Here is a 57,671-nt window from a genome sequence, read left to right on the forward strand (position 1 = left end):
ATTGTTATTGCCGTTGTTAGTACTGCAGGAGGAGACGCCACGTTCAGAACCGATTTCTGGTGTTTTTCTCGAGAATCATCAGGCCCTTCAGAACCAATGGTAGCGGCACCTGACCCAACACAAGATCCAGCGAATGTGATTTCATTGTTCAGTGGCGTCTATAACGACGTTCCGGTAGATACTTTTAGAACCCCATGGTCTGATGCTACATTCGAAGATGTGCTTATTGAAGGCAATGCCACCAAAAAATATAGTGCACTGAATTTTGTTGGCATCGAGACCGTTGCAAACCAGATTGATGTAACGGGAATGACGCATTTCAGAACGGATATTTGGACTGCCGATGCGACACAGTTCAGGATAAAGCTTGTTGATTTTGGGGAAGACGGCGCCTTTGATGGTGGTGATGACGTTGAACATGAAATTACGATTGAGAATCCTGCACAAGGCGAATGGATAAGCTTGGATATTCCACTAGCGGACTTTACAGGTCTTACCAAAAAGATGAATATTGCGCAACTCATCTATGCAGGTCAACCTGCGGGGGAGTTCACCGTATTTATTGATAACATCTATTTCTACAATGCTGATGCGGGTACTGGTCCTACCGAACCAATGGTAGCTGCCCCTGACCCAACACAGGATTCAGCGAATGTCATTTCATTATTCAGTGGTGTCTACAACGATGTTCCGGTAGATACTTTTAGAACCCCATGGTCCGATGCAACATTGGAAGATGTACTGATAGAAGGCAACGCTACCAAGAAGTACAGTGCATTGAACTTTGTCGGTATTGAGACCGTTGCGAACCAGATTGATGCTACTGGAATGACGCATTTCAGCGTGGATGTTTGGTCGGCAGATGCTACCCAGTTCAGAATAAAGCTTGTTGATTTTGGGGAAGATGGTGCTTTTGATGGGGGTGATGACGTTGAACATGAATTAACCTTTGAGAATCCTGCACAAGGTGAATGGATAAGCTATGACATTCCATTGACGGCGTTTGAAGGTTTGACCAAGAAGATGAATATTGCACAGCTGATTTTTGCAGGTCAACCAGCTGGGGAGTTTACGGTATTCATTGACAATATATATTTCTATAACGCCGATACAGGTGGCGGAAATCCTGATTTTGCCCTCTACATCAATTCTGGTGGTGGTGAGACGGTATTCGAGGGCAAGACCTTCCAGGCGGACACTTATTTCAATGGTGGAGATGCCTATTCCAATGCCCTTGTTCCGGTAGCGGAGCTCCACCAGAGCGAGCGAACCTCAGGCAGTAAGGCCTTTGGCTATGGCATCCCCGTACCTGATGGGGAGTACGATGTATCACTGTACTTCACCGAACTGTTCTGGGGCTCTTTCGGCGGCGGCGTTGGCAGCCGTGTGTTCGATGTGATGCTTGAGGGCGGCACGGTGCTCGACGACTATGACATCATTGCAGAGGTGGGTGCCGGAGTACCGGTAAAGCGCACCTTCCGTGTAACGGTATCGGACGGGGAACTGAACATCGATTTGGACGCCCTTGGCCTTGATGGTCTTGACCAACCGACGCTATCGGGCATCTGCGTAGTGAGCGTTGGCGGTGGAGCGGTGAACACCAAACCCGTGATAACCCTCAACGGAGCAGCAAGCATCACCCTTAACGTAGGGGACACCTATGTAGAGGAAGGTGCCACAGCCACTGACCCCGAGGAGGGCGACCTACCTGTAGGTTCGATAACGATAGGTGGCGATACTGTTGATACAGGCACCCCTGGCACCTATGTGGTGACCTATAACGTAATGGACAGTGAGGGCCTTGCCGCCGACCAGGTAACAAGGACGGTGAGTGTTGAGACGCTTGACGAACCGAACTTCTCGGTATTCATCAACTCAGGTGGGGGAGAGACGATACTGGGGGGCAAGACCTTTGTGGCGGACACCTATTTCAATGGAGGCAATACGGCAGTGAACAACCTCTTGGCGGTAGCGGAGCTGCACAAGACGGAGCGCACCTCTGGCACGAAGGAGTTTGGCTATGACATTGCGGTACCCAACGCGGAGTACGACGTAACGCTGTACTTCACCGAGATATTCTGGGGCGCCTTCGGTGGCGGTCCTGGCAGCCGTGTGTTCGACGTGATGTTGGAGGGCGGCACGGTACTTGACGATTATGACATCATTGCCGATGTCGGTGCGGGCACAGCGGTATCGAAGACCTTCAGGGTCATGGTCTCCGATGGGCAGTTGGACATCGACCTTGACGCCCTTGGGGCAGATGGGGTGGACCAGCCCACACTATCTGGCATAGCGGTACAGAGCATAGGCGGCACGATAAACAACAAGCCTGTGATAAGCCTTAACGGCCTGGCGAACATCACCCTGACCGAAGGGGACGCCTATACCGAAGAAGGCGCAACGGCGAACGACCCAGAGGATGGCCCAGTAGCGGTGAGCATCGGTGGCGATACGGTTGATACAGGCACACCGGGCACTTATGTGGTGACCTATGACGCCGTCGATAGCCAAGGACTGGCGGCCGACCAGGTGGTCCGAACTGTAACGGTACAGGCTGATGGCCCAACGGACTTCGCCCTTCGCATCAACGCGGGAGGCCCCGAGACCGTATTGGGCGGTGATACCTTTATAGCGGACGCCTTCTTTACGGGCGGTAGCACGGCCAGCAATAGCGGTCTTGCGGTCCCTGAACTGCACCGGACGGAACGTTCCTCACCAACAAAGGAGTTCGGATACGAACTGCCATTGGTGAACGGACAGTACGAAGTGACGCTTTACTTTACTGAGATATTCTGGGGCCTAGGAACCCGACCAGGGGTAGGAGCCCGAGTGTTCGACGTACAGTTGGAGGGCAGCACGGTATTGGATGACTTTGACATTGTAGCCGACAGTGGTGCCGGGGTAGCGGTGAGCAAGACCTTTACGATAACGGTGTTGGACGGACAGTTCGACCTTTACCTGGAGAGCCTAGGTTCTGATGGTGCAAACCAACCGACGCTATCGGGCATAGAGATCGTATCGCAAGGTGGTTCAGGGGCCTCATTGATGGCGAACATCAATGCGATGTCGTTATCACCGAACCCAGCGAACATCACATCAGTGGTCTCCTTCGAGCAGCCGGAACAGATAGAGCAGATAAAGGTGTTCGATTTAACCGGTAGGCTGATACAGAGCTTCGATGCGAAGAAGATAAGAAGGGGCGATACCTTTGAGATGGACGTGTACCCGATACCAGCGGGGACGTACATAGTCAGGGCGGAGAGTCCTTCGGGTCTGGAGTACAACAAACAGATGGTGATAAAACGCTAATGAACACACCAAACTGACCAAAACAAAAAGCCGCTCCCGGGAGCGGCTTTTTAATTTCCTGAATATTAATCGAATAAATTCGATATTTGAAGTACAAAACATTAACCATCCAACGAAATGAAAAAGATAGTTCCCCTATTTCTTTTGTTGTTCTGTTTTTTTGGAAGAGCGCAAAGTGAATTTGAAGAAGGTATTACAGCCTTAAAGGCCCAAATTAAAAATTCAGAAGGCTCCCAAAAACTTATGCTTTTGGATAGCCTAAGTCGTTATATAACCAGCCAGCGGTCAGGTTACAATTTTGACTCCATAACCAGGGCCACCATTGAACTAGCATACGAATTGGATTCCTTCGCCATTGGTTTGGCATCTACCGATGACCTCATTTTTTTTCATGCCAATAGGTCTGGAACCCCGGAAGAAGGGATTAAGATTTTTGAGGAGTTCAAAGCCAGAAACCATGAAGAATCAGATAAAAGAATGTTGGCCAAACTATATACCAACGCTGGGGACGCCTACTTTTTCTCAGGAAAACTCGAGGCTTCAATACCCGTTTACAATGAAGCGGAGAAATATGCGCTAATGGCCAACGACAGCAGTCGCTACGCCATCGCTAGAACATACAAAGCAGGTGCTTATGTCGACCAAGGTGACTATGCTACTGGATCACAATTATTGAAGGAAACTGCCTTACTGTTTACAAAACTTAATGACACCGTGAACATCCTTATGTCCCGGGGGTCGCTCGCTAATATTTATGGTAAAATTGGTTTTTCAAATGAAGCCAAAAAGGAAAGGGACGAATTGATAAGATTAGCTGAGCTGACCAAAAATTACTATTCCCTAATACCTAATCTTTATAATGCTTCCTTGGGGGCAAAAAAGGATGGGGATTTAGAGCTTGCCCTCCAATATCTTACCACAGCCTCAGATTATTCCAAGGGAATGGAAAATAAAATACCTGCGAATGTTGTGGTTGACTATGCCTTGTTGACCACGCATTCCCAGAATAAAGATTTGGTAAAGGCCAAGGAGTTCTATGAGTTGGTTAAGAACAAATATGGGAATTTGACTACCATTCCTTTTGAGGGCGAATACCTGCATAGCATCTCTGAATATTATATGGCCATTGGGGCATATGATAAAGCGCAAAAGGCGATTACTAAAAAGCTGAACATCTATCTCGAAGCAAAAAACAGTCAGGGTATTTATGAAGGTTACGATTCGCAAGCGAAAGTTTCTGAAGCTAAAGGTGATTATAAGACTGCCCTGTTGTATTCAAAAAAGTACAATGCATACCAAGATTCCATAAATGGGGTGAAAAAGGCATTGGGGGTTTCTTATTACCAAACGCTGTACGAAACCGAGAAACGTGATTTTAAAATTCAAGAACAGGCTACAGAAATATCCCTGTTGGATGCGAAAAATAGAATAAAATCACAATGGATGCTTTTTGGTGGAATTGGTTTGGTGGCCTTGTTCACCATTATCTATTTATTTCGATCTAACAAGTTTGCTCGGACAAAACAAGAGCTTCAAGAACAGTTTTCCCAAGACTTGATTAAAGAACAGGAACAAGAACGAACTCGACTTGCCCGAGAATTACACGATAGTGTAGGTCAAAAATTGATGTTGTTGACGAAACAGACCAAAACTATTGGTAACCCTAATATGGAAAACTTGGCAGATAATACACTCGCAGAAATACGTAGTATCTCTAGAGGGCTCTACCCTGCAAATCTGGAGCGTTTGGGACTAACGGAATCCATAAACGCTTTGGTCTATGATATCAATTCAAATACGGATTTATTCTTTACCGAAGAAATTGAGAATGTCGATAATCTTTTATCAAAAGATGCTGAATTACATTTGTATCGCATAATCCAAGAGTCGTTGAATAATGTTGTCAAGCATTCTGAGGCAAAAGCAATAGAAATGAAAGTCAATAAGGTTTCTGATGGCATTTCGGTTTTGGTGAAGGATAATGGCAAAGGCTTTGATTTTGAAAAGAAGTACAAAAACCTGAGTTTGGGGCTAAAAACCCTCTATGAACGTGCAAAAATTTTAGGGGCCAAAATTGATATCAATAGCCAATTGGCCAAGGGGACAGCACTTCGTTTAACGATACCAATTTAGTAGGATGAATAAAAGCGAAATAACCTTAATTACAGCAGATGATCATCCCATGCTCTTGAAAGGGCTTAGTGATGAATTGCAACTTAATGGCTATACGGTTTTGGGTCAAGCTGGTAATGGTGCCCAAGCCTTGGAGTTGATTTTATTTCATAAGCCGATTTTGGCCTTTTTGGATATCGATATGCCCATCTTGAACGGTTTTGAGGTCATCAGAACAGCACGTAGTAAAGGTTCGCAAACAAAGTTCATTATTCTATCTTTTCACAAAGAGCCCTATTATATCGCACAGGCAAAGGCATTACAGATTGATGGTTATTTACTTAAAGAGGATTCCTTTCTCGAAGTCAATAATTGTATTAAAAAGATAATGGATGGAACGACGTATTTCAGTCGGTCGATTGATGGCAAACAAATAGTTCAGGCCACCGATGAACTGGGTCGTTTGGACAGGTTGTCCCTTTCTGAAATCAAAATATTGAAACTGATTGCCAAAGAAATTTCGAACCAAGATATTGCCGATCAACTTTCGCTTTCGGTGCGTACCATTGAAAAACACCGCAGCAATATCATCGAAAAGTTGGAGCTGCAAAAAGGGAATAATGCCCTAACCAAATGGGCACTCATCAATAGAAGTGTGATTCTTACCAAATAGTTCAAAAATTTATTTCACATTTCCTCTTATACGTACCAGTACGTAGAAATTGCGAGATGGCTCTTATTTTACAACTTACCTATCCACATTAATTTTACACTTAGTAAAGGAATTGAATTTCCAATTTCTTGGTGGTAAGAGGAGACCGCATTAAATGAGATTAAAAAGTTGATTTATGATGGGGTAGGTAAGCAGTTCTCCCCCTTCATTGTTTAATGAGCGCTCCTGCCCCTGAAAATATTGTTGTAGAGTACAAAGAAGTAAGTAAGGGAAACACTTTTTTATAAGACTTTACATGCGTCGAAAGACGTTATCCATAATGTTCATCGCATGGTTAGAACCGCCTTATAGGGCGGTTTTTTCTTTGATATGAAATGGTGAATTGCGAAAAAAAAGTGTCTTGAACTATTCTTGCATGGTATGGTATACGTTCTGAACATCATCATCCTCTTCTATCAACTCCAACAATTTTTCAATATCAGCCATTTGCTCTTCGTTGAGTGCTTTGGTAACTTGAGGAATACGCTCAAAGCCTGAAGACAAAATTTCAATTTCCCTTGATTCCAGTTCTTTTTGGATGCCACCAAAACTTTCGAATGGTGCATATATTAAAATGCCGTCCTCGTCAACAAATACTTCTTCAGCACCAAAATCAATCATATCCAATTCGAGCTCTTCTGGGTCAATTCCCTCTGCCGGTATTCTGAAATTGCAGGTATGGTCAAACATAAACTCTACAGAACCGGAAGTACCTAAGCTACCGTCACATTTGTTGAAATAACTCCTAACATTTGCTACGGTTCGGGTGTTGTTGTCCGTTGCGGTTTCTATCAAAACGGCAATACCGTGGGGACCGTAGCCCTCAAAAAGCACTTCCTTATAATCGCCTTGTGATTTGTCAGAAGCCCTTTTAATGGCGCGTTCAATATTATCTTTGGGCATGTTCACCGCTTTGGCATTCTGAATTACCGCCCTTAGTCGTGAATTCGCATCTGGATCTGGTCCACCTTCCTTAACAGCCATCACAATATCTTTTCCAATTCTTGTGAATGCTTTGGACATTGCTGCCCATCTTTTCATTTTTCTGGCTTTCCTGAACTCAAAAGCTCTTCCCATACCTTTAATTTTTGAATAGAAACAAATTTAAAAAAACACCAAACTTTTTCTAATTAGCTATTGAATAGATTTTCAATGGTGTGTGCCAAATCAAAGTCTTTTTTGGTAATGCCTTGCGCATCGTGGGTATTTAATCTGATTGTTAGTCTATTGTAGACATTTTCCCAATCGGGGTGGTGCCCCTGTAGTTCACACTCGAAGGCAACCCTAGTCATGAACGCGAAAGTTTGTTTGAAGTTCTTAAAGTTGAAGATTTTAGTAATACTACCTTCTTCATAAGACCAATCAGGTAATATTCGCAACGCCTCTTTTATCTCGGTTTCATTTAATCTTTCCATAGTAATGCATTTAGTCGACAGTTAAATGATGATCTATAATTTCTTGATACCCTATTCTTAGATTTTTGGGGAGTTTGTTCTTTTTCGGCAATGCAGCGAGATACCGATCTTCGTTTGTAGTGTATACTTTTTTATAGATTGGGTTAAAGTTACCCAATCGGTTGACAACTTCATGTATGAACTCCTCGTGATGAACCAAGTCGGTACTGCCCAAATGATAGATGCCCGTCTTGTCATGGTTTATCAAATAATGTATTTGTTGGGTAAGGCGATCATCGTTTGTAACATTGATAATTAGATTCGGAAAGACCTCAATTGGCTCCTTATCAAGCAAATTTTTTTTAATCTCTTTAATTCTAGGGGAGGTGTTACCAAAGACCATAGGTACCCGTAAAATTGCCATTTTTTCTGACGGTAGCCGCATAAGCATATTTTCGATTTTTATCTTCAATCGCCCATAAATGCTTTCTGATAATGTTTTATCCGTTTCGTAAGACGGAAACTTGCTGTAGGCATCAAAAACATTTGCAGAAGAGAGAAAATAAAGCTTGCAATCGTTCAAGACCAAATACTCCATGAGATGTTGGTGCAATTGTATTTGACTTGCAAACTCTCCTCTTAAAGAAGAAATTATAAAATCTGGCTGTACCTTTTTTAGAATCTGGAAGACATCATCTTCCCGCATATCATATTGGAAGAATTGTTGATTACCATCATAGGCCCTATTGGTAAAGTAGGTGCCATAGGTATCAAAATAGTCGTCTAATTCTCGGTAAATGGAACGGCCTATAAAGCCGCTGCCTCCCAATATTAATATTCGTTTACTTTTTTTCTCCAAATTTGAATACTCTACTGCTTGTAAAATGGGGGTTTGACAACAGTGGCTGGAACTCTATTCTTCCGTATTTGAATATGAATCTTGCTTCCTACATCTGAGAATATTTTGGGTACATAACCTAGGCCAATTCCCTTGCCCATAGAAGGACTCATTGTACCAGATGTAACTACACCAATGGTTTTTCCTTGACCATCGACAATATCATAATCCTTTCTTGGAATTCCTTTTTCGTCCAATTCAAATCCCACCAATTTTCGCTCTGGGGTTCTTCTTTTTTCATCTTCCAAGGCTTCAGAATTCACAAAATCCTTAGAGAATTTGGTAATCCATCCCAAACCGGCTTCAAAAGGTGAAGTCGAGTCATCTATATCGTTTCCGTATAAGCAATACCCCATTTCCAAACGCAAGGTATCCCTTGCCGCCAAACCAATAGGCTTTATACCGAAGTCGGCACCTGCTTCAAATACCTTATCCCAGATTTGCTTGACTTCTGAGTTCTTACAGTAGATTTCAAAACCACCTGAACCTGTATATCCAGTAGCTGATATAATTACATGGTCAATACCAGCAAAATCACCAACCACAAAGTTGTAAAACTTTATTTCTGCAAGGTCGTGCGAAGACAAGGATTGCATTGCTTCGACTGCTTTTGGTCCTTGAATTGCCAAAAGGGAATACCCATCGGAAATATTCCGCATTTCAGCACCAAGTTGTGAGTTGTATTTTGATATATGATTCCAGTCTTTTTCAATATTGGAAGCGTTAACAACTAAAAGGTAGGTTTCCTCTTTAATTCGATAGACGATTAAATCATCTACGATGCCCCCGGTTTCATTTGGCAAACAGCTATATTGAGCTTTTCCTATGGTTAACTTCGACGCGTCGTTTGATGAGACCATTTGAATTAAGTCCAAGGCTTTTGGTCCTTCAATCAAAAACTCTCCCATGTGTGAAACATCAAAAACTCCGACACCAGTTCTAACCGTTTCATGTTCGGCATTCACCCCCTCATATGATACCGGCATATCAAAACCGGCAAATGGGACCATTTTCGCTCCAAGCGCAACATGGGTGTCGTACAAAGCAGTCTTATTCATTATATCTAAATTTAGGAATACAAAGATAACTTCTTAAGACACCAAGTCTAATCTTTTGAACAAAGGATTGTTGCAAACTTTTTTTGGAAAATTGCTAGGCTTTTAGCAATTGCGTTTTAAGTTCTGGGTAAGATTTAATTTTAATGGAAACTTTTTCCCTGTGCATTACCTGCATGATCTGAGCAGGAATTTCAGGTGTGATATCCAAGGTTTCTTGCACCACCGGAAGAAATTTTACAGGATGCGCCGTTTCCAAAAAAATACCATAATATTCTGGGTGCTGCATCAAGAATTTTTTCAATCCCAAATAGCCGACTGCACCATGCGGATCTGCGATGTATTTTGAGTCTTTCTGCAGGCTCTTCATAGCCGCTTTGGTTTCTTCATCGGTGAACGAGAAAGAGGAAAGGTTCGCCTTCAGTTTTGCAAAATCATTTTCATAAATCTGCTGAATTCGAATAAAATTGCTTGGGTCACCCACATCCATAGCATTCGAAATGGTTGCCTTGGATGGTTTAGGGTCATAGCTAGCTGTTTTTAGAAATGTTGGAACAACATCATTAACATTAGTTGCTGCGATAAAATGCTTGACCGGCATACCCAATTGTTGTGCCATCATGCCGGCGCAAATATTTCCGAAGTTTCCTGAAGGAATGGAGAACACTATTTCCTTGCCCTTTGATTTAGCCCGTTTGTAAGCGAACAAAAAATAAAACAGTTGTGGCAACCATCTCGCTACGTTAATACTATTGGCTGAAGTCAGCTTTTTATGTGCAGTAATTTCTGAATCCAAAAATGCTTCTTTGACCATTCGCTGACAGTCGTCAAAAGTGCCATCTACCTCTAGAGCAGTAATGTTTTGACCAAGGGTCGTCAATTGTTTTTCTTGAATTTCACTTACTTTTCCGCTGGGGTAGAGAATGACGACATCTACTCCTTCAACACCTAGAAATCCATTTGCAACTGCCCCGCCAGTATCTCCTGAAGTAGCGACTAAAACCGTGACCGATTCTTTTGTGCCTTTTGAGAAATATCCGATACAATTTGCCATGAAACGTGCACCTACATCTTTAAATGCCATAGTCGGACCATGAAATAATTCAAGTGTCGCAACATTATGCTCCAATTCAATTATGGGGAAATCAAAATCCAATACACGACCAAGAATTTTGATTAATTCTGATTCTGGTATTTCGTCACCTACAAATTGAGCTATTGCCTGTTGGGCAATTTCAATATTGGAAAGCTGCTCAATTCCTTCAAAAAAAGAAGTAGGAAGTGCTGAAATCCCAGAAGGAAAATAGAGTCCTTTATCAGGCGCAATACCGTTGACAACTGCCTCTTCAAAAGTAGCTGTAATTGCATTGTTATTTAAACTGTAGTAGGTCATTTTAAATTTTTTTACAGCCATCAAGATTTATACCTGACACATGAATGTCAAAATCAACACCAACGCCGGCATACACTTCTTCCATTTGTTTTGCCACTTTTTTTGCTGTTTCCTCACCTTTTGAAAGTGCAAATACAGAAGGCCCTGAACCTGAAATACCAACTCCTAATGCACCTGTGTTTAGTGATTCAACTTTTAGTTCGTCGAATTCAGGAATTAATATCGAACGAATGGGTTCAACAATATGGTCATGTAACGACCTTTGAATTAAATCATAGTCTTCTTTGAATAGTCCGGCAACTAACCCTCCTAAATTACCCCATTGTTTAATTGCGGTTTTCAGTTGAACGGTATGTCTTAGTATTTTTCTTGAATCTGAAGTCTTAACTTCAATTTGTGGATGAATTATGGTAGCATAGAGCATGGAAGGCGAAGGAATCGAAATAACATCCAAAGGTTCGTAACTACGTACCAATGCAAAACCACCAAATAGTGCTGGTGCAACATTATCTGCATGAGGAACATCACTTGCAAGTTTTTCTCCCTGCATGGCAAATTCTACCAATTCTAAATTTGAAAATGGCCTACCCAATAATTCATTCATTCCCCAGACCGCTCCTGCAGAACTAGCTGCGCTACTACCAATTCCGCTACCGGGCTTTATTTTTTTGTGTATTTCTATTTCAAAACCACCCTTGAAATCGGCTTTTTGCAAAAATGCCTGTGCAGCAACACCCGCAACATTTTTTTCGGTTTCAAGAGGTAGATCTTGGCCAGTAATACGTGAAATTTTAATACCTGAGGTATTTGTTTTTCGCAAGACCATTTCATCACCAACTGATTCTAGGGCAACACCCAGTACATCGAACCCACAAGAGATGTTTGCAATCGTGGCTGGGCAAAAAACACTGATTTCTTCCATCTTAGTAATTGGCTATTCGTATAATGTCTGCGAAAATCCCTGAGGCAGTAACATCTGCTCCGGCCCCGGCCCCCTTAATTATCAAAGGTTGATTTCGATATCTGTCGGTGAAGAATAACACAATATTATCGCTGCCTTCTAGATTGTAGAAATCATGACCTACCGGTATTTCTTGTAATCCGACTATTGCTTTCCCATTTTCGAAACGAGCCACGTATTTTAGTTTGCAATTTTTTTCATTTGCCTTTTTATAGATGGACTGAAAATGTTCTTCATGCTTTTTAAGCGAATTGAAAAAATCTGTGTTATTATTGGTTTCCAGTGCTTCTTGTGGCAAGAAGGAATCGTTTTTAATATCATCAATATTCAATTCATATCCGCTTTCTCTGGCAAGAATTAGAATCTTACGCATTACATCTACACCGCTTAGGTCTATTTTGGGATCCGGTTCGGTATAACCTTCTTCCTGGGCCTGTTTTACGATTTCTTCGAAAGTTATTTCCGAATTGAAATTGTTGAACACGAAATTTAAACTACCAGATAATACAGCTTGAATTTTGTGCACACGGTCCCCGGAGGTTATTAAATGTCGTAAGGTGTCCAAAATTGGCAACCCGGCCCCAACATTGGTTTCAAAAAGGAAAGGGGAATTGTATTTTTTTGATGATTGCTTCAATTCAGTATAATTACTGTACGCAGAAGAGCAGGCTATTTTGTTACATGTAACTACCGAAATGCTGCTTTTTAAATAATCGTTGTAGCTAAATGCTATTTCTTCACTGGCTGTGTTATCAACGAAAATGCTATTTCGGTAATTGAGTTGTTGTACATTTCTAAGAAACTTTTTCAAGTCGGCTTTCTGCCCTTTTTCAAGCTCTTCCTCCCATTTTTTGGTATTTATTCCTCCTTCTCTAAAGACCATTTTTCTAGAATTCGAAATTCCAATAACACGAACGTTCAATTGCATTTCGTTCTTCAGATAGCTCTTTTGCTTGTTCAACTGGTCCATAAGTTTAGAACCTACATTTCCAACACCCATGATGTAAAGATTGAGCTGCTTGGTAATACTTTCAAAAAAGGCCTCATGTAAAGAATTTAATGCCTTTTTCACATCATTTTCATCAATAACAGCAGATATATTACGCTCAGAGGCCCCTTGTGCAATAGCACGAATATTCACATTGTTTTTACCTAAAGTGCTGAACATTTTGCCACTTAAACCCTGATGGCTCTTCATATTTTCTCCAACCAAAGCAATAATTGCCAAATCCTTTTCAATAATGACCGGTTTTAGTCTTTTGGTCAAAATCTCGTATTCAAATGCTTGGTTAAGTGCGTTCTCGGCCCTTTTTGCTTCTGATTGGTCAATACCAACACAAATCGAATGTTCTGAAGACGCTTGTGTTATCAAAACAACACTGATATTTTTCGAAGAAAGCGTTTCAAAGAAGCGTTTTGAAACACCAGGAATTCCAATCATGCTCGGACCTTCCAAAGAAATCAACGCTGTATTGCCTACGTGGCTTATGCCTTTTACAGTTTTGTCATTTACATCAAGCTTTTTGGTAATCAAAGTTCCTTCATCTTGAGGTTCGAAGGTGTTTTTGATTCGTATGGGAATTTCTTTTGCCAATACTGGTTGTACCGTAGGTGGGTATAGAACTTTTGCACCAAAATGTGATAGTTCCATTGCTTCTTCGTATGATATTTGGGAAACACATTTGGCCTGTTTTACAATTTTAGGATTCGCCGTAAACATGCCACTGACATCAGTCCAAATTTGAAGTTCTTCGGCATCAATAGCGGCAGCAATAATTGCCGCAGTATAATCAGAACCTCCCCGGCCTAATGTTGTATGGTCCCCTTCAACTGAAGAAGCAACAAAACCCGGCACAACGACCACAGTACTATCATTACTCCTGAAAAATTCCTTACAGGTTTTATCAGTAGCTTTAAAATCGACATTGGCCTTAGCAAAATTGGCATCGGTTGTTATCAGTTCTCGGCCAGACTTCAAAATGGTACCGAGCTTTTTCGATTTGAAATATTCCGAAATAATATAAGATGAAAGCAATTCACCATAGCTCACAACCTTATCGGAAAGTCTTGATGTAGTTTCACCAATTAAAAAAGCACCTTCCAATAAAGTTTCCAAATCGTTCAATTCGCCTTTTACCCAACTTAAAATTGTGCTTTGCTTTGTAATAGGAAAAAGTGATTTGATGGTGTCTAAATGCCGCTTTTCTATTTTCGACAAGGTGTTTTCATAGCCATAGTCCTTATTTGAAGCTTGATTCAAAGCGGTCAAAAGCAAATCCGTAATGCCACCAAGAGCTGACACAACAACAACTAGTTTTTTTTCTTTAGCGCTTTCGCTAACGATTTGTTTGACTAGATTAATATTTTTTGCATTGGCTACTGAGGTACCGCCAAATTTTAAAACTTTCATTGACTTATTTTACTGGATGAAAAAAGAGTACGGATTGTTGAAGATATATAAGTAAAGACGACCCCTAAGGGGTTGTGAAAAAGTTAAGGTCTTTATTTAATACTGACATGACTTTGAGCTGGTTATATAGTCTAATGCATCAATGAGGGGCTAAAGTAGTATTTTCGAAGTCCTTTGACAACAATCGTTGCATTTTTAATGAAATCTTGAAGAAACACAATAATTAAAACAGATGAAGGTATTTTCTGGGCAACAAATTTACCAAGCTGATAAAATAACCGCTGAAAATCAAAATATAACCAGCGACATATTGATGGAACGAGCTGCCGAACAAATTTTTAATTGGTTGCATCACCGTTTGCAAGGTGCCAAGGTAGGGATTCATCTGTTTTGCGGTATCGGTAATAATGGGGGAGATGGGATTGCCTTAGCACGGATGTTATTGGAGAATGACTATCAAATATTCGTTTACATTGTTAATTACAGCGAAAAACGTTCAAAAGATTTTTTATTGAACCTGGGGCGGCTTAAAGACCGAAAAGTATGGCCCACCTATTTGGATGAAAAGTCAGAGCTGCCAAACATTCATCCTCAAGATATTATTATTGATGGAATATTTGGGATTGGTTTAAATCGAAACCCGGATAATTGGGTTGTCAATTTAATTAAGCACTTAAACAGTATTCCGGCGTTTACCTTATCTATAGACATTCCATCCGGTCTTTTTTTGGAAAAGGTTCCTGATAACCCAGATGGAGTCATAAGAGCCGAGCATGTTTTGACATTTCAATTTCCAAAATTGGTTTTCTTTTTACCTGAAACGGGAATTTTTCTACAGAATTGGGAAGTACTTGATATCGGACTAGATCAAAATTTTGTCAAAGGCGAAGCTGCACCCTATGAGTTTATAGGAAAGTTTGAGGTTTTACCAATGTATCGACCCAGATTAAAATTCTCTCACAAAGGCAACTTTGGCCATGTATTGAGCGTAGGTGGAAGTTATGGTAAAATAGGTGCGCTAATACTTGCTAGTAAAGCAAGTTTGGAATCTGGGGCAGGACTTGTTACGGCTTATGCGCCTGAATGTGGTTATATTCCTATTCAAGTTGCTTTGCCAGAAGCAATGGTACTTACGAATGGAACTAACGAAATTGAAAAGATAGTCCACAGTCTACAAATAGCTTCAGTCACCGTCGGCATGGGTATGGGAACCAAAGAAGCTACCGCTAATGGATTCAAAGAATTCTTAAAAGCCAATAAAGTACCGATAGTATTGGATGCTGATGCGCTGAACATATTAGCTGAACAGCCTTCTCTTCTGAATTTGTTACCCGCGCTATCGGTATTGACGCCACATCCTGGAGAATTAAAGCGCTTGTTAGGTAAATGGAAAGATGATTTCGAAAAGTTGGAAAAAGCAAAGGAGTTTGCATCCAAGTACGATTTAATACTGGTATTAAAGGGAGCCCATACAATTACCATCTATAACAATTTAGGTTATATAAATTCTACAGGAAATCCTGGAATGGCTACTGCTGGAAGTGGAGATGTGCTCGCGGGAATAATCTCGGGTCTTATCGCGCAAGGATATTCAAACCTACAAGCAAGTATTTTTGGGGTTTTTCTTCATGGTCTTGCAGGTGATATTGCGGTTATGAACCATGGTTATGAAGCCCTATCTGCAACTAAGTTGATTGATAATATCGGCAAAGCCTTTAAAGAATTATTCAGAAGACCTGAAGAGCAAAAGGGAGATTAATTGGCTTTTTTCAAAGAGTTTCGACCCAATTTCTTTTTTACCCAAGCCAATGCATTTTTATACTCGATAAAGAACTCCATGTTCTTTTTGTAAAAGAGTTTTTCGATACCAAAATTATGCATGTCGATTTCTTTGCGAGAGACAATGGCAAAGGCCTTCAAATTATCAAGCCCTCTTAGGTAGGTATAAATGGTTGGATCAATTGCATAGGAGTTGTAGCGGTAACTTATGTACCCAAAGTTTTTGCCTCTGAAGTGTATTTCAGAAATCCCAATTAATTGATAAGCTCGTTCTAAAGTTATGGTGGTTCCTTCTTTAAAGCTCGAAACCATGTAATCACTAAAAACTTTGACGTTTCCAAAGTCTAGATCATACTCCCTTACCAAATCAGGGTTGTTCTCCAATCGAATATTCATTTTCATTCATATAGTGTGAAACGAAAATAGACAGACTCTGAAAGGAGGGTAAAAAAATTAGATTAATGGCAAAATATAGCGACAAATACGAGGTTTGAATAGAAATAGCATAAAAATGAAAGAAAAAAGCCTCACATTGTGAGGCTTTTTTAAGTACTTATTTTAGAACCACTTATGACTTTGTCGACTCTTCGGTCTTCTCAATTCTAATGGTTAATTCTTCTTTCTTCTTATCCAAATCCATATAAATACTATCGCCTTCGGTCAGATTTGCATTCACAATTTCTTCAGCCAAGGCATCTTCGATATATTTTTGGATGGCCCGTTTTAAAGGTCTTGCACCATATTGCTTGTCAAATCCTTTTTCAGCAATGTAATCTTTAGCTTCATCTGAAAGAACCAACTCATATCCGATGTCTTTAATCCTTTTGTACAACTTGTCAAGTTCAATATCGATAATCTTATGTATATCTTCTCGTTCAAGCGCGTTGAATACAATTACGTCATCAATTCGGTTTAAAAACTCCGGAGCAAAGGCCTTTTTTAGTGCATTTTCTATAACTCCTTTTTGATGCGCATCAGCCTGTGCTTTTTTAGCAGAAGTACCAAAACCAACACCTTGGCCAAAATCCTTCAATTGTCTTGCGCCAATATTCGAGGTCATTATGATAATGGTGTTCCTAAAATCAATTTTTCGACCCAAACTATCGGTCAAAAAGCCATCGTCAAGAACCTGTAATAACATATTGAAAACATCAGGATGGGCTTTCTCAACTTCATCCAAAAGCACAACGGAATAGGGCTTTCTTCTAACTTTTTCCGTTAACTGTCCTCCCTCTTCGTAACCAACATACCCTGGAGGTGCACCAACCAATCTAGAGATTGCAAATTTCTCCATGTATTCACTCATGTCAATTCTAATGAGTGCGTCTTCAGAGTCAAACAATTCTTTAGCCAATATTTTGGCAAGTTGCGTTTTACCAACACCGGTCTGACCTAAAAATATAAATGAACCAATTGGCTTATTCGGATCTTTAAGACCAGCTCGATTTCGCTGAATGGCTTTGGCCACTTTAACTACTGCTTCGTCCTGACCTATTACAAAATCTTTGATGAGCTGTGGCAGTTCTGCCAATTTGTTACTTTCTGTTTGTGCAATTCTGTTAACAGGAATTCCACTCATCATAGAAACGACGTCCGCTACATTTTCATCAGTAACCGTTACGCGGTTCAATTTGCTCTCTTCTTCCCACATTTCTTGGGCAGATGCGAGCTCTTTTTCCAATCTTTTTTCGTCGTCACGTAATTTGGCAGCTTCTTCATATTTCTGCTTTTTGACAACATTATTCTTTAGGTCTCGAACGTCTTCTAAACGCTGTTCAAGCTCTAGAATTTGTTTGGGTACATCCATATTAACAATGTGGACCCTTGAACCAGCCTCATCCATTGCATCAATGGCCTTGTCTGGCAGAAACCTATCGGTCATATATCTGTTGGTAAGCTTAACACAGGCCAAGATAGCCTCGTCAGTGTAGCTCACGTTGTGGTGATCTTCGTATTTTCCTTTAATGTTCTGAAGGATTTCGATGGTTTCTTCAACAGTTGTTGGTTCAACCATAACTTTTTGAAACCTTCGTTCCAATGCACCATCTTTCTCAATGTACTGGCGATACTCATCAAGTGTAGTAGCCCCTATACATTGAATTTCACCCCTGGCTAGAGCCGGTTTGAACATGTTGGAAGCATCTAAGCTTCCAGTAGCGCCACCGGCACCAACTATGGTGTGTATTTCGTCAATGAAAAGAATGATATCATCATTTTTTTCAAGTTCGTTCATAACGGCCTTCATGCGCTCTTCGAACTGACCTCTGTATTTTGTGCCAGCAACAAGAGAAGCTAAATCAAGAGTAACCACCCTTTTGTTATAAAGAATACGAGAAACCTTCTTGGTAATGATGCGTAGTGCCAGACCTTCGGCAATGGCACTTTTTCCAACCCCAGGTTCTCCAATCAATAATGGATTGTTCTTTTTTCTTCGACTTAATATCTGAGACACCCTTTCAATTTCTTTTTCCCTACCAACTACGGGGTCCAATTTGTTCTCTTCAGCCAGTTTGGTCAAATCACGACCAAAATTGTCCAAAACCGGGGTCTTGGACTTTTTGTTTCCCTTTTGAGAAGAAGATGAACCAAATGTCCCCTCTTTTGAATCTCCTGTTTCCTCTGGCTCTCCAGAAAAAGACTCCGCCCTTGGCGAATCAATATAATCGTCCTCGCTTGTAATCATAGATTTGAATTGCTCCTTAACGTTGTCGTAATCGACTTTTAGTTTATGCAATAGTTTGGTGGTGGGGTCATTTTCATTTCTAAGAATACATAGCAGTAAATGCGCTGTATTTATAGAAGAACTTTGAAAGAGTTTAGCTTCTAAAAACGTTGTTTTTAAAGCTCTTTCCGCTTGTCTTGTCAGGTGAAGGTTCTTTTTGTCCTTTTGAACAGTGGCCGTATTCGGATTGGCCGGACTCAAGATTTCTACTTTCCTCCGTAAATAGTCCAAATCTACATCAAGGGCATCCAAAATGTTTATAGCCTTACCATTGCCATCACGAAGTAAACCAAGCATTAAATGCTCGGTACCGATAAAATCATGGCCTAGTCGAAGTGCTTCCTCCTTGCTGTAGGCAATTACATCTTTTACCCTTGGTGAGAAATTATCATCCATAAATTTTCCTTTCAGCAACTAAAATTAATAAAAGTATGTTTCTAATGGTCAAATACCGTACCCTTTTCGACAAAGTCTTGACAAATAACGAAAAACAACCTGAATTGTCTATTTATTAACGCCTAAGCCCTGTTAAAATTTGACAAACAGTGTTAATAAATTTTTTAATAAACTCCTAGAGCCAGCTCGGCTAAGTAGCCATTTTATGTATATTGCCACGATATTCTAATCCCAAAATTGAGATAAGTTTTTAGTATGGCTGATGGAGAAAAATTGATACCAATTAATATTGAGGATGAAATGAAATCGGCCTACATTGATTATTCAATGTCGGTCATTGTGTCACGTGCACTGCCAGATGTGCGTGATGGGTTAAAACCAGTTCATAGAAGGGTACTTTACGGTATGCATGAGTTAGGTGTTCGATCTACAAGTGCCCATAAAAAATCTGCAAGAATAGTTGGTGAGGTATTAGGTAAGTATCACCCTCATGGTGATACCTCTGTTTATGATACTATGGTTCGGATGGCCCAAGAATGGAGTTTGCGCTACATGCTTATTGATGGTCAAGGTAACTTCGGTTCTGTAGATGGGGATAGTCCGGCAGCTATGCGATATACCGAAGCACGAATGCGCAAAATTGCGGATGAAATGTTGGCGGATATCGACAAGGATACTGTAGATCATCAATTGAATTTTGACGACTCGCTTCAAGAACCAACTGTATTACCGGCCCGGGTGCCAAATCTTTTGGTTAACGGAGCTTCCGGAATTGCGGTGGGTATGGCAACCAATATGCCTCCACATAATTTGTCAGAGGTTGTTGACGGTACCATAGCTTATATCGATAACAATGACATTGAAATTGATGAGCTTATTACCCATGTAAAAGCTCCCGATTTCCCCACTGGTGGTATAATTTACGGTTATGATGGTGTGAAAGAAGCCTTCCATACAGGGAGGGGCCGTGTTGTAATGCGCGGTAAGGCCACCATAGAAGAGGTGCAAGGGAAGGAGTGTATCATTGTAACTGAAATACCGTACCAAGTCAATAAGGCCGACATGATTAAAAAGACGGCCGATTTAATAAATGATAAGAAAATAGAGGGCATTTCAGCGATTCGTGATGAATCGGATAGAAAGGGAATGCGTATCGTTTATATTTTAAAGCGTGACGCAATTCCGAACATCGTTCTGAACATGCTCTACAAGTATACTGCGCTGCAATCTTCATTCAGTGTCAACAATATTGCACTTGTTAAAGGAAGACCTCAATTGCTCAACCTAAAAGAGATTATTAAATACTTTGTTGAGCACAGGCATGAAGTTGTTGTTAGAAGAACAAAGTACGAGCTTAAAAAAGCAGAAGATAGGGCACACATACTTGAAGGGTTAATAATCGCATCTGATAATATTGATGAGGTTATTGCCATTATTCGAGGTTCTTCTAATGTAGAAGAGGCACGTGAAAAGTTAATAGAGCGTTTCAAGCTAACTGAGATACAGGCCAAGGCAATTGTTGAAATGCGATTAAGACAATTGACCGGTCTTGAACAGGATAAACTAAGGGAGGAACATGCTGAACTTCTCAAGACAATTGAAGACCTTAAGGATATTCTAGACAAGAAAGAACGTCGTATGCAAATCATTAAGGATGAACTTAATGAGGTTAAAGAAAAGTACGGTGATGAAAGACGTTCTGAAATTAATTTTGCTGGAGGTGATTTGAGTATCGAGGATATGATTCCTAATGAGCAGGTAGTCATTACTATTTCTCATGCAGGATATATTAAAAGAACTCCTCTGACAGAATACAAAACCCAAAATAGGGGAGGAGTTGGTCAAAAAGCTTCTTCGACACGTAATGAAGACTTCTTAGAACATCTATTTGTTGGTACGAATCATCAGTACATGTTGTTCTTCACTCAAAAAGGAAAATGTTTCTGGATGCGTGTTTACGAAATACCGGAAGGTAGCAGAACTTCTAAGGGAAGAGCGATTCAAAACCTTATTAATATTGAACAGGATGATAAGGTAAAAGCGTTTATTTGCACCCAAGATTTAAAGGATGAGGAATACGTAAATAGTCATTATGTAATTATGGCTACCAAAAAAGGTACGGTTAAGAAGACTGTATTGGAGCAATATTCTAGACCTCGTCAAAACGGTATCAACGCTATTACAATCAAAGACGGTGACGAACTACTGGAAGCTAAACTAACAACAGGTACAAGTCAGATTTTACTTGGATTGAAATCAGGTAAGGCAATTCGATTTGAAGAAGGTAAGACCAGACCTATGGGGAGAAATGCCTCTGGTGTCCGAGGTATAACCCTTGCCAATGACAAAGATGAGGTTGTAGGTATGATTTCCGTTCATAATTTTGAGGATGATATTCTCGTAGTTTCTGAAAACGGATATGGCAAAAGATCTACAATCGATGATTATCGCGTAACTAATAGGGGTGGAAAAGGGGTTAAGACGATTTCCATTACCGATAAGACCGGTGAGTTGGTCGCTATTAAAAATGTTTCTGATGCCGATGATCTTATGATTATCAACAAATCTGGAATTGCTATTCGTATGAGCGTTGACGATTTGAGAGTGATGGGTAGAGCAACCCAAGGTGTGCGATTGATTAATTTAAAAGGAAATGATTCAATTGCGGCAGTTGCGAAAGTTATGAAAGATGATGACGCCGTAGATGAAAGTGATATCCTTGATATTGAAGTGAATGAGTAAATTGGCATGGCTATTGTAAAGATGGCCTTGGAAACAGATAAAACGATTCTAACAAATTCTTTTTAAACACTCTTAATTACTTAAAATGAAAACTCGAATTTTAGTAATGCTTGCCTTCTCTTTTTCGTTGGTGGCATTCGCACAGAAAAATGAAGTTAAAGCTGCCGAAAAGGCCATGAAAAGTGGAGATGCAGCTATGGCTAAAGCATCTTTGGAAGCTGCTGCATCAACCATCGATGGCGCAGATTCAAAAATTCAGGCACAATACTATGCAGTATTAGGTGATGCACAAGCAAAACTATCTGAATTTGGCCCTGCAATTGAGTCTTACAAAAAAGTACTATCAATTGAAGAAGCAAGTGGTAAAGCGAAGTACTCCGCTGATATCAATCAGAAAATGCAGCAAATGTCTGCCGACTTGGTAAATGCAGCTGTTGATGATAACAACAACAAAAGCTACACTGCAGGAGCCGAGAAATTGTATATGGCGTATCAACTTCGTCCGCAAGACACTATCTATCTTTATTTTGCTGCAAGTAGTGCAGTGAATGGTAAAGACTATCCTAATGCCTTGAAGTATTATAATGAATTGAAAGATTTGAATTATGATGGTAGTGAGGTAAAGTATTCTGCAGTTAACATTGAAACTGGAGAAGAAGAGGAGATGGATAAAACCAGTCGAGACCTATACGTAAAAGCAGGTACACACAAAGACCCTAAAGAAAAGACTACGCCTTCTAAAAGACCTGAAATCATTAAGAATATAGCATTAATCTATCAGCAAGAAGGCGACAACGAGAAAGCATTAGCGGCTTACGATGATGCGATTGCATCCAATCCTGATGATGTAAATTTATTATTGAACAAAGCCAATCTATACTACAGTATGGGTGATAAGGACAAGTTCAAAGAGATAATGGGGCAGGCTGCTGTTATGGCGCCAGACAACCCAGATTTGCATTACAATGTTGGGGTAATCAATATGGAACAAGGCAATATGGAAGAGGCCAGGGCGGCTTACAAAAGGGCTTTGGAAATCGATCCTAATTACATTAATGCCACTTTGAACCTTTCTACTTCTTATGTGAATGAAGGAAACAATCTCATTGATACAATGAACGAATTAGCGCTTTCCAACAAAAGAGCTGATATTGCTAAGTATGATGAACTTAAAGCTCAAAAGGATAATCTTTTCAAGGAGGGTGCAGCAATTCTTGAAGCTGCACTAAAGACTACACCTGAAAAGGAAAGTGTATTGGAGCAACTACGAAATATCTATGGTGCTTTAGGAGATAATGAGAACTTCATGCGTATCAAAAAATTGATGGGAGAGTAACATTGAAGATCTTTAAGAACAAAGCCTCGCTGAAAAGCGGGGCTTTTTTTATAATATCCTCTTTAGGACCCTCAATTGGTGGGAATATTTTTTCTCCTCTGTATTGAAGATTCCAGTGTGGTCTATACGGTCTATTCTGACTTTTCCGTGTGCATGAATTATATAGTTATCCTTTAAAACTATACCGACGTGATTGATATTTCCTTCTCTATCATCAAAAAATGCCAAATCACCGGGCTCACATTCTTCGATAAAACTCATGACTTCTCCTTGATTTGATTGCTCTTCTACAGTGCGAAACAGTTTTTGTCCATTTATCTTGTAGACCATTTGTGTGAATCCGCTATTGTCTATGCCAAAAGGAGTTTTACCACCAAGGAGGTATGGGGAGTTCAAATATAGAAACGCAGTCTCAATAAAATCTGCTTTTTGATTTTCTACTTCAATTTTGGAAGTACCCTCAAAGGTGTGTTGAAAAATTTCGCAGTTATTTATTTCTGCCCCCAACGGAACAGCAATCAATCCGTTCTTCCCCTCTGAAACAAAGGACACTAAATCCCTGTTATAATCCGTCTTTTTGAAGTCTATTTTGTCCAGCTCACCTTCTAGCAAGGGATTGACTTGGTTGTTGCGCACCCAACCTTCAAAATTGTCATAATTGGTCTGTATTCTACTCCAAAATTTTCTTCGCTCTTTAAATTTGAAAAGTTCACCGTATAACAATTGACTTTGCATTGGGGCATTATCGTCAGCTGCCTGTCGTAAAGCAACAGAACCAAGAAGGCAAACTCCGTGAGACATTTTAGTTCAGTACTGAATTAAGAAGCTTCAACGATTATGGCAGAGGCGCCCCCACCACCATTACATATGGCTGCAGCTCCAATTTTACCATTTTCTTGTTTCAAAACATGCAATAGGGTCACTAATATACGAGCACCGGAACATCCGAGGGGATGTCCCAACGAGACTGCACCTCCGTTAACATTGACAGTATTGTCTTTAAGATTGAGCAATTTCATATTAGCTAAACCAACGACCGAGAACGCTTCGTTAAATTCAAAAAAATCAACATCCTGAATAGAAATACCAGCTTTGTCCAGTGCTTTTGGTAAAGCTTTTGCAGGAGCAGTTGTGAACCATTTTGGTTCTTGAGCGGCATCAGCATAACTGGTAATTTTCGCAATGGGTTCAAGCCCTAATTCAGCGGCTTTTTCTGCACTCATTAATACCAAGGCAGCTGCACCATCATTTATTGTAGAGGCATTGGCTGCGGTTACCGTACCATCTTTTGTAAATGCAGGTCGCAGCGCTGGGATTTTCTCCATTCGAACGTTTTTGAACTCCTCATCTTCAGAGATTATAATGGGATCTCCCTTGCGCTGGGGAACCTCAACCGGAGTAACTTCGTCTTTGAACTTGCCCTCTGCCCAAGCCTTTGCAGAACGCTCATAAGATTGAACGGCAAAAGCATCTTGTTCTTCCCTTGAAAATCCATGTTCTACAGCACAGGCATCTGCACAAACACCCATGGCATTTTGGTCATAGGCATCGACCAAGCCATCTTTTTGCATACCATCAACAAGACTTGTTGGGCCGAATTTGGTTCCTTTTCGCATATGAACATAATGTGGAATCAAACTCATGTTCTCCATACCACCGGCGACCACAATTTCATTGTCGCCCAATGCTATTGATTGTGCTGCTTGCATGACAGCTTTCATACCAGAGGCGCAAACCTTATTTACAGTAGTACAAGGAACACTATCGGGAATACCAGCGTAAATAGCAGCTTGTCTGGCCGGCGCTTGACCGGTTCCTGCTTGAACAACATTACCCATCAAAACTTCATTGACCATTTCAGGTTTTATACCTGCTTTTTCCAACGCAGCTTTAATTGCGATTGCACCCAGTTTGGGTGCCGTAATTGAAGAAAGGGCCCCCATAAAACTACCGATTGGTGTACGTTGGGCTGAAACAATTACAACCTCGTTCATATCATTACAATTTTGTTGTGCGAAAATACTAATATTTCACGGTAACGGTCAGATTCAACTTAACCCCAGAACCCACTAATATTTTCTATTTTTGAAACTTCACCTATCACGATGTCAAATTCAATTGATAATTTTTACAAGAATCAATCGGTAATTTATAAGTACGTTCTTTACATACTCTCTATTGCACTTATTGTATATTTTTTTCCGAAGGGTGGTAAATTCAAATACGAATTTCAAAAGGGTAAACCCTGGCAATACGAAAGCTTGAATTCACCTTTGGATTTCTCGATAAAGAAAACCCCAGAGGAAGTCGAAAAGGAACGTGCTGAATTAGAAGCTAAGAAAGTACCGTATTATACCGCAGATGGTGATATAGCACAAGAAGTGATAGCTAGCTTTGAAGAAGCATTTTACGAGTCAGAAAAATTTCAATTTCTTAATGATAGGGAAAAACAGAATCTTTCAGAAAAGGGATTGCTAATTCTTCAAGGATTATACGAATATGGTATAGTCCCATCCCAAATTTCGGAAACTGGCTTAAAGCTAGTAAAGCAAAATAAGGCTCTTGAACTCACAAATTCCCAAGTACCAACGGTTGCAGAAGCAGAAAATAAGATTGCAATTGAAACAGCGGCTGTTCCTACAAATGAACACCAACAAGCCCTTAGTGATTTGTTACGTTCCGTAATAAAACCAAATGTCTCTTATGACAAGGAATTAACGGAAAACGCCTTGGCAGATGAACTGTCTAAAATTTCGTTGACCAGAGGTGAAGTAAGGGAAGGTGAATTAGTAATTACAACAGGTGAAGTTGTTGAAGGAGATAAACTGAAAAAGTTGAACTCCTTAAAATCAGAATATGAATCTGAATTGTGGAGCGGCAATAACTCGTATTTCATATTGTTCGGGTACACGGTATTGGTAGCATTGGTATTAATGATGCTGTTCTTGTTTCTTAAAAATTACCGGCCAGAAATTTTTGCGGATAACAATAAGGTGACCTTCATTTTCACCAATGTCTTATTGATGGTATTCGTTACCACGTTGGTTGTGAAAACCAATGAAAACTATTTGTATGTAGTACCGCTGTGTATTCTGCCATTGATTCTCAAGAATTTTTTTGATGCCCGCCTGGGTTTGTTCGTTCACGTACTCACCATCTTGTTATTAGGTTTTGTAGTACCCAATAGTTTTGAATACATCTTTTTACAAATTATTGCAGGTATCATTACCATTTTGACCGTTTCAGAACTGTATAAAAGGGCAAACCTTTTTATCTCAGTTGGTCAAATCACACTTATTTACATCGTTGGATATTTCGCATTTCATATCATTCACGAGGGGAATCTGAACAATATTGAATGGATAACTTTTGGGATATTCTTGCTCAATGGAATGATAACATTATTTGCACAACCCTTGATTTACCTCTACGAAAAGATATTTGGATTGGTCAGCGATGTTTCATTATTGGAATTATCGGACACCAACTCTAAATTACTCAAAGAGTTGTCAGATAAAGCACCGGGCACTTTTCATCATTCATTACAAGTCGCAAACCTAGCTGAAGCCGCTGCAAACCAAATTGGTGCAAATGCCATGTTGGTCAGGGTTGGCGCGTTGTACCATGATATAGGAAAGATGGAAAACCCTACTTATTTTACCGAAAATCAAATTACCAACATAAACCCACACGATGACATACCACCAAAGGAAAGTGCCAAAATCATAATTGACCATGTGATTAAGGGAATTGAGATTGCTCGGAAAAATAACATTCCTGACCGAGTAATCGACTTTTTACGTACACATCATGGCACTTCGGTAGTCTATTATTTTTACAAAAAGCAAGAAGAACTTGGCGGCGAGGTCAACAAAGAAGATTTTGCATACCCTGGGCCACCGCCGTTCTCCAAAGAAACCGCAATTCTAATGATGGCCGATGCGGTAGAAGCTGCATCTAAAAGCCTTAAGTCGCCCAACAGTCAAATTATCGATGATTTTGTCGAACGTATCGTGAAATCTCAAATGGATGCAGAACAGTTTTTGAATGCCGATATTACCTTAAAGGAAATTGAGGCAGTTAAAAAGGTTTTGAAGCAAAAGTTGATAAACATCTATCACCTGCGGGTGGAATATCCAAAATAGGTTGTTAAAATATTGAAAAACAATATTTAGGATTAATTGCTGTCAACTATTTTTGTATTAATATAATAGCATTACTATCGATAGTAAAACTATTACTTTTAATTTAAATTGTATCGCTATGAAATCATCCAAATTCCTTTACACTTTTGCTTTTGCCCTATTACTTGTTCTAACAGTAAACGCACAGCAAAGTGGACCAAATTCAACCCATTCTTTAAATAGCAGATTAATTTCAGAAGATTTTTTTCAGACCACTGAACGTGATTCGTTGTCATTGTGGCGTGAACAGGTGCTTTTGCATACTGATGCGGAAATCTACAAACCCCAGCAAAATTTGTTTTTCAAGGCCTATGTCTTAACAGGCCCTAATGAATTGCGTGTTAGCGCTAGTGATGTCTTACGTGTAGAATTATTGGACCAAAATGGAAATTTAGTTTCAAACCAGTATCATAAAATACAAAGTGGTTCTGCTAATGGTGCAATTGAAATTCCAAAAAAATTAGAGGATGGAACTTATTATTTACGCGCTTATACCAGATGGATGCTGAATTACGGTGAAGAAAATCTTCCTTCTAAAGCGCTAAAAATCACAAATGAAAGTAATGAATTCACCTTTGCTGATGGTGATATGACCATAGCACCTGAAGGAGGTGTCATCGTAGTAGGATTGGAAAATAAGGTCATTTTATCAAATCTATCGGGTAACACAATTGTGGGACAAATTGTTGATGAAAATGGTAAAGTAATCAGTAGTATAACGAATTACGAAGATGGTTTGGCTACTTTTAATTTTACTCCCCAAACTGGCAAGTCATATTACTTCAAACCTGGTTCAGGAGAACAACTCTCGCCGATTGAAGCTCAGGACGAAGGTATCTTATTACAGGCAAATGCCATTGAAACAAATTCTTTAAAAGTCCGAGTGCAAGCTACAGATGCCATGATGGCCAATAGTTACAAAGTGAAGGGAACTAAAAATGGACTTACATATTTTGAAACCCCCATAACATTTGAAAATGGTAAAAGGTCTTTTGAGTTGGAAATTCCGAAAAAGGGTTTACCCCAAGGAATAATGAATTTAGAGGTTTCTGATGAATACAATCAGATTTGGACTAAACGTCCTGTTTATATCCAATCAGGCGACCTAAATATAACAGTGGACAAAGAAGCGATTGTAGAAGATTCCAACAACAAAAGGCTTCGTTACAGGGTAAAAGTTAGTGATGCCGAGGGCAATCCTGTGACAACAGAATTATCACTTAGTGTGCGCGAAGAAGAATCGATAAATTCTTCAGTTAGTGATATGAAAAGGAATTCAAACTTTCTAACAGATTTGAAAGTACTTGCCGGTCGTGATTTACATGGGGAACTTCCTAAAAAGAATATTGAAACTCCAGATAATATTAAGTATTCTTTTCAGAATGGATTGGAATTCTATGGGCAGGCCTATGATTTCAATAACACCTTATTAAAAAATAAGGATATACAAGTTTTCGTGAACAACGAAAATGAGGTTGAAGTCAAAGAAGTAGCTACTAATGACGATGGCTTATTTTCATTGACCGGTCTACAGTTAGATGGTGAAGTAACCCTTACTTTCAGAAGGGAAGGAAAAAACACTATGGAAAAGTTGGTTAAGGTAATACCATATGAGTATGAAGTGCCTGAGCTAAATTTAGGTAAAGAGTTAACCACAAGCACCCCAAAAATTCAAAAAAGCAAGCAGTTTATACCTAAAAAACGTTTGGTAGACTTTGATTTTGCTGATAAACCAGCTAATCTAATTCCTTTGGAAGAAGTAACCTTGGTTGGAAAAAAACGTCTTAGCAAAGTCACGAAATCAGTTTACAATATTACCCCTTCAAGGGTGGCGTACCAAAGTGAGGAAAGACCAAAAACTATTCCACAGCTTTTTTTAGGTATACCAGGTGTTTATGTAACCAACTTGGGAGATATTGAACGTGTTTCTGTTTCCTTACCACAGTCTTATGGATTGGGGCCAGTTCTTTGGGTGCTTGATGGTATTCCTTTAGTCCAGCCTGATCAGGCTAGTATTGATAATGCAACAACCCCTTTGGCAGAAATAATGAGTTTGGTCAGTTTTATAGATGTTGAACGCATTGAATTGTTGAGAGGTGCTGATGCAGGTGTTTTTGGTTCCAGAGCGGGCGGAGGTGTTATCTTGATCTATACCAAATCTGGCGCTTATTCATCAGAATACATTGCGAGAAAAGATGCACAAACTACGTTTGAGGGGTATGAAATTCCCATTGCGTTTGATGATTATTTAGAAGTGATTTCCAGAAAGAGAAAGTTGAAAGAAAACAACAAAACGTTGTTTTGGAATCCTTCGTTGGTTACCAACGAAAATGGTGAGGCAACATTTGAGTTCGAAGTTTTACATGAAGATTCAAGTTTAATGATTGATGTTAAGGCCGTTACCGAAGAGGGTAAGAGAGCCAGCTACACAACTAGTTTACAGGAGTAATTATTGAATATTAGCTAAAAAAGGGGCACACCGAAACAAGGTTGTGCCCCTTTTTTTATGGTTCTAAAATGAATGTTCAAATATTTCAAAAAAATGTTGTTTACTTAGTATTGAAAAGGTATTTTTGCATCCGCTTTTTAAGCGATGTTCATTAAAAAATATTGGAGAGGTGCCGGAGTGGTAACGGAGCAGATTGCTAATCTGTCGGCGGGTAACTGTCGCCTGGGTTCGAGTCCCAGTCTCTCCGCAAGGCATAAAAATTTTGAAAGACTTGAGCTGTAAATTGCAAAAGAGTTCCAGTACACTGACTGGCCCTTTCGCTTCAGATGTTCTGTGAACATATTGTCAAGCTCAGTCCGGGGTGTAGCGTAGCCCGGTTATCGCGCCTGCTTTGGGAGCAGGAGGTCGCAGGTTCGAATCCTGCCACCCCGACTTAAAAAAACCGTCCTTGAAAAAGGGCGGTTTTTTTGTTTTAAAATCTTTCTGATATCCAAGAATTTTACTTTTCCGACGTAAAGATTAGAATGGACTCATCTGAATTCAATCAATTCTATACCGATTATCTATATTTTGATACCATTTATACATTACTTGGTAAAATTTCCATTTTTAATTTTTTATTTAATTAATAATTCCCCGACTCTTGGAAGATTATCTCAATGTTAAACTAAGTTCAAGTTTAGTCTTGGCGATTGTTCGAATTTGAAAACATCTTATTTTAGAGGTGTATTCTTGATGCCCCACATCAACCATTTTTTTAATTGCCTTAGGTTTTGGTCAATAACCAATCAACTTTTATATGTTGGATAATCGTCTTTTGGTTTTTCAAAACCTTATTTCAAATGAGCTTTTTGAGCTAAAATCAATTTTTTACCATAAATAACATTCTATATCCCACTAATAATTAACCAATCCCTATTATGAAAAAAATTACCCTTCTAATTTCTTTGTTATTTACATCTGTAGTTATATACGCTCAAACACCAATTCTAATAAGTGAATTCGAGCCCAATCCCAACGGCAGTGACCCAGCAACGGCTTCTTTTGAATTAAGTGGGGCTCCGGGTCAAAGTTTCTCAGGTTGGATTTTGAGTGTTGAGGGAGATATTACTTCCGGTCAAACTGTGGATAGGGCGACAGAGGTTTCGGGAACATTTGATTCTAACGGCTTATTGGTTGTTACTATTCCGGATTTAGAAAACCCATCCTTTACGGTAATTTTGACCGCCTCATTCACGGGTTCGCAAGGAAATGTTTTTAGCGAATCGCTAATAGGAGAGGTTTACGATGCAATTGGTATTCCAGATAGTTCGGCAGACGAAGCGAATCTGATAGGAACAACTTTGGGGGGCGCGGATTTTACGTTCACCGGTGATGAACCAAGATTAGTCTTTAGGGATGGTAGTGTGGGTGATTGGTATGCGATTAACGACCCCGATAATGGTCAAGTCTTTGACATCTCCGCTACTGATGTAACCCCTTCAATATTCAACACAGACCCGACTGTGGGTTCGGATACCTTTGGGGCCATAAACCCAGACACAGGGGCAACGCAACCAATATTGATAAGTGAATTCGAGCCCAATCCCAACGGCAGTGACCCAGCAACGGCTTCTTTTGAACTGAGTGGGGCTCCGGGTCAAAGTTTCTCAGGTTGGATTTTGAGTGTTGAGGGAGATATTACTTCCGGTCAAACTGTGGATAGGGCGACAGAGGTTTCGGGAACATTTGATTCTAACGGCTTATTGGTTGTTACTATTCCGGATTTAGAAAACCCATCCTTTACGGTAATTTTGACCGCCTCATTCACGGGTTCGCAAGGAAATGTTTTTAGCGAATCGCTAATAGGAGAGGTTTACGATGCAATTGGTATTCCAGATAGTTCGGCAGACGAAGCGAATCTGATAGGAACAACTTTGGGGGGCGCGGATTTTACGTTCACCGGTGATGAACCAAGATTAGTCTTTAGGGATGGTAGTGTGGGTGATTGGTATGCACTCAACGATCCTGATGGTGGCGCTGTTTTTGATATTACCGGTACTGATGTTACCCCTGCCATATTTAACAATGACCCCACAATTGGATTGGATACGTTCGGTACTATAAATCCGGAGGTTGGGGGAGCAGTGCCAAATGTTATAGGAATAGTGGCCACCAATGCCATAAACCTAGAAGGTGATTCGGGTATGACCCCTTTTACGTTTATCATTACTCGTACTGGTGATACGAGCGGTACAACTTCAGTTGATTATGCAGTTTCCGGTGCTACAGACGCCGCTGATTTTGGTGGAAGCTTACCTTCGGGAACAATCTCTTTCGCAGCTGATGAAACCAGTCAGGTGTTGACCCTGAATATTACAGGAGATTCCGATATTGAAACAGATGAGAATTTTACAGTTACCTTGTCAAACCCAACCGGTGGAGAATCTTTAGATTCGGCCACTGCAGAGGGCACGATTCAAGATGATGATAGCGCAGTTGGAAGTTTTACTTTAATTCACGATATACAGGGTTCGGGAAGTTCTGTTGCCATAACCACAGAGGTTACAGTAGAGGCCATTGTGATTGCTGATTTTAGTTCGAATAACAAACTAGATGGCTTCTTTATTCAAGAAGAGGATACCGATGCTGATGCTGACCCCACCACATCAGAAGGAATTTTTGTGTATTGTGGATCGGACAATTGCGGAAACTTCGCTTCCATCGCAATTGGTGATAAGGTTCAAATAACAGGTACCCCAACTGAATTCAATGATAAAAGTCAACTGCCAATTACAGCTTTAACAGTCATTAGTTCTGGTAATACAATCCCAACCGCTACTGCTGTACAACTGCCTTTGACCAGTGTTGCAGATTTGGAAGCCTATGAGGGGATGTTGGTCACCTTTTCAGGTAATGGTTCGGACCTTACTGTTAATGAACATTTTAATTACGATCGTTTTGGTGAAGTGAGTTTGAGTGCTGGAGGTAATTTGGCAGGAAGGTTTTATCAATTTACACAGTTGAATTTACCCGATGTTACAGGATTTGCTAATTATTTGGACAATGTTGCCAGAAGTAACATCCTTGTTGATGATGGTCAAACAGGCACAAATCCTTTTCCCTTAATCAATGCAAGGGGTGGTAATGATTTAAGCCCAACCAATACCCTTAGAGGTGGAGATACGGTTTCTTCTATCACCGGAGCTTTAGATTTTGCTTTTGGATCTTACAGAATTCAACCAACAGAGCCAATTAATTACGCTGCCGTGAATTCTAGACCAGCAGTCCCTCCTTCTGTTGGAGGCTCTTTAAAGGTAGCCAGTTTGAACGTTCTTAATTTCTTTACAACATTGGATAATGGTTCTAATACTACTGGTCCTGGTGGTGACCAACCTAGAGGAGCTGATAATACTGATGAATATCAGCGACAGTTGGATAAATTGGTGACAACATTGATTACCCTTGATGCTGATATAATAGGATTGGTTGAATTGGAAAATAACACGGCTGCCAATCCCGCAAACGACGGAATTGACCCAGTACTGGAAGCTTTAGTCAATGGAATCAATGCTTCTATTGGTAGTACTACTTATGATTTTATAGACGCGGGCGTTGTTGGGACCGATGTTATTAAAGTAGCCTTCATTTATAACACTACAGAGGTTTCTCCAGCAGGAAACTTCGCAATTTTGGATTCTCAAGCATTTGTAAATCCAAGAGGTTCTGGTGCCAACTTGAATCGTGCTGCATTGGCCCAGACCTTTACTGAAATTTCGACTGGTGGAAGTTTTACAGCAGTGGTAAATCACTTTAAATCAAAAGGTGCTTCAGGTAATCCTTCTGGTTTGGATATTGATCAAAATGACGGCCAAGGCAACTTTAATGATACTAGGACCAAAGCAGCTGAAGCACTGGTTGCTTGGGTACAGACAGATCCAACAGCAAGCGGTGATCCAGATTTTATGATTTTAGGAGATTTAAATGCTTATGCCATGGAGGACCCAATCAAAGCATTAAATAATTTAGGCTACAATAGTCTGGTTTCTCCAAATGGGCAGTCTTATAGCTTTTCATTTAATCAACAATGGGGCACTTTGGATTATATTTTGGCCAATGCCAGTTTGGAAGCGCAGCTAACAGGAGGAGCACATTGGCACATTAATGCAGATGAGCCGGATGCCTTGGATTATGACACCTCTTTCAATAATCCTGCGCTGTATGCAAACGACATATATAGAAATTCAGATCATGATCCTTTATTGGTAGGTTTTAATTTAAGTGATACAACCCCTTCAATTGCCCTTTACATCAATTCTGGTGGTGGCGAGACGGTATTCGAGGGCAAGACCTTCCAGGCGGACACTTATTTCAATGGTGGAGATGCCTATTCCAATGCCCTTGTTCCGGTAGCGGAGCTCCACCAGAGCGAGCGAACCTCAGGCAGCAAGGCCTTTGGCTATGGGATCCCGGTACCTGATGGGGAGTACGATGTATCACTGTACTTCACCGAACTGTTCTGGGGCTCTTTTGGCGGCGGCGTTGGCAGTCGTGTGTTCGATGTGATGCTTGAGGGCGGCACGGTGCTCGACGATTATGACATCATTGCGGAGGTGGGTGCCGGAGTACCGGTAAAGCGCACCTTCCGTGTAACGGTATCGGACGGGGAACTGAACATCGATTTGGACGCCCTTGGCCTTGACGGTCTTGACCAACCGACGCTATCGGGCATCTGCGTAGTGAGCGTTGGCGGTGGAGCGGTGAACACCAAACCCGTGATAACCCTCAACGGAGCAGCAAACATCACCCTTAACGTAGGGGACACCTATATTGAGGAAGGTGCCACAGCCACTGACCCCGAGGAGGGCGACCTACCGGTAGGTTCGATAACGATAGGTGGCGATACTGTGGATACAGGCACCCCTGGCACCTATGTGGTGACCTATAACGTAATGGACAGTGAGGGCCTTGCCGCCGACCAGGTAACAAGGACGGTGAGTGTTGAGACGCTTGACGAACCGAACTTCTCGGTATTCATCAACTCAGGTGGCGGAGAGACGATACTAGGGGGCAAGACCTTTGTGGCGGACACCTATTTCAATGGTGGCAATACGGCAGTGAACAACCTCTTGGCGGTAGCGGAGCTGCACAAGACGGAGCGTACCTCTGGCACGAAGGAGTTTGGCTATGACATTGCGGTACCCAATGCGGAGTACGACGTAACGCTGTACTTCACCGAGATATTCTGGGGCGCCTTCGGTGGCGGTCCTGGCAGCCGTGTGTTCGACGTGATGTTGGAGGGCGGCACGGTACTTGACGATTATGACATCATTGCCGATGTCGGTGCGGGCACAGCGGTATCGAAGACCTTCAGGGTCATGGTCTCCGATGGGCAGTTGGACATCGACCTTGACGCCCTTGGGGCAGATGGGGTGGACCAGCCCACACTATCTGGCATAGCGGTACAGAGCATAGGCGGCACGATAAACAACAAGCCTGTGATAAGCCTTAACGGCCTGGCGAACATCACCCTGACCGAAGGGGACGCCTATACCGAAGAAGGCGCAACGGCGAACGACCCAGAGGATGGCCCAGTAGCGGTGAGCATCGGGGGCGACACTGTGGATACAGGCACACCGGGCACTTATGTGGTGACCTATGACGCCGTCGATAGCCAAGGACTAGCTGCCGACCAAGTGGTCCGAACGGTGACGGTACAAGCTGATGGCCCAACGGACTTCGCCCTTCGCATCAACGCGGGAGGCCCCGAGACCGTATTGGGCGGTGATACCTTTATAGCGGACGCCTTCTTTACGGGCGGTAGCACGGCCAGCAATAGCGGTCTTGCGGTCCCTGAACTGCACCGGACGGAACGTTCCTCACCAACAAAGGAGTTCGGATACGAACTGCCATTGGTGAACGGGCAGTACGAAGTGACGCTTTACTTTACTGAGATATTCTGGGGCCTAGGAACCCGACCAGGGGTAGGAGCCCGAGTGTTCGACGTACAGTTGGAGGGCAGCACGGTATTGGACGACTTTGACATTGTAGCCGACAGTGGTGCCGGGGTAGCGGTGAGCAAGACCTTTACGATAACGGTATTGGACGGACAGTTCGACCTTTACCTGGAGAGCCTAGGTTCTGATGGTGCAAACCAACCGACGCTATCGGGCATAGAGATCGTATCGCTAGGTGGTTCAGGGCCCTCATTGATGGCGAACATCAATGCGATGTCGTTATCACCGAACCCAGCGAACATCACATCAGTGGTCTCCTTCGAGCAACCCGAGCAGATAGAGCTGATACAGGTGTTCGATTTAACGGGTAGGCTGATACAGAGCTTTGATGCGAAGAAGATAAGAAGGGGCGACACCTTTGAGATGGACGTGTACCCGATACCTGCGGGCACCTATATCGTTAGGGCGGAGAGTCCTTCGGGTCTGGAGTACAACAAACAGATGGTGATAAAACGCTAATGACCACACCAAACTGATAACCAAAAGCCGCTCCTAGGAGCGGCTTTTTTGTCTCCAGGTGTTATCCGTCGAAAAACCTGCTTAGTGATTTTGGTTTTCGCTACATTTAGGGTATGTGGTCTTCCAAGTTTCTAAAGAACAGTTTTTTTATCCTTTTTGTTTTGGTTACGGTTTCGTGTGCTGAAAAGAGTGAGACGTCTTTAAACCTTCCTTTAGAAGAAAATACCCATATCGCCCTCATTGGGAACAACTTATGTTCGCGAATGCTAAATTTTGGTCATTTTGAGACCGAGTTGCAACTAAGGAACCCATCAAAGAATCTGTTCATTCGCAATCTCTGTGATGGTGGCAATACGCCAGGATTTCGACCCCACTCTGGTCGATTTTCACCTTGGGCATTTCCTGGTGCTGAGCGATACTACAATGAGCTTGCTAATTATTCAAATAGTCAAGGTCATTTTGAAACCCCTGACCAATGGCTACAGCGCTTAAAGACAGACAAAATAGTAGCCTTTTTCGGGTATAACGAGTCTTTTAAAGGGGAAGACGGCTTGCAAAGTTTTAAAGATGAACTTTCAGATTTTGTAGAACATACCCTAAAACAAAACTATAATGGGGTTTCTCCTCCTGAGCTGATTTTGATTTCTCCTATTGCTTTTCAAGACCTGTCCCATCAATTTGATTTGCCAAACGGTCAAAATGAAAACCAAAACCTGGCATTATTTACCCGAGCCATAAAAGATGTTGCTGAAAAACGTCAAGTAGCTTTTATAGATGTGTTTACTGAAACTAAGAAGTGGTTTGAAACTGGTGAGCAATTGACTATAGATGGATTTCAATTGAACGATAAGGGCTATGAAAAATTTTCAAATTTTCTTGTGGATAAAGTTTTTGGTGGAGAATCGAAAGCCACCAGTTCAAAAAGGCAATTAGTTAAAAAAGCAGTTCTAGAAAAAAATTGGTATTGGCATGATGATTTTAAAAGTCCAAATGGGGTACACGTTTTTGGGCGTCGGTACAATCCGTTCGGACCAGAAAACTATCCTGATGAGATCAAGAAAAAGCGCCAAATGACGGCAATTCGCGATACCTTGATATGGAAAACCCTTCAAGGAGAATCCTTTGATTTGGTCAAGGCGGATGCCAGAACTCATGAACTCCCTCAAGTAGAAACTAATTTCATCACTGGGGATTATGGTAGGGGTGAGGCAAAATACCTTTACGGAGATGAAGCTGTTTCGACTTTAAAAATGGCTAATGGTTATAAAATCGAGTTGTTTGCTTCAGAAAATGAGTTTCCTGATTTAGCAAATCCTTCTCAGTTATCATTTGATAATAAGGGTCGACTATGGGTAGCGGTCATGCCGACTTATCCGCATCATAAACCAGGAGACCCAAAACCAAACGATAAACTATTGATTCTAGAAGACACTGATGGGGATTTTAAAGCTGATAAACAGACGATTTTCGCTGAAGGACTCCATATACCAGCTGGATTCGAGTTGGCTCCGGAGGGAGTTTATATATCCCAGGGTACCAATTTAAAGCTACTCAAGGATACCAATTATGATGATAAAGTTGACGAAATTGAAATCGTTTTGAGTGGTTTTGACGACCATGACACCCATCATGTTATCAGTGCTTTTTGTGCCGACCCATCGGGTGCAATTTACATGGGAGAAGGGGTGTTTTTGCATACTAATGTTGAAACGCCTTATGGCCCTGTGCGAGCGACAAATGGTGGTTTTTACCGATATAGCCCACAACAAAAAAAATTGCAACGAATCGCTCAAGTACCTATTCCAAACCCCTGGGGAATTGCATTTGATCAATGGGGCCAACCTTTCTTTTTAGAGACTTCTGGACCTGAGGTACGTTGGATGCTTCCTGGGAGTATAAAAAATCGATATGGCCAAGCAAATGATTTGGGTCCCAGCATTTTAAGTCAAGAAGATAAGGTACGCCCAACCTCTGGGCTTGAATTCGTATCCAGCCGGCATTTTCCTGATGAGGTGCAAGGCGATTTATTATTGAATAATTCCATTGGTTTTTTAGGCATGCGTCAGCATAAGGTCATTGATGAAGGCAGTGGGTATAAGCTGGAAATGCGTCATGATTTGGTGTCGGGTTCTGATAAAAACTTTAGACCTGTCGATATGGAATTTGCCCCAGATGGGTCGTTGTATATGGTAGATTGGCACAATGTCTTGATTGGGCATATGCAACACAATGCCCGTGATCCTTTACGTGATCATGTTCATGGCCGTATTTATCGCATTACCTATCCAGAACGACCCTTGGTAAAGCCTGCGGAAATTGCTGGGGCTTCAATTGCAACACTGTTCGAAAATTTAAAATTACCGGAATACCGTACGCGCTACCGAACTAGAAGGGAGCTTAGAAGAAGAAATACGGACGAAGTTGTCGCAGCTCTAAAAGACTGGACGGCAGAACTTGACAAAGCCTCAGCTGAATATGAACATCATTTACTTGAAGCCCTATGGGTGAGCTGGGGAGCAAATAGAATTGATGCCAATTTACTCAATCTTTTATTGAAATCGAAAGATCATAAGGTGCGGGCAGCAGCGGTTCAAGTACTAGGCAAGGTTGGACATCAAGTGAAAAATCAATTTGAATTATTGCTGCAAATGACCGAAGATGAGAACCCAAGGGTTCGCATGGAGGTTTTGGTGGCAGCTTCTTGGTTGAAAGAAGAACCTGGATTAAAGATTCTACAAAAGATAGGGCAGCAACCGATGGATGAATGGCTGCAAGTTCCTTATGAACGGGCAATTGCTCATTTAAAAGGTGAAAATTTAAAGCCTAAAACAGAAGAGGTATACACCCATCTAAAAGGCAAGGGGCGAGAAGTTTATTTAAAAGGGAAAGAAATATACGAGCGTGAGGGGTATTGCATCACTTGCCATCAGAAAAACGGGCAAGGCTTAGCCGCAACAGGGCACCCACCATTGCGTCAGTCAAAATGGGTCGTAGAAAATGAAGAAAGGCTTATCAAACTCACACTAAAAGGAATAATAGGGCCCATGGTGGTTCAAAACCTTGAGTATGATGGTCAGGTTCCTATGACACCGTTTGGAGGAATTCTCGATGATGAAGAAATTGCTGCAGTACTTACTTATGTGCGCAATTCATTCAGCAATCGTGCTTCTGCGATTAGTCCCGAAAAAGTAAAAGCAATTCGAGAAGAAATTAAGGACAAGGAAGGATTTTATACCGCTCAGGAATTGTTGAAAGCCCATCCACATAAAATTATTGAAGGCAAGGCCTTGGTAAATTGATAGCTATGAGGCAAATATTAGGTTTATTAGTGATATTGACTTTTATTTTGGCATGTAAACAGAAAGAAAAAAGTGTTGCCAATACTGAAGCCAATAATGAAGAAAAATCAGTTTGGGTTTCGTATGAAGCTGCAAATAATTCGAATGGGAAATCGATTGTTTTGGTCTCCGGTGATGAAGAGTATCGGTCTGAAGAAGCAATGCCACAATTGGCGAAAATATTAAGCCAACATCACGGTTTTGATTGTAAGGTTTTGTTTGCGCAAGACCCCGAAAATCTTGGCGTAATTAATCCGAATTATCGCCATTTTATTCCTGGGTTACACTTGTTGAACAAAGCAGATTTGGTCATTTGGTTTACGCGATTTCGAGAATTACCTCCGATGCAAATGGAGGAAATCGAGAATTATTTAAAATCTGGCAAACCTCTGATAGGCATTCGCACAGCTACGCATGCTTTTAATATTGAAGATAAAAACCATCCCTTTATATATTACAGTTGGAATTATGATGGGGAAAATGAAGAATGGTATCTTGGTTTTGGAAAACGAGTTTTGGGCGAATCCTGGTACACCCATCATGGTGACCATAAACACCAAAGTACAAGAGGTGTTTTTTCTGCTGAGGAAGCTACCCACCCCATTTTAAATGGAATTGATACTGGCGATATTTGGGGGGCGACTGACGTGTATGGTATTCGCACACCTATTTCAAAGAACGCTAAAGTTTTAGTGTATGGTAAATCCATAGATAGAGAGGGGAATTATGATGAGAGTGATTTATTCTATGGTATGCGGCAAACTGATAATCTTGTGGCAACACTATCAGGCCCAAAGGATAAGCCATATAATCCAAATACCAATATGCCTCCAATCGCTTGGTTGAACCAATATCAATTACGAGGTGGAATACAAGGGCAATCTTTCACCTCGACAATAGGTGCGGCTAGTGACTTATTGGATGAGGAAGTGAGGCGATTATTGGTAAATTCAAGTTTCTTTTTATTGGATATGGAAGTGCCTGAATTGGCAAATGTATCTTTGGTGGGAGAATACAATCCCAATCAGTTCGGTTTTCATGACGATGCACATTGGAAAAATTTGAATCTTAGGGTTAATGACTTTATTAAAAAATAGGATAGAGAAGGGCAAACTTTATTTTTTCTAGAACTACAATTTTATATCTTTGCGCCCGCAAAAGGGTCGCGTAGCTCAGCTGGATAGAGCATCTGCCTTCTAAGCAGACGGTCATAGGTTCGAATCCTATCGCGATCACGAATGAATCAACAAAAAGTTGAAAACAAAAGCAAGCAAAACCCAAAGCTTGCTTTTTTGTTTTGCGTGAGGTGAAGTTTTCTTTTGTTGATTCTCAACACGGAGTGTTAATGGATGTTAGCGTTGCTATCAATCCAACTACAGTTTTTAAGCTAGCTTGAGTATTTTGTTTGTGAGAACTTCAACTAAGAGTACTGAAGGATAACGGCAGAACATCAAAAATTCTTTGCCCCCAATAATGTAAAATAGTGGTGTCTACTCTTGGGGTAGTATTTGGAATGATGCCATAGTTTAAATCCTGCCTCGGGATACATTTTTTTATGGTTGTGCGAAAACGAACGTTCTTCGCCATAGGGTTGTGAATCCGGATTTTCATCAAAGTTATGGTCCAATCCGTTGGTTTCAATAGTTGCCAGATAGGTTGGTCCCAAACCGTTCAGGTGACTTAAAAATTTTGCTAAAACTTCTTGCGGAAAATATTCTAGTACCCCACCGACAGTAATGAAAATAGTATTAGTCCCACAATTTTGAGTTATCCATTCAATACCGTCTTCAGCATAAAATTCAAGCTTTTTATTGTGAGCATATTTGGTCTTGTTAATTTCAATTTGTTCCTCACTCAAATCGAGACCAACAAATCGCTGCACCTTTCCAAATTTTGTTGCGCAATACTCGAGTACTTTACCATTGCCTGTTCCAATTTCGACCAGTGTATCAAAATTTTCGGTTTCGGCCTCTAGCTTTTCAGCGAGTTCATCAAATAAAACAGAGTAATGTGGTAGGAAAACATTTTTGAACTGATCCGAAAAAGCCTCAAAATATGCAGCCCCTTTATTTACCCAATAGCGACGTTGTATTTCTGCCATTTCATCATGATTTTCCTTTTTTTCAGCCTTCTTTAAAATGACGAAACGCATAAGTCTTTCAGATCTAGAAAAATCATCATCACCCATTATAGTTAGGCCTTGTTCAATCAAGTTTTCAGCTTTTTGAGGTCTAAGCCAAACCAAAAATGAACCTATGGAAAATTTGATTAAATCTTTCATCCAAGAAAATAATGATAGTTGGTTTTTTTGGTAAGCTAGGTTTTTTATGTCCAATAGCACAAAATCAGCGGGTTAAATTCAACGATTTCTTCGGTGACTTGGTAGATTTTCTGTTTGTGAACTTTTGCTTTGTGTTAATTTTAACTAAAGAACACAAGTAATGAACAAATTCAAATTAAAAAGATTAAATGGATAAGTGAAATAAGGTATAAAGCAGTATTATTTGCTTTTGAAATCCCTGAATCACGCATTCTGTTCTTTTATTGAATGTATAAAACTAGCCACCCCGACCCGATGAGTTCATTTCACAAGAAAATTGTTGATCAATACCAGACCGTCAACTCAAATTTCAAGTCCTATCCGAATAGAACTTTACACGATGCAGTATCTGAAGTTGCAAAATCATTTCCTAAGAATATTGCCCTAGAAGATAGTTTTGGAAGGCTTACCTACCAAGAATTTGATGACTTAACAAATAGACTGGCAAATTGTCTTCGAGACAAGGGAATTGGACCCAATGATTTAATAGCGGTTTCCATTCCACGGTCTACCAATGTGCTGGTCACCTATTTTGCCTTGATGAAATGTGGTGCTGCTTTTGTTCCCTTGGACGCTGCAAATCCAAAAGTGCGCCTTTCTTTTATGTTAGAGGATTCAGAGGCAAAATTTTTAATAACCACTAAAGAACGGAGTGTCGTTTTTCAAACGAAATCCACTAAACTTTATTTAGAGGAAATCTTGGATTCAATAGGTGAATCTTCAAGTAACCCGCCCGAGGTAAAGGTTGATGTTGGGGCATTGGTATATATGATTTATACGTCTGGTTCTACCGGAAAACCTAAAGGAGTCCCCATATCTCATAAGAATTTGGTGAATATTCTACGCAGTATGGTCGAGGCTCCTGGAATACAACCTGAAGACAAAGCATTGGCCCTTAACATCTTCTCTTTTGATATGTGTGGTGTTGAATTATTTGCCCCACTGTTGGCAGGAGCTACGGTGTACATGGCCGATGATGCCACGGTTGCTGACAATAAAAAGCTTTTAGAGGTCATTAAAAACCAAGGCATCAGTTTTATGCAAGCAACGCCAACCCGTTGGCAGCTTATTTTGGACAACGGTTGGAATGAAAAACTTTCGTTAACCGCAATAACGGGTGGTGAACCCATTACCAAAAAGCTGGCTGATACACTTTGTGAAAGATGTGGAGCCGTCTGGAATATGTATGGGCCGACTGAAACTACCATATGGTCTTCTGGTAAAAAGTTAAGCATTGATGACGAAATTATAACCGTTGGCAATTCAATTGCCAATACCCTCATTTACATTACCAACCCTGAAAATGGTGATTTAATGCCAGAAGGAGAGATTGGGGAAATTGTAATTGCTGGTCACGGTACAGCCCGGGGATATTGGAATCGTCCTGAACTCACCAAAGAAAAGTTTGTAAAAAATACTTTCGAACCTGAAAAGGGAGCCGTCCTTTATAAAACAGGCGACTTGGGTAAGCTACTTTCCAATGGAGAAATTCAATGTTTGGGAAGGATTGACCAACAAATTAAACTTAGGGGCCATCGGATTGAACTAGGAGAGATTGAGGCTGTTTTGGATAAGTTTCCAGGTGTAAAAAAGTCAATTGTTGTGTTGAATAACACCTTGACCACGGAACCCCAATTGGTGGCTTATTTGGAGCATGACATGCCAACCGAAGAAACATCTCAGTTTCGTGAGGCAGTGCGCAAAGCGCTTCCGACCTATATGGTTCCTTCATTCTACGTTAGGGTCAATGAATTTCTGAAAACCCCAAGTGGAAAAATAGATAGAAAGCTATTACCCGAGCCAAAATTCGAGCGTCCTGAATATTTAGAACCATTAATCAAGCCTACCAATAAAATAGAAAAGCAAGTATTGGGAATTTGGCTTCAAGTTCTGCCCTTACCAGAAATTGGAATTGACGACAACTTTTTTGAGCTTGGTGGAACATCATTAATGGCACAAAAGACAGTGTTAAAAATCAGGGATGTACTTCAGCATGAAGTGCCCGTAACAAAACTGTTCCAATACCCAACTATTCGTGATTTATCACGATTCATCTCAGGAGGAAATACCGAAGAATCGAAATCTTATTTCAATTCCCAGGAGGAACGCATAGCGTCACATGATGTTGCCATAATCGGTATGGCGGGTCGTTTTCCAGGGGCTGAAAACATTGATGAGTTGTGGGATATTCTTAAAAATGGAAAGGAAACAATTACATTTTTTAGTGAGGCCGAATTGGATAAAAGCATTCCAGAACAACTACGTAAAGACCCCATGTATGTTGCTGCGCGTGGAGTAGTTCCTTCAGCAAAAGAATTTGATGCTGCCTTTTTTGGTTTAAACCCCACCTTGGCTAAAGCTATGGACCCCCAACAACGTCTTTTTCTTGAAATAGCCTGGGAAGTACTTGAAGAAACCGGTCATTTACCAAAACACTATGACGGAACCGTTGGCGTTTATGCTGGCGTCGGGACAAATACGTATTATCGAAACAATGTTTTGCCCAATACCGACCTTTTGGAAAAGGTTGGGTACTTGCAGGCAAATACAGTAAATGAAAAAGACTATATCGCGACTAGAACTGCTTACCATTTAAATTTAAATGGTCCAGCGGTTAGTGTACATTCGGCTTGTTCAACTTCGCTATTGGCCGTTTCCGAGGCAACTCAAGCCATACGAAATGGGCAATGTGATGTTGCTTTGGCAGGTGCTTCAAGTGTTACGGCCCCAATAAATAGTGGTCATTTGTACCAAGAAGGCTCAATGTTGAGCTCTGATGGGCATTGTAGAACCTTTGATGCGGAAGGCAAGGGTACCATGTTCAGTGACGGTGCATGTGTTGTTCTGCTTAAAAATTTAGAAAGTGCGATTGCCGATGGAGATTATATTTATGCCGTTGTCAAAGGTGTAGGGGTCAATAACGATGGGGCTCGAAAAGGAAGTTTTTTAGCGCCCAGTGCAGAATTTCAGGCAGATGCCATAAAGCGTGCACTTACCGATGCGAACGTTTCTCCTTCAACCATAAGCTATATTGAGGCCCATGGCACTGCAACACCTGTAGGTGACCCCATAGAGATGGAAGGCCTAAAAATGGCTTTCGGACCACAGAGTGAAAAAGGATATTGTCGCATAGGTTCCATAAAAAGTAATATGGGGCATTTGACATCCGCCGCCGGAGCAGCTGGTCTTATAAAGGCGGTTTTGGCCATGAAGCACAAACAATTGCCACCTTCTTTGGGATTCAAAGTACCGAATCCCCTAATTGATTTTGAGAATAGCCCTTTTAAGGTAAACGATAGCTTAACAGAATGGCAATCAGATGAACCGCTTAGGGCGGGAATCAGTTCGCTAGGTGTCGGTGGAACCAATGTGCACGTTGTGATTGAATCGTACGAAAATCAGGATGCAGTACCAACTACTGGTAGACCTTTTGAACTACTGCCTTGGTCTGCCAAATCAAAAGCGAGTTTAGAATCGTACGGTGAAAGGTTGAGCGATTATTTTGAAAGAAATTCCAACATATCCGTATCAGATGTTAGTGCATCATTGTTACGAACACGAGAGAACTTTAGACATCGAAAATTTGCTGTTGTTTCAAATGCAGACGATTTTAAGAATGCCCTTGAGAACAATGAAACCAATAAAGTAAAGTCGAATTCCATTCAGACTGTTCCTGATGAAATGGTTTTTCTTTTTCCAGGACAAGGTGCCCAATATCTCGAAATGGGTAAATCATTGTACGACACTGAAGCTGTTTACAAAGATGCTATCGACCAGTGTGCAAAACTTTTAGTAGAAGAAATTGATTGTGATATTCGGTCAATTATCTTCGCCGACAAATCGGATAAAAAAGCCGAAGCCAAACTTAAGGATACCCGTTACACCCAGCCTGCGTTATTTGTAACGGAATATGCGTTGGCCAAACTTTGGATGAGTTGGGGCGTACAACCAACAAAACTTTGCGGTCATAGTATTGGAGAGTTTGTTGCTGCCCATCTATCAGGCGTATTCGAATTAAAAGATGCATTGCACTTAATTTCAGAAAGAGGTCGAATGGTTAGTGAGTTGCCAGGTGGTAGCATGCTATCCGTTCGCGTTTCGCATGAAAAATTGAACGAACTATTGCCAGATACCCTTGATGTTGCCGCCGTAAATTCAGAACGACTTTGTGTGGCCTCGGGCGCGGATGAAGATATTAAGGCTTTTGCCCAAGTTTTAGAAGCACAAGAAATACCGAACACCTTACTTTTTACCAGTCATGCTTTTCATTCACGGATGATGGATCCTGTTCTGGCCGCCTTTAAAAAAGAGGTGGAGCATATTGAATTGAAGGAACCAACAATACCAATTATTTCAACGGTAACAGGTAAAAAACTTAGTTCCGAAGAGGCTACCAGTTCAGATTATTGGTGTGACCACCTAAGGGCAACCGTGAACTTTGCTGCAGCGGCAGCTACTTTATTAGAAGCGGAAACGTCTGTTTTGCTGGAAGTGGGACCTGGTAATACCCTTATTACCCTTGCCAGACAGTCTAAAAAAGGTAGAACAGCAACAACCCTACAAAGTTTACCCAGGCCCAACGGAAAACTTGAAGACCATCAAGTATTATTAATGGCACTCGGAAGCTTATGGGCAAATGGAATTGAACCGAATTGGGATTCCTATTTTAAAGGGCAGACCCGTTTGAAATTAAGGCTACCGTCTTACGCTTTTGACAAAAAACCATGTTGGACTGACCCGGTTGAAACGCAAATCATTCAAAAACCAATACAAACCAATAGTGCCAATCCATTGTCAAATGGAAACTTGACCACTACTCCCAAAAGCAAACCCAAACAAATGAGGGAAACAACGATACTAGAAAATATAGCTGATTTAATTGTTGATGCTTCAGGTATAGAAATTGAGGCTTCCGACAAAGCGCTAAGTTTTGTTGAATTAGGTCTCGACTCGCTTATTTTGACCCAATTTGCCTTGACCTTAAAGCGTGAATTCAAACAACCAATAACCTTCAGGCAGCTTAATGAAGATTTGAATACTCCTAAAGCCTTAGCTAAGCATTTAGATACTGTTTTACCAGCTGACGTAATGGCTCAAGAGCAAGACAATATAATTCCACCAGTATACAATCCATTGCAGACCAATATTCCACAGATGAATATGCCTGCTGGGGACCAAAACACTGCCCTTAATCTTATTGGGCAACAACTTCAGTTATTAGGTCAACAACTGGCTGTTTTGCAGGGCAACGCTTCAACTACCAGTTACGGTACCCCTCAAAATACTTCGGTTCAGCCTGCTGCTCAAATAATACAACCAAAAACCTCTGAAACCAAAGCTGATGAGTTGACAAAAGAGGAGCGAAAACAACATGAAAAACCTTTTGGAGCTTCACCTAAAATCGAAAAGCAGACTAAGGAGGTAGGGGCAAGTCAACGTGCTTTTTTGGATGATTTGATAACACGTTACACAAAAAAGACCAAAACCAGCAAACAGAATACGCAAGATAACAGGGCCCATATGTCCGACCCTCGGGTAGTTTCTGGTTTTAAACCATTGACAAAAGAATTGGTTTATCCCTTGGTAATCAAGAAATCATCGGGCAACCGTATGTGGGATTTAGATAATAACGAATACTTAGATGCCTTAAATGGTTTTGGTTCTTGTTTATTCGGGCATCAACCTGATTTTATAAAAGAGGCACTTAAAAAACAGATAGACCTTGGTTTTGAAGTCGGGCCGCAACATCCGTTGGCCGGGGAGGTTTCACAATTGTTATGTGATTTTACAGGCCATGAAAGGGCAGCCTTATGCAACACAGGTTCTGAGGCAGTATTAGGGGCAATGCGTATTGCCAGAACCATAACTGCACGTTCATTAATTGTCGCCTTTACCGGTTCATATCATGGAATAAATGATGAAGGCCTGGTACGAGGTTCAAAGCGGTTAAAGACATTTCCGGCAGCTGCAGGAATAATGCCTGAAGCGGTCCAGAACATGTTGGTCCTTGATTATGGTACTGAGGAAAGTCTGCGGATAATAAAAGAACGGGCTGATGAGTTAGCAGCTGTTTTGGTTGAACCTGTGCAAAGTCGTAGACCTGAATTTCAACCAGTGGAATTCTTGAAAAAAGTACGCGAGGTGACCCAAAAATCAGGAACTGCCTTAATTTTTGATGAGGTAATTACTGGTTTTAGATGCCATCCAGCGGGCTATCAACATATATCCGGTGTTAAGGCTGATTTGGCCACCTATGGTAAGGTGATTGGTGGTGGTTTATCTGTTGGTGCAATATTAGGTTCTAAGAAATTCATGGATGCCCTTGATGGAGGCTATTGGAAATTTGGAGATGATTCTTTCCCAGAAGTAGGAGTAACTTATTTTGCAGGAACATTTGTGAGACATCCATTGGCCTTGGCGGCTGCCAAAGCTTCTTTATTGCATATGAAGGAAGAAGGACCTCAATTGCAAGAACGTCTCAATACAATGACCGAAGGCCTTGCCAAAGATTTAAATATTGCTTTCATAGAACGGAAACTTCCGATTGAAGTTTGCCATTTTAGTTCGTTATGGCGGATGAAATTCAAAGAAGAGATTCCATATTCAGAATTACTTTTTGTGTTATTAAAGGAAAAAGGCATTCATATCATGGAAGGTTTCCCATGTTTCTTGACAGAAGCGTATACCGAAGCAGATGTGAAAATGCTCTACTATACTATTATCGAAGGTGTTGATGAAATGGTAGCAGCAGGTATATTTCATCCCGATGGGGAATTGATTCAGTGCACTGAAGAACCAGTATTGACAGAAGAACTAAACAAACCACCAGTACCTAATGCCACCCTAAGGATGGATGAGTATGGAAATCCTGCTTGGTTTGTCGCGAAGGATGGTGAAAACGGTGAGTATGTAAAAATTGCACTATGAAATCCACTGAAAAGCAAAATGGGCAAACGGGTAAGGATAAAGAGGTGCGCTACATGAATCCAAAAGGGAGACAACTTGTTCGTGTTATACCGATTACCCAAGAACAACAAGAGATTTGGACCGCTTGTCAATTAGGTGGCGAAGGTGGCAATAAGGCATATAATGAATCCATCTCACTTATTTTTTCAGGCCGGGTCAATCAAATAAACCTGCAAAAGGCTTTACGTGAACTTATTCAAAGACATGAATCTTTACGTTCCGTTTTTAGTGCCGATGGCAGGTTTATGTGTGTCTTAAAAGAAAATGACTTTGATTATGAGTTCCTTGATTTTGAAAAATTACAGGCTTCTGAACAAATAGAAAAGACGCAACAGTATCTAAAACATCATGTAAATCATGTATTTGATTTAATGAAAGGCCCCCTTTTAAAAATGGGGCTATTAAAACTTTCTGACAATAAGTTTCAATTGGTCATAACAGCACACCATATTGTTTGTGACGGTTGGTCTGTTGGTGTTATGTTACGCGAATTAGGAGAATTGTATTCCGCTCGGCAAGAAGAACGATTACCGAGCCTGGAAAAACCTGAAAGTTTTGCGTCATTCTCCGATGAACAACAAAAACTAATGGCGAGACCAGAATACCAGGAAATTGAAAAGTACTGGTTGAATTTGTATAAAAACGATATTCCCGAACTGGATTTGCCGATTGATTTTTCAAGACCTGCCCAGCGAACAACAAAGGGTCAACGAATGGACTTCGTAATGGAGGAATCGTTGGCAACTTCCTTGAAACAACTTGGTACAACATTGGGGTGCAGCTTTGTTACCACACTATTGGCAGTTTTTGAGTTGTATTTATATCAAATGACCGGCCAAGACAAATTGGTGGTTGGACTCCCAGCAGCAGGACAATCTAACAGTGGAAAAAATGAACTTGTAGGCCATTGTGTCAATTTATTGCCACTACGTTCTGAAATTGATGGGCAACTTTCTTTTTCGGCCTATTTGAAAAAGAGGCGAGGTGAACTCTTTGATGCCTATGAGCATCAACAATTAAGCTTTGGTCATCTCCTTAAAAAATTAGGTATTTCAAGAGACCCATCCAGAATACCTCTGGTCCCCGTGATTTTTAATATTGAATTGGGAATGGATGATGGTGTAAATTTCTCTGGATTGGATTTTGAACTCAAAAGTAATCCAAGGGATTTTGAAACCTTTGAACTCTTTTTAAATATCTGGGGTTCTGAAAAGGAATTAATCTTCGAATGGTCGTATCTAACAGAGTTATTTCGTGCGGAGACGATTCGCAAAATGATGGGCAGCCTTGAACAACTGGTTCGAACTTTGGTTGCAAATCCTGAAATCAAAATACATACACTTAATGGTAAACCAAATTTAGATGACTATCGATTTCTAAATGATACCAATACAGAAGTTCCATCATTTGCAGTTCATGAACTTTTGGAACAGCGAGTTCTTGAATTCGCAGACAAAACAGCAATTGGGTTCAATGGTGAAGAATTGACCTATGCGGTTTTAAATAGAAAAGCGAATCAACTGGCCAATTACTTAGTTTCTGAAGGGGTAAAGCCAGGGGATTTTGTTGGACTTTGCGTTTCTCGATCTAATGAAATGTTGATTGCCTTGCTTGCAATTTTAAAAAGCGGTGCTGCTTATTTACCCATGGACCCTTCATACCCAAAAGACCGGTTGGCCTTAATGCTGGATGATTCTGGTACTCAATTCTTGATTGGAAATGATTCTAAGCAACATGCGGGCTTCTCAGGAACCTTTATTGATTTGGAAAAGTCGATTAAGGAAACCGAAAATTTAAGTTCCGCTCTGCCCAATGTAAAAATAGAACTGGATAGTCCGGCATATTTACTATATACTTCGGGATCCACTGGAAGGCCAAAAGGCGTACCTGTTTCCCATCGAAGTTTGGTCAATTTATTAATCAGCATAGGGCAAGAGCCAGGTCTTGACCAAAACGATAGACTATTGGCTATAACCACGATTTCTTTTGATATCGCCAATGTAGAGCTTCTATTGCCATTAATCAAAGGTGCAACCATTGTTATAGCAGATGAAGAAACAGTTTTGGATTCTCGAATTCTACTTCAAAAACTGAAGGACGAAAATATCTCGATTTTACAGGCTACCCCTACAACTTGGCAAATGCTACTGGATGCAAAATGGCAAGAACCATTGGGCATAAAGGCGTTTTGTGGTGGTGAAGCATTGAGCAAGCAGTTAGCACTAAGATTATTGGATCGTTGTGATGAATTATGGAATATGTACGGACCGACCGAAACATGTATTTATTCCATCATAAAAAGAATAGAAAGGGAAGATGATGTTATTGCAATAGGTAAGCCAATAACTAATACAAAAGTTTATCTTTTAGATGAAACGAATAACCCGGTTCAAAAGGGAACAAAAGGTGAAATCGCAATTGCAGGTCAAGGTGTTGCTACAGGCTATTGGAATAGGCCCGAATTGACTTCAGAGAAGTTCATTTCCATTAAAATAGACAACAAGCTAACAAGACTTTATAAAACGGGAGATTTAGGCCTTTTGACCAATAATGAGGAAATACAATGTCTCGGCCGTATTGACAATCAAGTTAAAATTCGGGGCAGGAGAATTGAACTTGGCGAAATTGAACAGGCCATTCTAGTATTTGAAGAAATTAAGTCTGCGGTTGTACTAGCCGAAAATGGAATTTTGAAAGCTTATTTAATTCCTTCTCAAAAACGATTGGTTCCGAATGATTTGATTTCAAGTCTTCGTCAAGCTTTGAATAAGGTATTACCAAAGTTTATGATTCCACAGGAATTTCATTTTCTAGAATCATTTCCAACAACACCAAGTGGAAAAATTGATCGAAAGGCCATTTCTGTAGAGTCAATTAATCCAACTTTAAAGGTTAAGACAGAACCCTTAACCCCAACGCAAGAAATGGTTGCAAAGATTTGGTCAAAAGCGCTATTTAACGACGATTTCGGTATTCATGATGACTTTTTTGAAATCGGAGGTCACTCTTTGGTAGCCATTCAAGTAATGACAAAACTTGAACAAGAAACAGGTCGTAAGCTTTCTTTGAATATGTTGATGGAATATTCAACAATAGAAAAACTATCGAATTTTTTAGATCATAAGGATGAAGGTATTTCTCAAAACGAGGGATTGGTTGCACTGCATGGTCATGGAACTAAAAACCCAATTTATTTGGTACATGGGGTCGGACTTAATGTTCGAAAATTCAACAGCTTCATAGAAAAATTTGATAAAGACCAACCAATTTTTGGTTTGCAAGGTTTAGGCCTGCATGGTAAAGACGAATCTGAATATTCCGTAGAAGAAATTGCCGCACATTACATTGATATTTTAATCAAGAATAATCCAACAGGACCGTATGCCTTATTAGGCCATTCTTTTGGTGGAGTTATCATATATGAAATGGCAATACAGTTAAGCGGTATGGGCAAGAAAATTACAACGCTGGCGATGTTGGATAGTTATGTACACCCAAGTATGTATTACTCCAGTCCATTTAAAAAGAAGTTGGCCAATTTGTCCTATCAAGCTGGCAAAAAACTTTCTGTTATTTTGGAAATCACTAAAGGTTGGAGTGAATTTAAATCGTATCTAAAACGTAAACGAGAGTATGTTATAGAACAGTCTTTTATTGGTAGGAAAAATAGAACCGAAGAGGAACAAGCAGAGTTTGAACGAATCATGCAACTGGATGAAATGAACGAACAAATAATTGACCGTTATCAATTAAAGCCAACCGACTTTAAAATAGACTTGTTCAAAGCACAAGATAAAATGTTCTACATGCATGACCCTATGTATATGGGATGGGACCGCTTATCAAAGGAAAGAGTGAGTGTTTTCAATGTGCCTGGCACCCATTTAAACATGTTCAAACCACCATATGATAAAATTTCTGCCAGTCTAATTCAAGAAGTTATTGACATGAGGGTAAAGGAAGTTTAGCTTACACTATTTCCTTCAAGCAGTTATTAATTTGTTCATCGCTACAGCTTGTACTTCCGTTGTGCCTGCTAACTTTGAGGTAGTTGCCAAATGACAGCTGTACTCCGAGTGTAAGGGAATCTTTGATAAATAAAAAGATTTTCCTTCAAGAATAGTTTTGCCATTCCTGATTTCGAATGACTTTAACGGAGTATTTAATCCTTTGCCGTGGGCCTTTAATACAGCTTCTTTTTCCGTCCAATAATCAAAAAAAGCTTGTTTTGGGTTTTCGGAATTATGAACAGTTTCCCATTCATTCGATGTCATCTGCCCATGAAAATCTGCAATCTCAATTTCTTTAATAAGTTCTACATCAATGCCAAGCTCTATCGTTTTTGAAATGGCACAAACAACTATACTACTAGAATGGGAAATATTAAAGTTAAGTTCATTCGATTCTAGAAATGGTTTTTCGTATTTATCGAGAGTTACCTGATGTTGTTTAAAGTCTATTTTGAGTAGTTCACATCCTTTAGCTAAGAGTAAACGGCCTATGATTGAGGCTTGACTATCTTGCCATCTTTTGTAGCGATTGATGCGATTAACGAATTCCTTGGGAAAATTACTGGATAATTTTTGTGTCAAGGGATTTTGGAATTCTTGGTCTAAAAAAGTATACAACACTATCATCATCTGTGGCAAAGTATTATTCTTATGGTTCTTACACAAACACTGACAGGTGATTTATGATTTGCTGTTATCTTTTGGTTAATGCCAATTGGCTCCATTTAATTTTTCCGTTCTTAGCTAAAAAAAAGCATGACGATTTTCGTTGATATGGATGAGGTACTCGCTGATACCTACCAAGCACATATAGATATTTATAACTCCGAATTTGGAACCAGTTTTACGAAGAAAGACGCAGATGGCAAGGATTTTTGGAAATGTGTTCCTGTTGAAAACCAACAAAGTGTAAAAGACCATGCTTGGCAGAAAGACTTTTTTAAGAACTTAAAGGTTATGGAAAATAGTCAAGAAATATTGAAGGAGTTATCAGCCCAAAACGAAGTATATATTGCCTCTGCAGCAATGCAGTTTCCCAATTCATTAAAAGAGAAATCAGATTGGTTGGACGAACATTTTCCGTTCATTGATTGGCGATATCGTATCTTATGCGGTCATAAACATATTTTGAAGGGAGATGTTCTGATTGATGATAGACCTTTTCATTTAGAGAGGTTTACAGGTCGTTCAATAATCTTCACTTCACCTCATAACGTAAATACCAAAGAATTTGAAAGGGCCTCTACTTGGTTGGAAATTGCTGAAAAATTGCTTTAAAATGCGATTTCAATATGTTTTGGTTTTCTTTTTTTATTTCGCTTTTGTCGGTTGCTCACAAAAAAGTAAAGTTATTGTAGGTAGCGAAACCACATTCACGAAAGAAACTCTAAGTTACTATTTGTATTACCCCAAAGACTACGAAGTATCAAACCACGAATCATTTGGTTTACTACTCTTTTTACATGGCGGAGGGGAATCAGGTCAAAATCTTGAAGAATTAAAGAAAAATGGACCTCCCAAAATGATGGTTGATGGTTATCCCTTCCCTTTCTTAGTTTTAGCTCCACAAAATCCACATAAAAGAAAATGGTGGAATGTACATGCGGTAAAACAACTTTTGGATAAAATAATCAAAGAAAATAATGTTGATCCCAATCGTATTTATCTCACAGGCTTGAGTCGAGGCGGTAGTGCTGCATGGGAGATGGCAGTTCAGTACCCAGAGACTTTTGCCGCGCTTGCCGTTGTTTGCGGTATGGCACCAACCCCTTACGCAGATTGGTTGGACAAGAAAATGCCGATATGGGTGTTTCACGGTGTAGAGGATAATGTAATTCCTGTTCAAGAATCAGATTTAATGGTTAAAAAATTAAAAAAGCTGGGTTACAGTGTAAAGTATGATAGGTACCAAGGGATAGGTCATGATTCATGGACCAAAGCCTATCAAACTCCAGAACTTTACGATTGGATGTTTCAACAAAATCGGGCACAATGAAACTACTCTGTACTTTTTTAGTTATTGGACTGTTATTTTCCTGTAAAGGCAAAGATTCAGATCTAAAACCAATACAAAACCAATTGGAGGAGGTGGAAAATGAAGGCATGGAAGTACCAATTAAGACCTCTACTTCAACGAAAGAATTGATACCATTGGAAAATTTGTCAGATACTACTTTTGTGCGATTGGCTGACTATAGCGATGATTTTGCTTATGAACTTCGCTATGCTTCAAAAAATAATTTTTTGAAAGCCCAAGTATATGATTGTGCAGAATGTTACACTAGGGTAAAAACTGCAAAAGCATTGCTCAAAGCAAATGAGGATTTTAAAAAGTTAAGTTATCGAATAAAATTCTTTGATTGCTATAGACCAAATTTTGTGCAATTCAAAATGTGGGAGATAATGCCTAATCCGCAGTATGTGGCCAATCCAGTCAAAGGATCTATTCATAACAAAGGAGGAGCGGTTGACATCACCTTAGTTACATTTGGCGGTGAAGAATTAAATATGGGAACGGATTTTGATTTTTTTGGAAAGGAAGCGCACCATGACAATATGGATATGCCTGAATTGGTTTTGGAAAATCGAAAATTGCTAAAAGAAACAATGGAAAAACATGGTTTTTGGAGTATAAGGACCGAGTGGTGGCATTATAACCTTCGGGGTAGTTCAAAAGACAAAGTTGCCAATTTTAAATGGGATTGTAAATGAGGTATCTATTGCTTTTTATTTTGGTTGTGTCTTGTAGAACGGCATCAAATTCTGTGGACCTAGAACCCCTATGTTTACAAGAAACCGTTGAAAAAATTATGACTGAACCTCCACAAACTCCAAGAAGTGAGATCAAGCAAGGATTTTACAATAACAACCGTATATATGTTTATTCAGAAAAAAGAGGAATTTCAGATTTCGCCATTATATTAAATTCGGAATGCGAATATCTATGTGAAATTGGTGGAGTAGGAGGAACAGCAAACTGTCCGAATAATATCTTTGAAAATTTAAAAAACCTAGAATTAATCTGGATTGATCCCCGATGATTTAATTTTCTTGTTCCAGATAACGATCTTATTTCCTTCGGAGTCTTGAGTAAAAAATAAGTAGTTCTCACCTCCATCACCTATCTTAAATTCTTTTCGAAGTTGCTTAACAGTAATCGGAAAATTACGAATAGTGATATTGGCTTTCTCAAAATTTAGCTTTTTGAGCTGTTTTTTATTGAAGGGGAATACATCTAACACTTCAAAAATCCTCCCAGGAAATTCAACCAATTTTTCCGATGTATATAGGTGTGTATGCTTGGATAATTTTTTTAGTCCAAATTCGATACCAATTATCTTGAAACAACCTGACTTTAAAATTGAGGCATTCGGTTCAAAAAGAAACTGTTGCACTTTGGAAAATTCTGCGATTGCTTTTTTTTCGCTTGAAGGATGAAAATTAAAAGTCTGATTTGAGGTTGGCAGAATGTTTATTGTTTTAATAATGGCCTCTCCCTCAAAGTCCTTTCTTAGTACCCAGAGCAATTCTTTTACTTCGTTTTTAATGGCTACAATATGAACTTCCTTTACAAACTTCAATTCCTCTATGCCACTCGAAATATCAAGAATTGGAGAGGTCTTTATTAGAATATTTTCAGTTTTATCAAAAAGTAACTTTAGGTTCTTTGGAACATTCGGCTGGTAATCGGCTAAAAGAAATACTTTCTTTTTGTTTCCATCCCTCCGTGCTGGGTCAATATAAACCCAGTCAAACGTTTTTTCGGTTTCGTTTAAATAGTTAATTCCATCAGTTGCTATCGTTTTAATAGTATTTGCTCCTAATACGTCAAAATTGTGTTTTGCGACCATTGATAGTTCGGAATTCAATTCACAATGCAATACTTCTTTGAACTTGCTTGAAAAGAGATAACTATCCACCCCAAAACCACCTGTCAAATCTATGAGATTATCGCCTTGAACTATAGTGGATTTATACATCGCAGCGGTTTCTGAAGAAGTTTGTTCCATGCTCAATTTAGAAGGATAAACAACATGGTTATTAGAAAACCATGTTGGTAATTTATCATTGGCTTTCTTTTTGCCTACTAATTGATGAACCAATTCGTCTTGTGAAATACCAGGAAATATCGGCTTTTTTAAAAGCAATTTCATAGGGTCTGAATTCCAATTTTCGGAAATGAAATCTTGAACTTCCTTTTGAAGCAATTTGGAATTCAATTCAGAGGTTTTTTGTCAATTTTTGTACGATTGCATTATCCGAAAGAAATTCCTTCAAGATAACTTTGATGGCAGTGTAACCAGGCACGGCAATTACCATTCCAGTGATTCCGAAGAGTAAGCCTGCAATAATGATGATCAAGAATATTTCAAGCGGATGTGACTTGACTGAATTGGAAAAAATAAACGGTTGCGAAAAGAAATTATCCACCAATTGACCAATAACAATACCGATAAGAACGTAAGTCGCCTTAGGTAAAATGACAGTGCTAAAATCCATTCCCAAATGACTGGTCATGGTCAGAACTATCATAATGGTACCACCAATTATGGGCCCCACATATGGTATAATATTAAACAGTGCGCAGAGAAATGCAATTACAATGGCATTGTCAACACCAACTATTAAAAGAGTTACGGTGTAAATAACAAAAAGAATAAAAAGTTGAAGTAAGATTCCACCGAAATAGCGTGAAAGTAAATTATTGATTTTATCAATGGATTTAATTG

The 57,671-nt window shown here is 40.3% G+C and carries 32 protein-coding genes and 3 tRNA genes (2 of these 35 running past the window's edge); 20 read left to right on the top strand and 15 right to left on the bottom strand.

Annotated features, from left to right (window positions below):
* The 3 genes from HCU67_RS08330 to HCU67_RS08340 all read left to right on the top strand — a co-directional run.
* Window positions 1–3,309: the 3' portion of a malectin domain-containing carbohydrate-binding protein gene (locus tag HCU67_RS08330; protein WP_168552184.1), read on the top strand. It extends 4,092 nt beyond the left edge of the window; the window shows 3,309 of its 7,401 coding nt (coding positions 4,093–7,401); its start codon lies off the left edge, out of view; it ends in the stop codon at window positions 3,307–3,309.
* Between the two features lie 117 nt (window positions 3,310–3,426).
* Window positions 3,427–5,442: a tetratricopeptide repeat-containing sensor histidine kinase gene (locus HCU67_RS08335; RefSeq protein ID WP_168552185.1), complete on the top strand. Its 2,016-nt coding sequence runs from the start codon at window positions 3,427–3,429 to the stop codon at window positions 5,440–5,442.
* A 4-nt stretch (window positions 5,443–5,446) separates the two neighbouring features.
* Window positions 5,447–6,094: a response regulator gene (locus HCU67_RS08340; protein WP_168552186.1), complete on the top strand. Its 648-nt coding sequence runs from the start codon at window positions 5,447–5,449 to the stop codon at window positions 6,092–6,094.
* A 405-nt stretch (window positions 6,095–6,499) separates the two neighbouring features.
* On the opposite strand, the gene HCU67_RS08345 is transcribed toward HCU67_RS08340, so the two are convergent.
* The 7 genes from HCU67_RS08345 to thrA all read right to left on the bottom strand — a co-directional run bounded on the left by HCU67_RS08345 (window position 6,500) and on the right by thrA (window position 14,244).
* Complete coding sequence (locus HCU67_RS08345) at window positions 6,500–7,210, bottom strand: YebC/PmpR family DNA-binding transcriptional regulator (RefSeq protein WP_168552187.1); 711 nt, start codon at window positions 7,208–7,210, stop codon at window positions 6,500–6,502.
* Between the two features lie 53 nt (window positions 7,211–7,263).
* Window positions 7,264–7,548, bottom strand: coding sequence for a 4a-hydroxytetrahydrobiopterin dehydratase (locus tag HCU67_RS08350; RefSeq protein WP_168552188.1), 285 nt, complete (start codon window positions 7,546–7,548; stop codon window positions 7,264–7,266).
* A gap of 10 nt (window positions 7,549–7,558) precedes the next feature.
* The gene (locus HCU67_RS08355) at window positions 7,559–8,386 is read right to left on the bottom strand and encodes a sugar nucleotide-binding protein (RefSeq protein WP_168552189.1); all 828 of its coding nucleotides are present in this window, start codon (window positions 8,384–8,386) and stop codon (window positions 7,559–7,561) included.
* An 11-nt stretch (window positions 8,387–8,397) separates the two neighbouring features.
* Window positions 8,398–9,483, bottom strand: a complete 1,086-nt coding sequence (gcvT, locus tag HCU67_RS08360; RefSeq protein WP_168552190.1) for a glycine cleavage system aminomethyltransferase GcvT — start codon at window positions 9,481–9,483, stop codon at window positions 8,398–8,400.
* A gap of 94 nt (window positions 9,484–9,577) precedes the next feature.
* Window positions 9,578–10,873: a threonine synthase gene (thrC, locus tag HCU67_RS08365; RefSeq protein WP_168552191.1), complete on the bottom strand. Its 1,296-nt coding sequence runs from the start codon at window positions 10,871–10,873 to the stop codon at window positions 9,578–9,580.
* Between the two features lies 1 nt (window position 10,874).
* On the bottom strand, window positions 10,875–11,795 hold the full coding sequence (locus HCU67_RS08370) for a homoserine kinase (RefSeq protein WP_168552192.1): 921 nt from the start codon (window positions 11,793–11,795) through the stop codon (window positions 10,875–10,877).
* A 1-nt stretch (window position 11,796) separates the two neighbouring features.
* Window positions 11,797–14,244 carry a bifunctional aspartate kinase/homoserine dehydrogenase I gene (gene thrA / locus HCU67_RS08375; RefSeq protein WP_168552193.1) on the bottom strand — a complete coding sequence of 816 codons (2,448 nt, stop codon included), beginning with the start codon at window positions 14,242–14,244 and terminating at the stop codon, window positions 11,797–11,799.
* 232 nt (window positions 14,245–14,476) lie between these two features.
* Here thrA and HCU67_RS08380 point away from each other — a divergent pair, with 232 nt between their 5' ends.
* Window positions 14,477–16,003 (top strand): NAD(P)H-hydrate dehydratase, encoded by a 1,527-nt coding sequence (locus HCU67_RS08380; protein WP_168552194.1) that lies wholly within the window; start codon window positions 14,477–14,479, stop codon window positions 16,001–16,003.
* Here the strand turns inward: HCU67_RS08380 and HCU67_RS08385 are convergent.
* Together HCU67_RS08385 and HCU67_RS08390 are read right to left on the bottom strand one after the other, a co-directional pair.
* Window positions 16,000–16,419 carry an STAS/SEC14 domain-containing protein gene (locus HCU67_RS08385; RefSeq protein WP_168552195.1) on the bottom strand — a complete coding sequence of 140 codons (420 nt, stop codon included), beginning with the start codon at window positions 16,417–16,419 and terminating at the stop codon, window positions 16,000–16,002. The two genes, HCU67_RS08380 and HCU67_RS08385, sit on opposite strands and share 4 nt — an antisense overlap.
* Window positions 16,420–16,591: 172 nt before the next feature.
* A complete protein-coding gene (locus HCU67_RS08390) occupies window positions 16,592–19,141 on the bottom strand; it encodes an ATP-dependent Clp protease ATP-binding subunit (protein ID WP_168552196.1) in 2,550 nt (849 codons plus the stop codon).
* Between the two features lie 255 nt (window positions 19,142–19,396).
* Between HCU67_RS08390 and gyrA the strand changes: the two genes are divergently transcribed.
* Together gyrA and HCU67_RS08400 are read left to right on the top strand one after the other, a co-directional pair.
* On the top strand, window positions 19,397–21,883 hold the full coding sequence (gene gyrA, locus HCU67_RS08395) for a DNA gyrase subunit A (protein ID WP_168552197.1): 2,487 nt from the start codon (window positions 19,397–19,399) through the stop codon (window positions 21,881–21,883).
* Window positions 21,884–21,968: 85 nt separating this feature from the next.
* Window positions 21,969–23,219, top strand: coding sequence for a tetratricopeptide repeat protein (locus HCU67_RS08400; RefSeq protein ID WP_168552198.1), 1,251 nt, complete (start codon window positions 21,969–21,971; stop codon window positions 23,217–23,219).
* Window positions 23,220–23,267: 48 nt separating this feature from the next.
* Here HCU67_RS08400 and HCU67_RS08405 read toward each other — a convergent pair whose 3' ends face one another.
* Both HCU67_RS08405 and HCU67_RS08410 read right to left on the bottom strand, forming a co-directional pair.
* Complete coding sequence (locus HCU67_RS08405) at window positions 23,268–24,020, bottom strand: C40 family peptidase (RefSeq protein ID WP_168552199.1); 753 nt, start codon at window positions 24,018–24,020, stop codon at window positions 23,268–23,270.
* A gap of 17 nt (window positions 24,021–24,037) precedes the next feature.
* The gene (locus tag HCU67_RS08410) at window positions 24,038–25,213 is read right to left on the bottom strand and encodes an acetyl-CoA C-acyltransferase (RefSeq protein WP_168552200.1); all 1,176 of its coding nucleotides are present in this window, start codon (window positions 25,211–25,213) and stop codon (window positions 24,038–24,040) included.
* Between the two features lie 111 nt (window positions 25,214–25,324).
* On the opposite strand from HCU67_RS08410, the gene HCU67_RS08415 reads away from it, so the two are divergent.
* From HCU67_RS08415 to HCU67_RS08450, 8 genes are all read left to right on the top strand, one after another.
* Complete coding sequence (locus tag HCU67_RS08415) at window positions 25,325–27,364, top strand: HD family phosphohydrolase (protein ID WP_168552201.1); 2,040 nt, start codon at window positions 25,325–25,327, stop codon at window positions 27,362–27,364.
* Window positions 27,365–27,482: 118 nt separating this feature from the next.
* Window positions 27,483–29,852: a TonB-dependent receptor gene (locus tag HCU67_RS08420; RefSeq protein WP_168552202.1), complete on the top strand. Its 2,370-nt coding sequence runs from the start codon at window positions 27,483–27,485 to the stop codon at window positions 29,850–29,852.
* A 163-nt stretch (window positions 29,853–30,015) separates the two neighbouring features.
* Window positions 30,016–30,099: transfer RNA gene (locus tag HCU67_RS08425), tRNA-Ser, on the top strand.
* Between the two features lie 110 nt (window positions 30,100–30,209).
* A tRNA-Pro gene (locus HCU67_RS08430) sits at window positions 30,210–30,284 on the top strand.
* A gap of 488 nt (window positions 30,285–30,772) precedes the next feature.
* On the top strand, window positions 30,773–36,307 hold the full coding sequence (locus tag HCU67_RS08435) for an ExeM/NucH family extracellular endonuclease (protein WP_168552203.1): 5,535 nt from the start codon (window positions 30,773–30,775) through the stop codon (window positions 36,305–36,307).
* Window positions 36,308–36,420: 113 nt separating this feature from the next.
* The gene (locus HCU67_RS08440) at window positions 36,421–39,606 is read left to right on the top strand and encodes a PVC-type heme-binding CxxCH protein (RefSeq protein WP_168552204.1); all 3,186 of its coding nucleotides are present in this window, start codon (window positions 36,421–36,423) and stop codon (window positions 39,604–39,606) included.
* Window positions 39,607–39,611: 5 nt separating this feature from the next.
* Complete coding sequence (locus HCU67_RS08445; protein ID WP_168552205.1) at window positions 39,612–40,742, top strand: type 1 glutamine amidotransferase family protein; 1,131 nt, start codon at window positions 39,612–39,614, stop codon at window positions 40,740–40,742.
* 64 nt (window positions 40,743–40,806) lie between these two features.
* A tRNA-Arg gene (locus HCU67_RS08450) sits at window positions 40,807–40,880 on the top strand.
* A 215-nt stretch (window positions 40,881–41,095) separates the two neighbouring features.
* On the opposite strand, the gene HCU67_RS08455 is transcribed toward HCU67_RS08450, so the two are convergent.
* Window positions 41,096–41,926: a class I SAM-dependent methyltransferase gene (locus HCU67_RS08455; RefSeq protein WP_168552206.1), complete on the bottom strand. Its 831-nt coding sequence runs from the start codon at window positions 41,924–41,926 to the stop codon at window positions 41,096–41,098.
* Window positions 41,927–42,220: 294 nt separating this feature from the next.
* Between HCU67_RS08455 and HCU67_RS08460 the strand changes: the two genes are divergently transcribed.
* Window positions 42,221–48,892 carry a polyketide synthase gene (locus HCU67_RS08460; RefSeq protein WP_168552207.1) on the top strand — a complete coding sequence of 2,224 codons (6,672 nt, stop codon included), beginning with the start codon at window positions 42,221–42,223 and terminating at the stop codon, window positions 48,890–48,892.
* A complete protein-coding gene (locus HCU67_RS08465) occupies window positions 48,889–52,899 on the top strand; it encodes a non-ribosomal peptide synthetase (RefSeq protein WP_168552208.1) in 4,011 nt (1,336 codons plus the stop codon). The genes HCU67_RS08460 and HCU67_RS08465 overlap by 4 nt, the downstream gene beginning before the upstream one ends.
* 15 nt (window positions 52,900–52,914) lie before the next feature.
* On the opposite strand, the gene HCU67_RS08470 is transcribed toward HCU67_RS08465, so the two are convergent.
* On the bottom strand, window positions 52,915–53,571 hold the full coding sequence (locus HCU67_RS08470) for a 4'-phosphopantetheinyl transferase family protein (RefSeq protein ID WP_168552209.1): 657 nt from the start codon (window positions 53,569–53,571) through the stop codon (window positions 52,915–52,917).
* A gap of 126 nt (window positions 53,572–53,697) precedes the next feature.
* Here HCU67_RS08470 and HCU67_RS08475 point away from each other — a divergent pair, with 126 nt between their 5' ends.
* From HCU67_RS08475 to HCU67_RS16790, 4 genes are all read left to right on the top strand, one after another.
* Window positions 53,698–54,219, top strand: coding sequence for a 5' nucleotidase, NT5C type (locus HCU67_RS08475; RefSeq protein ID WP_168552210.1), 522 nt, complete (start codon window positions 53,698–53,700; stop codon window positions 54,217–54,219).
* Window position 54,220: 1 nt separating this feature from the next.
* Window positions 54,221–54,937, top strand: a complete 717-nt coding sequence (locus HCU67_RS08480; protein WP_168552211.1) for a carboxylesterase family protein — start codon at window positions 54,221–54,223, stop codon at window positions 54,935–54,937.
* A complete protein-coding gene (locus HCU67_RS08485; RefSeq protein WP_168552212.1) occupies window positions 54,934–55,653 on the top strand; it encodes a M15 family metallopeptidase in 720 nt (239 codons plus the stop codon). The genes HCU67_RS08480 and HCU67_RS08485 overlap by 4 nt, the downstream gene beginning before the upstream one ends.
* Window positions 55,654–55,751: 98 nt before the next feature.
* Complete coding sequence (locus tag HCU67_RS16790) at window positions 55,752–55,982, top strand: DUF6970 domain-containing protein (RefSeq protein WP_428047522.1); 231 nt, start codon at window positions 55,752–55,754, stop codon at window positions 55,980–55,982.
* On the opposite strand, the gene HCU67_RS08490 is transcribed toward HCU67_RS16790, so the two are convergent.
* Together HCU67_RS08490 and HCU67_RS08495 are read right to left on the bottom strand one after the other, a co-directional pair.
* On the bottom strand, window positions 55,959–57,161 hold the full coding sequence (locus HCU67_RS08490) for a THUMP-like domain-containing protein (RefSeq protein WP_246865745.1): 1,203 nt from the start codon (window positions 57,159–57,161) through the stop codon (window positions 55,959–55,961). The two genes, HCU67_RS16790 and HCU67_RS08490, sit on opposite strands and share 24 nt — an antisense overlap.
* Window position 57,162: 1 nt before the next feature.
* A protein-coding gene (locus tag HCU67_RS08495) for an AI-2E family transporter (protein ID WP_168552213.1) crosses the window boundary here: on the bottom strand, window positions 57,163–57,671 show its final stretch. Its footprint extends 592 nt past the window's final position; 509 of the gene's 1,101 nt are visible here — the last part of the coding sequence; the start codon falls outside the window, past its right edge; it ends in the stop codon at window positions 57,163–57,165.

The organism is Croceivirga thetidis (assembly GCF_012272815.1).
GTDB lineage: Bacteria > Bacteroidota > Bacteroidia > Flavobacteriales > Flavobacteriaceae > Croceivirga > Croceivirga thetidis.

Excerpts from the sequence above, each read along its gene's own strand:
- HCU67_RS08335 (WP_168552185.1), top strand. The coding sequence starts at position 3,427 with ATGAAAAAGATAGTTCCCCTATTTCTTTTGTTGTTCTGTTTTTTTGGA.
- HCU67_RS08340 (WP_168552186.1), top strand. The coding sequence starts at position 5,447 with ATGAATAAAAGCGAAATAACCTTAATTACAGCAGATGATCATCCCATG.
- HCU67_RS08345 (WP_168552187.1), bottom strand. The coding sequence starts at position 7,210 with ATGGGAAGAGCTTTTGAGTTCAGGAAAGCCAGAAAAATGAAAAGATGG.
- HCU67_RS08350 (WP_168552188.1), bottom strand. The coding sequence starts at position 7,548 with ATGGAAAGATTAAATGAAACCGAGATAAAAGAGGCGTTGCGAATATTA.
- gcvT (WP_168552190.1), bottom strand. The coding sequence starts at position 9,483 with ATGAATAAGACTGCTTTGTACGACACCCATGTTGCGCTTGGAGCGAAA.
- thrC (WP_168552191.1), bottom strand. The coding sequence starts at position 10,873 with ATGACCTACTACAGTTTAAATAACAATGCAATTACAGCTACTTTTGAA.
- HCU67_RS08370 (WP_168552192.1), bottom strand. The coding sequence starts at position 11,795 with ATGGAAGAAATCAGTGTTTTTTGCCCAGCCACGATTGCAAACATCTCT.
- thrA (WP_168552193.1), bottom strand. The coding sequence starts at position 14,244 with ATGAAAGTTTTAAAATTTGGCGGTACCTCAGTAGCCAATGCAAAAAAT.
- HCU67_RS08380 (WP_168552194.1), top strand. The coding sequence starts at position 14,477 with ATGAAGGTATTTTCTGGGCAACAAATTTACCAAGCTGATAAAATAACC.
- HCU67_RS08385 (WP_168552195.1), bottom strand. The coding sequence starts at position 16,419 with ATGAATATTCGATTGGAGAACAACCCTGATTTGGTAAGGGAGTATGAT.
- HCU67_RS08390 (WP_168552196.1), bottom strand. The coding sequence starts at position 19,141 with ATGGATGATAATTTCTCACCAAGGGTAAAAGATGTAATTGCCTACAGC.
- gyrA (WP_168552197.1), top strand. The coding sequence starts at position 19,397 with ATGGCTGATGGAGAAAAATTGATACCAATTAATATTGAGGATGAAATG.
- HCU67_RS08400 (WP_168552198.1), top strand. The coding sequence starts at position 21,969 with ATGAAAACTCGAATTTTAGTAATGCTTGCCTTCTCTTTTTCGTTGGTG.
- HCU67_RS08405 (WP_168552199.1), bottom strand. The coding sequence starts at position 24,020 with ATGTCTCACGGAGTTTGCCTTCTTGGTTCTGTTGCTTTACGACAGGCA.
- HCU67_RS08410 (WP_168552200.1), bottom strand. The coding sequence starts at position 25,213 with ATGAACGAGGTTGTAATTGTTTCAGCCCAACGTACACCAATCGGTAGT.
- HCU67_RS08415 (WP_168552201.1), top strand. The coding sequence starts at position 25,325 with ATGTCAAATTCAATTGATAATTTTTACAAGAATCAATCGGTAATTTAT.
- HCU67_RS08420 (WP_168552202.1), top strand. The coding sequence starts at position 27,483 with ATGAAATCATCCAAATTCCTTTACACTTTTGCTTTTGCCCTATTACTT.
- HCU67_RS08435 (WP_168552203.1), top strand. The coding sequence starts at position 30,773 with ATGAAAAAAATTACCCTTCTAATTTCTTTGTTATTTACATCTGTAGTT.
- HCU67_RS08440 (WP_168552204.1), top strand. The coding sequence starts at position 36,421 with ATGTGGTCTTCCAAGTTTCTAAAGAACAGTTTTTTTATCCTTTTTGTT.
- HCU67_RS08445 (WP_168552205.1), top strand. The coding sequence starts at position 39,612 with ATGAGGCAAATATTAGGTTTATTAGTGATATTGACTTTTATTTTGGCA.
- HCU67_RS08455 (WP_168552206.1), bottom strand. The coding sequence starts at position 41,926 with ATGAAAGATTTAATCAAATTTTCCATAGGTTCATTTTTGGTTTGGCTT.
- HCU67_RS08460 (WP_168552207.1), top strand. The coding sequence starts at position 42,221 with ATGAGTTCATTTCACAAGAAAATTGTTGATCAATACCAGACCGTCAAC.
- HCU67_RS08465 (WP_168552208.1), top strand. The coding sequence starts at position 48,889 with ATGAAATCCACTGAAAAGCAAAATGGGCAAACGGGTAAGGATAAAGAG.
- HCU67_RS08470 (WP_168552209.1), bottom strand. The coding sequence starts at position 53,571 with ATGATGATAGTGTTGTATACTTTTTTAGACCAAGAATTCCAAAATCCC.
- HCU67_RS08475 (WP_168552210.1), top strand. The coding sequence starts at position 53,698 with ATGACGATTTTCGTTGATATGGATGAGGTACTCGCTGATACCTACCAA.
- HCU67_RS08480 (WP_168552211.1), top strand. The coding sequence starts at position 54,221 with ATGCGATTTCAATATGTTTTGGTTTTCTTTTTTTATTTCGCTTTTGTC.
- HCU67_RS08485 (WP_168552212.1), top strand. The coding sequence starts at position 54,934 with ATGAAACTACTCTGTACTTTTTTAGTTATTGGACTGTTATTTTCCTGT.
- HCU67_RS16790 (WP_428047522.1), top strand. The coding sequence starts at position 55,752 with ATGACTGAACCTCCACAAACTCCAAGAAGTGAGATCAAGCAAGGATTT.